This window comes from Klebsiella sp. A52, assembly GCF_018388785.1.
Taxonomy (GTDB): domain Bacteria; phylum Pseudomonadota; class Gammaproteobacteria; order Enterobacterales; family Enterobacteriaceae; genus Klebsiella; species Klebsiella aerogenes.
This window is the reverse complement of sequence record NZ_CP074437.1, coordinates 1,262,986-1,320,656: the sequence shown is the minus strand read 5'-3', so window position 1 is coordinate 1,320,656 and position 57,671 is coordinate 1,262,986. Positions and strand designations below refer to the sequence as shown.

Here is a 57,671-nt window from a genome sequence, read left to right as displayed (position 1 = left end):
TTCCGCCTCTGGCAGATAGCCTGCCGTTAAACGCTCATAGCGCCCTTCATCTTTGAGCGCCTGAATCGACAGCGGGCCGAAAACTTCTTCCGGCGTGGAGAAGCGGGTCATCAGATATTCAAAAGCGCGCGCCTGCCTGAAAGCGAACTTAAGGCGGCGGGCGATCAGGCTTTTCGCGATGCCGGGCGGCCCCAGCAGGAACACGCTCTCGCCGCTAAGCGCGGCCAACAGGCACAGGCGTATTGCGTGGCTGCGTTCAAAGAGCCCTTTTTCCAGGGCGGCGCTAAGTCGGGAAATTCTTTCTGCCAGTAAATGTGATTGAGCCATAATAGAGTTGCGTGCTTTGTCGTGTGTCGTTATTGCGTCGAGTATAGATGTTTGATTAGGGGTGGTAATAGCCTGAAGAATCGATTTATTTTCTTTGAGCTAAGTTAATATGGTGTCAGTTAGGGGTACGATTCAGCAAATAATCGTGCATACTGTGCGCTTTTTGTGGGCCAAGGGACTAGGCACACATTTGTTTTATAAACGAAAAGACTAGTCTATGAGCACTGATAATAAACAATCGCTGCCGGCAATAACGCTGGCGGCAATCGGCGTGGTTTACGGCGATATCGGTACCAGTCCACTGTATACCCTTCGCGAATGTCTGTCAGGCCAGTTTGGCTTTGGCGTTGAACGCGATGCGGTTTTTGGCTTTCTGTCGCTGATTTTCTGGCTGTTGATCTTTACCGTATCAATAAAATACATCACCTTCGTGATGCGGGCGGATAACGCCGGCGAGGGCGGGATCTTGACGCTGATGTCGCTGGCGGGGCGCAACACCTCGGCAAAGATGACCTCCGTATTGGTGATCCTCGGCCTGATTGGCGGTAGCTTCTTCTATGGTGAAGTGGTGATAACCCCGGCAATATCGGTGATGTCGGCGATAGAGGGGTTGGAAATTATCGCCCCACAGCTGGATACCTGGATTGTCCCCATCTCCATTATTGTGCTGACCCTGCTTTTTGCTATTCAAAAACACGGAACCGGGATGGTCGGCAAGCTGTTCGCGCCAATTATGCTTATCTGGTTCCTGTTGCTGGCGGTGCTTGGCGCGCGCAGTATTCTCGATAACCCGGAAGTTCTGCAGGCGCTGAACCCTTACTGGGCAGTGAACTTCTTCCTGCAGTACAAAACGGTCTCCTTTATTGCGCTCGGCGCGGTGGTGCTGTCGATTACCGGTGTGGAAGCGCTGTATGCCGATATGGGTCACTTCGGCAAACTACCGATTCGCGTAGCGTGGTTCTCGGTAGTACTGCCATCACTGGTGCTTAACTATTTTGGCCAGGGCGCGCTGCTGTTGAAGCACCCGGAAGCCATTAAAAACCCGTTCTTCCTGTTGGCGCCGGAATGGGCGCTGATCCCGATGCTGATTATCGCGACCCTGGCGACGGTTATCGCCTCGCAGGCGGTGATTTCCGGGGTCTTCTCGCTGACTCGCCAGGCCGTGCGTCTGGGCTATCTGTCGCCAATGCGCATTATCCATACTTCGGAAATGGAGTCCGGGCAGATTTACATCCCGTTCATTAACTGGCTGCTGTACGTTTCTGTGGTCATCGTCATTGTCAGCTTCGAGCACTCTTCTAATCTGGCGGCGGCGTACGGTATTGCGGTAACGGGCACCATGGTGTTGACCTCCATTCTGTCGGCGACCGTGGCGCGCAAAAACTGGCACTGGAATAAGCTGTTTGTCGGCCTGATGCTGGTGGCCTTCCTGTGTATCGATATTCCGCTATTCTCGGCGAACCTCGATAAAATCGTCTCCGGCGGTTGGTTGCCGTTATCACTGGGTCTGGTGATGTTTACGGTGATGACCACCTGGAAGAGCGAGCGTTTCCGCCTGTTGCGCCGGATGCATGAGCATGGCAACTCGCTGGAAGCGATGATCTCCTCGCTGGAGAAATCGCCGCCGGTGCGCGTGCCGGGTACCGCGGTCTATATGTCTCGCGCCCTGAACGTGATCCCATTTGCGCTGCTGCATAACCTGAAACACAACAAGGTGCTGCATGAACGCGTGATCCTGCTGACCCTGCGCACCGAAGATGCTCCGTATGTGCATAACGTTCGCCGCGTGCAGATTGAGCAACTGTCGCCGTCGTTCTGGCGCGTTGTAGCAAGCTATGGCTGGCGTGAAACGCCGAACGTCGAAGAGGTGTTCCATCGCTGCGGCCTGGAAGGGCTGAGCTGCCGAATGATGGAAACGTCGTTCTTTATGTCCCACGAGTCGCTGATTATCGGCAAACGGCCATGGTATCTGCGCCTGCGCGGCAAACTGTATCTGCTGTTGCAGCGTAACGCTCTGCGCGCGCCGGATCAGTTTGAAATCCCGCCGAACCGGGTTATCGAACTCGGTACTCAGGTAGAAATCTGATGTCAAAAAGCCCTTCAATAATGAAGGGCTTTTTTGTCTCTCACATCTCGATGCAATTTCCTGCCCACGCCTTGCGAAACGTTTCGATGGCGATCACATTTATCTCTTTTGATGATGGTTTTTTGCTCCTGCATTTACAATACTAATGTTAGCGAAACGTTTCGCTAGTGGAGCAAAAGAGAAAAAATGAAAAAAGGCACCGTACTTAACGCTGATATTTCTTCCGTTATCTCCCGCCTCGGTCATACCGATATGCTGGTTGTTTGCGACGCCGGGTTGCCGGTTCCCCGCAGCAGCGCGCGAATCGATATGGCGCTTACTCAGGGCGTACCTTCATTTATGCAGGTTCTGGAGGTCGTAACGACGGAAATGCAGGTTGAGGCGGCGGTCATCGCGGAAGAGATTAAAACCCATAATCCGCAACTCCACGCGACGTTGCTCAATCATCTTGAGCAGCTGCAGCAGCACCAGGGAAATACGATTGAAATTCGTTACACCAGTCATGAGCAGTTCAAAAAACAAACCGCAGATAGTCAGGCGGTAATTCGCAGCGGGGAGTGTTCCCCGTATGCGAATATTATTCTCTGTGCCGGCGTCACTTTCTGAGGTCGCCGCCATGGAAGCTTTATTACAGCTGAAAGGGATCGATAAAGCGTTCCCTGGCGTCAAAGCGCTCTCCGGCGCGGCGCTGAATGTCTATGCTGGCCGGGTAATGGCGCTGGTAGGGGAAAATGGCGCCGGTAAATCGACAATGATGAAGGTACTCACCGGTATCTATACCCGTGATGCCGGTTCTTTGCTGTGGTTAGGTAAAGAAACGACCTTTAACGGCCCAAAATCCTCACAGGAAGCCGGTATCGGCATCATTCACCAGGAACTCAACCTGATCCCGCAATTAACGATTGCCGAGAACATCTTCCTTGGCCGCGAGTTCGTTAACCGCTTTGGCAAAATCGACTGGAAAAAGATGTATGCCGAAGCGGACAAGCTGCTGGCGAAGCTGAATTTACGTTTTAACAGCCAGAAGCTGGTGGGCGATCTGTCGATTGGCGATCAGCAAATGGTGGAAATCGCCAAAGTGCTGAGCTTCGAATCGAAGGTCATCATTATGGATGAGCCCACCGATGCCCTGACCGACACCGAGACCGAATCGCTGTTCCGCGTCATCCGCGAATTGAAATCGCAGGGGCGCGGCATTGTCTATATTTCCCACCGCATGAAAGAGATCTTCGAAATCTGCGATGACGTCACCGTATTTCGCGACGGGCAATTTATTGCCGAGCGTGAAGTGGCTTCGCTGGATGAAGACCGACTGATCGAGATGATGGTTGGCCGTAAGCTGGAAGATCAATATCCGCATCTCGATAAGGCACCCGGCGCGGTACGTCTGAAGGTCGATAATCTCTGCGGATCCGGGGTGGAAAACGTGACGTTTACCCTGCGTCAGGGCGAAATCCTCGGCGTTGCCGGGCTGATGGGCGCCGGGCGTACTGAACTGATGAAGGTGCTGTACGGCGCGCTGCCGCGTAGCAGCGGTTCCGTGACGCTGGATGGCCATGAAGTCGTCACCCGTTCGCCGCAGGATGGCCTGGCGAACGGCATTGTCTATATCTCTGAAGACCGTAAGCGTGATGGACTGGTGCTTGGGATGTCGGTCAAAGAAAACATGTCATTAACCGCGCTGCGCTACTTCAGCAGGGCGGGCGGTAGCCTTAAGCATAAAGATGAACAGCAGGCGGTCAGCGATTTCATTCGGCTTTTTAATGTGAAGACGCCTTCAATGGAGCAGGCAATTGGCCTGCTTTCTGGGGGGAACCAGCAAAAAGTCGCTATCGCTCGCGGGCTGATGACCCGGCCGAAAGTGCTGATCCTCGACGAACCAACCCGTGGCGTCGACGTCGGGGCGAAGAAAGAGATCTACCAGCTGATTAACCAGTTTAAAGCCGATGGCCTGAGCATCATCCTTGTCTCTTCTGAGATGCCGGAAGTGCTGGGCATGAGCGATCGCATCATTGTGATGCATGAAGGGCATCTCGGCGGTGAATTCACACGCGAGCAGGCCACCCAGGAAGTATTGATGGCTGCCGCTGTGGGCAAGCTTAACCGTGTGAATCAGGAGTAAAAAAGATGACTACCCAGGCTGTTACTGGTCGCCGCTATTTCACTAAAGCGTGGCTGATGGAGCAAAAATCGCTGATCGCCCTGCTGGTGCTGATCGCGATCGTTTCGACCATGAGCCCTAACTTTTTTACCGTTAATAACCTGTTCAACATTCTGCAGCAGACTTCCGTTAACGCCATCATGGCGGTCGGGATGACGCTGGTCATTCTGACATCGGGGATCGACCTGTCCGTCGGTTCTCTGCTGGCATTGACCGGCGCCGTCGCGGCGTCTATCGTCGGTATCGAAGTGAATGCGCTGGTGGCCGTTGCCGCCGCGCTGGCGCTCGGTGCGGCTATTGGCGCGGTGACCGGGGTAATTGTCGCGAAAGGGCGCGTGCAGGCGTTTATCGCCACCCTGGTGATGATGCTGCTGCTGCGCGGCGTGACGATGGTTTACACCAACGGCAGCCCGATCAACACCGGCTTTAGCGATAACGCCGACCTGTTTGGCTGGTTCGGTATCGGGCGCCCGCTTGGGATCCCGACGCCGGTATGGATTATGGCGATTGTCTTCCTGGCGGCCTGGTACATGCTGCACCATACTCGCCTGGGCCGTTATATTTATGCCCTGGGCGGTAACGAAGCGGCGACGCGGCTTTCCGGCATCAGCGTGAATAGAGTGAAAATCATCGTCTATGCGCTGTGCGGAATGTTGGCTTCACTGGCCGGGATCATCGAAGTGGCGCGTCTTTCCTCTGCGCAGCCGACGGCGGGGACGGGCTATGAATTAGACGCGATCGCAGCGGTCGTACTTGGCGGCACCAGCCTGGCAGGTGGTAAAGGTCGTATCGTCGGCACGCTGATTGGCGCGTTGATTCTTGGCTTCCTGAACAATGGTCTGAACCTTTTAGGCGTTTCTTCCTATTACCAGATGATCGTCAAAGCGGTGGTGATTTTGCTGGCGGTACTGGTAGATAACAAAAAGCAGTAACTGAGAACTCTACAGGACATCTTAACTATGAATATGAAAAAACTGGCGACCCTGGTCTCTGCTGTTGCTCTAAGCGCGACCGTTAGCGCAAACGCGATGGCGAAAGATACCATCGCACTGGTTATCTCTACCCTGAATAACCCCTTCTTCGTTTCTCTGAAAGACGGCGCGCAGAAAGAAGCCGATAAGCTGGGCTACAACCTGGTGGTGCTGGATTCCCAGAATAACCCGGCGAAAGAGCTGGCGAACGTACAGGACTTAACGGTTCGCGGCGCCAAACTGCTGCTGATTAACCCAACCGACTCCGATGCTGTCGGCAATGCGGTGAAGATGGCGAACCAGGCTAAAATCCCGGTTATTACCCTGGACCGCCAGGCTTCAAAAGGCGATGTGGTGAGTCATATTGCTTCCGATAACGTGCTGGGCGGTAAAATGGCCGGCGACTATATCGCGAAGAAAGTCGGGGAAAATGCGAAAGTCATTGAGCTGCAAGGCATTGCCGGTACCTCTGCGGCGCGCGAGCGCGGCGAAGGTTTCAAACAGGCCGTGGCGGCGCATAAGTTCAACGTACTGGCCAGCCAACCCGCTGACTTCGACCGTACCAAAGGTCTGAACGTGATGCAGAACCTGCTGACGGCGCATCCGGACGTGCAGGCGGTGTTTGCGCAGAACGACGAAATGGCGCTGGGCGCGCTGCGTGCGCTGCAGACTGCTGGAAAATCTGATGTGATGGTGGTTGGATTTGACGGCACTCCGGATGGCGAAAAAGCAGTAAATAGTGGCAAACTGGCAGCGACCATCGCCCAGTTGCCGGAGCAGATCGGCGTTAAAGGCGTCGAAACCGCTGATAAAGTGCTGAAGGGTGAAAAAGTGGATGCCAGCTATCCGGTTGAGCTGAAACTGGTCATTAAGCAGTAAAATGCGATTCGGGCCGGCAACGGTCCGAGGGACAACATAAAAAAGAAAAGCAGGGCATGCGCCACCGGAGTCCGGTGGCGCGCTTTCCCGGGAACAAAGATGATGAAAACCGCAGGCAAACTTGTCGTCCTTGGCAGCATCAATGCCGATCACATTCTTAACCTTGAATCCTTCCCTACTCCAGGTGAAACCGTTACCGGAAACCACTATCAAGTGGCTTTCGGCGGTAAAGGCGCCAATCAGGCTGTCGCTGCCGGGCGTAGCGGCGCGGATATTGCCTTCATTGCTTGTACTGGCGATGACGATATCGGCGAACGCGTTCGCCGCCAGCTGGCGAGCGATAACATCGACGTGGCGCCTGTGCGTGCCGTTGCTGGCGAATCAACCGGCGTCGCGTTAATTTTCGTTAACGCGGAAGGTGAGAATGTCATCGGTATTCATGCCGGCGCTAATGCGGCGCTTTCTGTTTCTCAGGTTGAGGCGGAAAAAGAACGAATTGCCAGCGCGCAGGCATTGTTAATGCAGCTGGAGTCGCCGCTGGAGAGCGTGATGGCCGCTGCGAAAATCGCTCATCAGCATCAGACTACCGTGGTGCTTAACCCTGCCCCGGCGCGCGAACTTTCAGATGAACTGCTGGCGCTGGTGGATGTCATTACGCCGAATGAAACCGAAGCGGAAAAGCTGACCGGTATTCGCGTTGAAAGCGACGACGATGCCGCGAAAGCCGCCAGTGCGCTTCATGCGAAAGGGATTGGTACGGTGATGATTACTCTCGGCAGCCGCGGCGTGTGGTTAAGCTGCGAGGGCGAAAGCCGCCGGGTCCCCGGATTTAAAGTTCAGGCCATCGATACGATTGCCGCTGGCGACACTTTTAATGGCGCATTTGTCACCGCGCTGCTGGAAGGCCGTGAAGTGGCAGACGCCATCCGTTTTGCCCATGCTGCCGCCGCGATTGCCGTCACCCGTAAGGGAGCGCAACCGTCTGTGCCGTGGCGCAAAGAGATCGACGAATTCTTGCGTCAACAGGGGTAATGCTTGGCTACCATGAAGGATGTGGCCCGCGTCGCGGGCGTTTCCACCTCGACCGTTTCTCACGTCATTAATAAAGACCGCTTTGTCAGCGAGGCGATTACCGCCAAAGTTGATGCGGCGATCAAAAGTCTTAACTACGCACCTTCGGCGCTGGCGCGTAGCCTCAAGTTAAATCAGACGCGAACCATCGGCATGTTGATCACCGCCAGTACTAACCCGTTTTATTCGGAGCTGGTGCGCGGCGTGGAACGCAGCTGTTTCGAGCGCGGCTACAGCCTGGTTTTATGTAATACCGAAGGCGATGAGCAGCGGATGAATCGCAATCTGGAAACGCTGATGCAAAAACGCGTCGATGGTCTGCTGCTGCTGTGCACCGAAACGCATCAACCTTCCCAGGAGATCATGCAGCGTTATCCGTCGGTGCCGACGGTGATGATGGACTGGGCGCCGTTCGACGGCGACAGCGATCTCATTCAGGATAATTCGTTGCTCGGTGGCGATATGGCGACCCAGTATCTGATCGATCGCGGTCATACCCGTATTGCCTGCATTGCCGGGCCGCTGGATAAGACGCCGTCGCGACTTCGCCTGGAAGGCTACCATGCGGCGATGGCGCGCGCCGGGCTGGATGTCGCCGAAGGTTATGTCATTACCAGCGATTTTGAATTTGGCGGCGGTTTTACCGCGATGCAGCAACTGCTGGCGTTAACGCCACGGCCGCAGGCGGTATTTGTCGGTAATGATGCGATGGCGGTCGGCGCGTATCAGGCGCTGTATCAGGCCGGGTTGCGTATTCCGCAGGATATGGCGCTGGTGGGGTATGACGATATTGAACTGGCGCGCTATATGACCCCGCCGCTCACCACTATTCATCAACCCAAAGATGAACTTGGGGAGCTGGCTATCGATGTGCTGATTCACCGCATGGCGGATCCCGGGCAAAAACAGCAGCGCGTGCAGCTTACTCCCGAACTGGTGGTTCGCGGTTCAGCTTAGTGCTTGTGCCGCTCCGTTATCAGGTTGCGGCCATCTTTAGCTCTGAGCAGCATAAACATCAGCGCTGATACCACGGTGATCGCACCCATCGTGATAAAGGTATAGTGGAATTGTTCGATGGTGCTGGCGTTATCAAATCCTTCATAAAAACGCAGAACTGCCGCGCTGATGGCCACGCCAAGGCTAATGGACAGCTGCTGGGTTACCGCGAGTAGGCTGTTGCCGCTACTGGCATTGTCATCGGTTAAATCAGCAAGCGTAATGGTGTTCATCGAGGTGAACTGCGTGGACATCGCCATCCCCAGCACAAATAGCGGCAGTAGTAGCAGCCACAGCGGCATTCCTGGCGACTGCAACGCAAACTGCGCGATCATCAAACCAATAAAGATAGTGACCCCCACCAACGTTTTGCGATAACCAAACCAGCGTAGTATCTGTGTGACGGTCGACTTGGCGATAATCGAGCCAATGGCCGTCGGCGCAATCATGCAGCCGGCGATAATGGCCGGGTAGCCGAAACCGACCTGTAGCATCAGAGGCATCAGGAACGGTACGCAGCCGGTTCCTAACCGTGTGGCCAGGTTGCCGGCGATCCCGACAGAGAAGGTATGGGTCTTAAATAAGGAGAGTGAAATCAGCGGCGTGGGATGGCGACGAGCATGGCGAATATAGGCCAGCATGAGCACGACGCTCAGGGCGATGACGGACAGCGCCATCCAGCTGGCAACGATTTTCTCGCCAAAGAGTTCAATACCGCTGGAGAACAGCACCAGACTTAACCCAAAAAGAACAAAGCCGCTGGTATCGAAACGACGGCGGGGCGTGGTGAAGTCCGGCATATATTTGCGGGCGTAGAGAATGCCGATGATACCAATCGGGATGTTAATCAAGAAAATCCAGTGCCAGCTGGCCCAGGTGACTAACACGCCGCCGAGTACAGGACCGAGAATGGGGCCGACCAGGCCAGGCATGGTAACGAAGTTGAGTACCGGCAGCAGTTCGCTACGCGGATAGGCGCGTAACAGCGCCAGACGCGCAACCGGCATCATCATTGCGCCGCCGATCCCCTGGATGACGCGGAAGACAACCAGTTCGGGTAGCGAAGTGGAAAGCGCGCAGGCAAGGGAACCTAAGGTAAACAGGCTGACGGCAATGATAAAGACTTTGCGGGTGCCGAAGCGGTCGGCCAACCAACCGCTCACCGGGATCAGCATCGCTACCGTCAGGGTGTAGCTGATAATGGCGGATTGCATCGCCAGCGGGGAGTGACCAAGGCTATGCGCAATAGCGGGAAGCGCGGTATTAAGAATAGTGGCGTCCAGCGCCTGCATAAAGAAAGCCATGGCCGCAATCCACGGCAGTCCGGCCATACTCCGCCCTTTCTTCCCGGTCATGCCTTTTCCTTCTTTATTTACCTGTGTGGTTTGGGGTATTCAACAATGTCTGGCAGGCAAGCTGCGCGCGCGGACCATCGCTTTCCTGAATGGCGTCAACAATAGCCTGGTGCAGGTCCAGTTTAACGACTTCATTTTGCGTAATCGAGGTGAAATAGGTCTGATATACCGAATGGAATAACGACGCGAAAGAGGTGAGAAACGGGTTGCCGCTCATCGCATAAATATGTTCATGCCAGGCCATATCGACTTCAATCCAGCGTTCGCGGATAAAATGTCTTTTCAGCTCGATCATTTCTTCCATTAACGTATTGAGCTGCGCTTTCTGCTCGGAGGTACCGGCAATCGCCGCCAGAAAACAGGCCTGAGGCTCCAGGCTGCTACGCATCACCAGGAAATGGCTAACCACTTCTTCGAAATTATCTTCCGTCAGCCACCAGGCGAGTAGTTCTTTATCCAGAAAGTTCCAGCTGCTGCGCGCCAGAACGCGAGTACCGATACGCGGACGCGGAAGCAGCATGCCTTTAGCCGCCAGCGTTTTTACCGCTTCTCGTACTGCCGTCCGGCTGACGCCAAACTGTTCGCCCAGCTCCATTTCACCGGGAAGGATGCTCTCTGGCGGATATTCGCCAGTGAGGATTTTTTGGGCGATCTTCTCCGCGATGACCCAGGAGATGTTTTTTTGTGCCGCCAGCTGCTGTGCGCTTATAGACATGAATGCCGTTCCTTTCTCTTTTCTACTTCATCAGTATGCCACCTGACGGCTTATTTCGGTGGTTAAAACAGCAAAAGGGCCATTTTTTACGATTTCAACATCCGCTTTGGCGAAAAAAGAGACGGTTGAAAAGTTTTTTGAAAACAGGGCTTGTCAACGTCTCAGAACTCCCTATAATGCGCCTCCACTGACACGGAACAACGGCAAGCAAGCCGCCGGGTCAGCAGGGTTTCAGCAGTAAAATACGACGCTGAAAACCGACAGAGAAAAGTGAAAATAAACGCTTGACTCTGAATGAGGAAAACGTAATATACGGGACCTCGCAACGGTGAGCTGAAAGCCGCGTTGCAACTGCTCTTTAACAATTTATCAGACAATCTGTGTGGGCACTCAAAGTGACATGGATTCTTAACGTCCTCGGACGAAAAATGAATACCAAGTCTCTGAGTGAACATGCGTAATTCATTACGAAGTTTAATTCACGAGCATCAAACTTAAATTGAAGAGTTTGATCATGGCTCAGATTGAACGCTGGCGGCAGGCCTAACACATGCAAGTCGAGCGGTAGCACAGAGAGCTTGCTCTCGGGTGACGAGCGGCGGACGGGTGAGTAATGTCTGGGAAACTGCCTGATGGAGGGGGATAACTACTGGAAACGGTAGCTAATACCGCATAACGTCGCAAGACCAAAGTGGGGGACCTTAGGGCCTCATGCCATCAGATGTGCCCAGATGGGATTAGCTAGTAGGTGGGGTAATGGCTCACCTAGGCGACGATCCCTAGCTGGTCTGAGAGGATGACCAGCCACACTGGAACTGAGACACGGTCCAGACTCCTACGGGAGGCAGCAGTGGGGAATATTGCACAATGGGCGCAAGCCTGATGCAGCCATGCCGCGTGTATGAAGAAGGCCTTCGGGTTGTAAAGTACTTTCAGCGAGGAGGAAGGCGCTAAGGTTAATAACCTTAGCGATTGACGTTACTCGCAGAAGAAGCACCGGCTAACTCCGTGCCAGCAGCCGCGGTAATACGGAGGGTGCAAGCGTTAATCGGAATTACTGGGCGTAAAGCGCACGCAGGCGGTCTGTCAAGTCGGATGTGAAATCCCCGGGCTCAACCTGGGAACTGCATTCGAAACTGGCAGGCTAGAGTCTTGTAGAGGGGGGTAGAATTCCAGGTGTAGCGGTGAAATGCGTAGAGATCTGGAGGAATACCGGTGGCGAAGGCGGCCCCCTGGACAAAGACTGACGCTCAGGTGCGAAAGCGTGGGGAGCAAACAGGATTAGATACCCTGGTAGTCCACGCCGTAAACGATGTCGACTTGGAGGTTGTGCCCTTGAGGCGTGGCTTCCGGAGCTAACGCGTTAAGTCGACCGCCTGGGGAGTACGGCCGCAAGGTTAAAACTCAAATGAATTGACGGGGGCCCGCACAAGCGGTGGAGCATGTGGTTTAATTCGATGCAACGCGAAGAACCTTACCTACTCTTGACATCCAGAGAACTTAGCAGAGATGCTTTGGTGCCTTCGGGAACTCTGAGACAGGTGCTGCATGGCTGTCGTCAGCTCGTGTTGTGAAATGTTGGGTTAAGTCCCGCAACGAGCGCAACCCTTATCCTTTGTTGCCAGCGGTCCGGCCGGGAACTCAAAGGAGACTGCCAGTGATAAACTGGAGGAAGGTGGGGATGACGTCAAGTCATCATGGCCCTTACGAGTAGGGCTACACACGTGCTACAATGGCATATACAAAGAGAAGCGACCTCGCGAGAGCAAGCGGACCTCATAAAGTATGTCGTAGTCCGGATTGGAGTCTGCAACTCGACTCCATGAAGTCGGAATCGCTAGTAATCGTAGATCAGAATGCTACGGTGAATACGTTCCCGGGCCTTGTACACACCGCCCGTCACACCATGGGAGTGGGTTGCAAAAGAAGTAGGTAGCTTAACCTTCGGGAGGGCGCTTACCACTTTGTGATTCATGACTGGGGTGAAGTCGTAACAAGGTAACCGTAGGGGAACCTGCGGTTGGATCACCTCCTTACCTTAAAGAACCTGCCTTTGTAGTGCTCACACAGATTGTCTGATGAAAATACAGCAGTAAGTAATCTCTGCAGGCTTGTAGCTCAGGTGGTTAGAGCGCACCCCTGATAAGGGTGAGGTCGGTGGTTCAAGTCCACTCAGGCCTACCAAATTTTCCCTGAATACTGCGTTGTGGCAAAGCTCGCATACTTCAGTATGCTTCGCTTCACCACGCCTTGTCTCAGGAAAAATTACCGGTAAAGAGATAACTACGATGGGGCTATAGCTCAGCTGGGAGAGCGCCTGCTTTGCACGCAGGAGGTCTGCGGTTCGATCCCGCATAGCTCCACCATTATTACTGCAAAAAACAAGAAAACTTCAGAGTGTACCTGAAAAGGTTCACTGCGAAGTTTTGCTCTTTAAAAATCTGGATCAAGCTGAAAATTGAAACGACACACAGTCAATGTGTGTTCGAGTCTCTCAAATTTTCGCAATCAGAAGTGAAACATCTTCGGGTTGTGAGGTTAAGCGACTAAGCGTACACGGTGGATGCCCTGGCAGTCAGAGGCGATGAAGGACGTGCTAATCTGCGAAAAGCGTCGGTAAGGTGATATGAACCGTTATAGCCGGCGATGTCCGAATGGGGAAACCCAGTGTGATTCGTCACACTATCGTTAACTGAATACATAGGTTAACGAGGCGAACCGGGGGAACTGAAACATCTAAGTACCCCGAGGAAAAGAAATCAACCGAGATTCCCCCAGTAGCGGCGAGCGAACGGGGAGCAGCCCAGAGTCTGAATCAGCTTGTGTGTTAGTGGAACGGTCTGGAAAGTCCGACGGTACAGGGTGATAGTCCCGTACACCAAAATGCACAGGCTGTGAACTCGAAGAGTAGGGCGGGACACGTGGTATCCTGTCTGAATATGGGGGGACCATCCTCCAAGGCTAAATACTCCTGACTGACCGATAGTGAACCAGTACCGTGAGGGAAAGGCGAAAAGAACCCCGGCGAGGGGAGTGAAAAAGAACCTGAAACCGTGTACGTACAAGCAGTGGGAGCACCTTTATGGTGTGACTGCGTACCTTTTGTATAATGGGTCAGCGACTTATATTCTGTAGCAAGGTTAACCGTATAGGGGAGCCGCAGGGAAACCGAGTCTTAACTGGGCGTTAAGTTGCAGGGTATAGACCCGAAACCCGGTGATCTAGCCATGGGCAGGTTGAAGGTTGGGTAACACTAACTGGAGGACCGAACCGACTAATGTTGAAAAATTAGCGGATGACTTGTGGCTGGGGGTGAAAGGCCAATCAAACCGGGAGATAGCTGGTTCTCCCCGAAAGCTATTTAGGTAGCGCCTCGTGAACTCATCTTCGGGGGTAGAGCACTGTTTCGGCTAGGGGGTCATCCCGACTTACCAACCCGATGCAAACTACGAATACCGAAGAATGTTATCACGGGAGACACACGGCGGGTGCTAACGTCCGTCGTGAAGAGGGAAACAACCCAGACCGCCAGCTAAGGTCCCAAAGTCACAGTTAAGTGGGAAACGATGTGGGAAGGCACAGACAGCCAGGATGTTGGCTTAGAAGCAGCCATCATTTAAAGAAAGCGTAATAGCTCACTGGTCGAGTCGGCCTGCGCGGAAGATGTAACGGGGCTAAACTGTGCACCGAAGCTGCGGCAGCGACACTATGTGTTGTTGGGTAGGGGAGCGTTCTGTAAGCCTGCGAAGGTGGCCTGTGAGGGTTGCTGGAGGTATCAGAAGTGCGAATGCTGACATAAGTAACGATAATGCGGGTGAAAAGCCCGCACGCCGGAAGACCAAGGGTTCCTGTCCAACGTTAATCGGGGCAGGGTGAGTCGACCCCTAAGGCGAGGCCGAAAGGCGTAGTCGATGGGAAACAGGTTAATATTCCTGTACTTGGTGTTACTGCGAAGGGGGGACGGAGAAGGCTATGTTAGCCGGGCGACGGTTGTCCCGGTTTAAGCATGTAGGCGGAGGTTCCAGGTAAATCCGGTACCTTTTTAACGCTGAGGTGTGATGACGAGGCACTACGGTGCTGAAGTAACAAATGCCCTGCTTCCAGGAAAAGCCTCTAAGCATCAGGTAACATCAAATCGTACCCCAAACCGACACAGGTGGTCAGGTAGAGAATACCAAGGCGCTTGAGAGAACTCGGGTGAAGGAACTAGGCAAAATGGTGCCGTAACTTCGGGAGAAGGCACGCTGATATGTAGGTGAAGCCCCTGCGGGTGGAGCTGAAATCAGTCGAAGATACCAGCTGGCTGCAACTGTTTATTAAAAACACAGCACTGTGCAAACACGAAAGTGGACGTATACGGTGTGACGCCTGCCCGGTGCCGGAAGGTTAATTGATGGGGTTATCCGTAAGGAGAAGCTCTTGATCGAAGCCCCGGTAAACGGCGGCCGTAACTATAACGGTCCTAAGGTAGCGAAATTCCTTGTCGGGTAAGTTCCGACCTGCACGAATGGCGTAATGATGGCCAGGCTGTCTCCACCCGAGACTCAGTGAAATTGAACTCGCTGTGAAGATGCAGTGTACCCGCGGCAAGACGGAAAGACCCCGTGAACCTTTACTATAGCTTGACACTGAACATTGAGCCTTGATGTGTAGGATAGGTGGGAGGCTTTGAAGCGTGGACGCCAGTCTGCGTGGAGCCAACCTTGAAATACCACCCTTTAATGTTTGATGTTCTAACGTTGGCCCCTTATCGGGGTTGCGGACAGTGTCTGGTGGGTAGTTTGACTGGGGCGGTCTCCTCCCAAAGAGTAACGGAGGAGCACGAAGGTTAGCTAATCCTGGTCGGACATCAGGAGGTTAGTGCAATGGCATAAGCTAGCTTGACTGCGAGCGTGACGGCGCGAGCAGGTGCGAAAGCAGGTCATAGTGATCCGGTGGTTCTGAATGGAAGGGCCATCGCTCAACGGATAAAAGGTACTCCGGGGATAACAGGCTGATACCGCCCAAGAGTTCATATCGACGGCGGTGTTTGGCACCTCGATGTCGGCTCATCACATCCTGGGGCTGAAGTAGGTCCCAAGGGTATGGCTGTTCGCCATTTAAAGTGGTACGCGAGCTGGGTTTAGAACGTCGTGAGACAGTTCGGTCCCTATCTGCCGTGGGCGCTGGAGAATTGAGGGGGGCTGCTCCTAGTACGAGAGGACCGGAGTGGACGCATCACTGGTGTTCGGGTTGTCATGCCAATGGCATTGCCCGGTAGCTAAATGCGGAAGAGATAAGTGCTGAAAGCATCTAAGCACGAAACTTGCCCCGAGATGAGTTCTCCCTGAGACTTTAAGTCTCCTGAAGGAACGTTAAAGACGATGACGTTGATAGGTCGGGTGTGTAAGCGTAGCGATACGTTGAGCTAACCGATACTAATGAACCGTGAGGCTTAACCTTACAACGCCGAAGGTGTTTTGGCGGATTTGAGATGATTTTCAGCGTGATACAGATTAATCAGTGCGTCGATAAGACGGGCTGGTAAAACAGAATTTGCCTGGCGGCGATAGCGCGGTGGTCCCACCTGACCCCATGCCGAACTCAGAAGTGAAACGCCGTAGCGCCGATGGTAGTGTGGGGTCTCCCCATGTGAGAGTAGGGAACTGCCAGGCATCAAATTTGCAGTAAAACCGGGGCATTAAACCGGTAGATGTAGAAAAAATTCGGTGGAGCGGTAGTTCAGTCGGTTAGAATACCTGCCTGTCACGCAGGGGGTCGCGGGTTCGAGTCCCGTCCGTTCCGCCACTTATTTATATTAAGCCTGCTATATTAGCGGGCTTAATAGCGAGAAAGATTTAGGGGCGTAGCTCAGTTGGTAGAGCACCGGTCTCCAAAACCGGGTGTCGCGAGTTCGAGTCTCTCCGCCCCTGCCATATATAATCCTTTGCTTCGGCAAAGGATTTTTTTTGTCTTTAATTTCTTCCCTCACACTGCCTTTCTTGCCTTTTGGTCACTCCATCCATGGAGTCAGATCGCTATTCCAGGATGCTGCTTTTCAGGATCTCGCGAATATGTGCCTGCTTATCGCTATTTTGTAGCCAGATGGCATACAGAGGACGTGAAAGCGTCGCGCTATCGGTCACCGTGTGCAGGCCGGTTTTCTGCTGTGCCCAACTAACGGGTAACCAGGTACAACCGTTCAGCGTACTGAGTTGCTGATAAGCCAGTTCGGCGGAGCTCGTTGTCAACAGCGGCACATCATCGCTACCGATCAAACCCGCTTCGTTTTGCTGGAAGTCTGGTCCCCATTCCAGGCGCAGGTAGTTCAAATCATTCTTATTTTTTCCCGGCGCGGCACAATAGAGCGCCAGGGTGAAATGACCCAATAACTGGCTGCTTAATTCATCCATCTTCGGTGATTCAGTGGTGATCAGGAGATCAAGCTGGCGTTCATGCAACTGCTTTACTAATGACTGGCGCTGGGCTATCCGCGCCTCAAATTGCAGGTTATAGGGATCGTTGTAGAGTGTCCCCAGCCAACCGTTCAACAGGCATTCCCACAGCGATGCGCTGGCGCCGATCGAAAATTCATTATGGCGAGAAGAGTGGGCGACCTCCTTACGCGCGGCCTGCCAGGTATTCATCAACGTTTCGGCATAGGGCAATAGTTTCTCGCCGGCTGACGTCAGGCGAATATTGTTACGATGGCGGGTAAATAGATTCACGCCCAACTGGTTCTCCAGCTGACGAATGCGGAAGCTAACCGCTGATTGTGTTAAATAAAGCGCTTCCGCTGCCCGTCCAAAGTGGCGAGTTCTGCTCACTTCAAGGAAAGTTTTGAGCAATTCCGTGTCCACACTCTTCTCCGCAAAATTATTTGTCGTGATGATTTAAATGTTTTGTTTGACGCTCTGTCAAGCGTAACTAATACTCCGCGCCATAAATAGCTCGGCCAAAGAATCAGGAGCGTGTAGGATGGCGGAAAGCTTTACGACGACTAATCGTTTTTTCGACAATAAAAATTATCCACGCGGGTTCTCCCGTCACGGTGATTTCACCATCAAAGAGGCGCAACTGCTTGAACGTCATGGTTACGCCTTTAATGAGCTGGAATTGGGTAAACGCGAGCCTGTTACCGAAGATGAAAAACAGTTCGTTGCGGTATGTCACGGCGAACGTGAGCCAGTAACCGACGCGGAACGCGTTTGGATTAAGTATATGGCGCGAATCAAACGTCCGAAGCGTTTTCATACCTTATCTGGCGGCAAGCCGCAGGTTGAAGGCGCTGAAGACTACACTGAAAGCGACGATTAAAAAAAGGGCGAAAGCCCTTTTTTTATGCCATCAGCGTCTGCAGGTGATTTAACATGCGGTCGATAGCCCGGTAGCTTAGCGCCTCCTGCAAATGATGACGTTCAATATCCCTATCCTCATTAAGATCGGCGATAGTACGCGAAACTTTCAGTAAACGTTGCCATGCGCGGATTGAAAGCCCTAATAGTGACAGCGTCTGTTCCAGCCATATCGCGTCGTCTTCTTTCAGCTTGCACCAGACTTTTATCTCCCCGCTATCCAGTTGCGCGTTCAGTTTATTCTGCCGTACGAGCTGTCTGTCGCGCGCCGCTAATACCCGTAATCGGATGGTGGCGCTTCGCTCTTCGCCGCCGCCACCCCGGCTTAATACGCCCGGCGGAGGGAGCGGAATTTCAAGCGAAAGATCGAAGCGGTCGAGAAATGGCCCTGATAATCGGCCCAGGTAGCGTAGGGTCTGTTCCGGCGTGGCCCGATTATGCTGACCCTGATAATGTCCTGTTGGGCTGGGGTTCATGGCGGCAATCAGCTGAAATCTTGCGGGATAATCAATCTTAGCCCGAGTGCGGGAAAGATGAATTTTTCCTGATTCGATGGGCTCTCGTAGTGCATCCAGAACCCGACGTTCGAATTCGGGTAGTTCATCAAGAAACAGAATACCGTTATGTGCAAGGGAGATCTCTCCAGGGGCCGGGATTGAGCCGCCGCCGACCATCGCCGCTAGCGAAGCGCTATGGTGAGGGGCGCGAAAAGGCCGCCGACGCCACTGGCGCGTGACGTAATGAGCATTGACGAGGCTGAGAATAGCCGCGCTTTCCAGCGCTTCCTGGTTGGTTAGCGGCGGTAAAAGCCCCGGTAAACGGCTGGCGAGCATCGTCTTTCCTGTCCCCGGCGGACCCATCAAGAGCAAATTGTGACCGCCAGCTGCGACTATCTCCAGCGCGCGTTTTCCCTGCTGTTGGCCAATGACATCGCCGAGATCGTCATAATCATTGTCGTCTGTCGCGATTTCGCCAGCTGGCGGTTGCAGAGTATGTTTCCCCTCCAGAAACGCGCAAACTTCCTGCAGGTGTCCGGCTATAAGGCACTCATTGCCGCCAATCAAACCGACCTCTTCGGCATTATCTCCGGCAACGATGATCTTCCTCCCGGCTTTTATTGCCTCCATAGCGCTGGATATAGCCCCTGGAACGCCGCGTAACGCGCCTGTAAGGGCTAATTCGCCAATAAACTCATACTGATTAAGTTTCGGTGCGGCAAGCTGCTGCGAAGCGACCAGGAGCGCGAGAGCAATAGGTAAATCATATCTCCCTCCTTCTTTGGGCAGATCGGCGGGTGCGAGATTGATGGTTATCTTCTTCGCTGGAAAGCTGTAGCCGCTGTTAATAATGGCGCTACGCACCCGATCGCGGGCTTCCTTTACCGTGGTTTCCGGTAGACCGACCATCGTCAAGCCGGGGAGTCCGTTGCTGATATGGACTTCGACAGTAATTAGCGGCGCGCTGACCCCGAGCGCCGCGCGGGTATAGACAATTGCGAGTGACATAACGCCTCCTGAGCGGAATGATTATGTCTATTCAAACGGTTTCATAAACCTGTGAATATTTAACTTTACGTTGCCTGTTCCAGACAATTACCTGCAAAGTTTTGCATTTTCATTGTCTTGGGAGTACGCGCGCAAATCCGTCATGAAGCCGTTTTAATGCCGTGAAACACTGCAGCAAACGCGAGAATAAGCTGAATTTTTTTCATTTTATTTTTTTCTTTTTAAAAACAACTGGTTTAATAAAAATCGTTAGCAAGATCAGAAAATGGAACATAAAAAAATCTTGTGCTTAATGTGATGTCTGTGGTAACTCTTTAGGTATTCCTTCGAACAAGAAGCCAGAAAGAACAGAAAATGACAGCCCTTCTACGAGTGATTAGCCTGGTCGTGATTAGCGTGGTGGTGATTATTATCCCACCGTGCGGGGCTGCACTTGGACGAGGAAAGGCTTAGAAATCAAGCCTTAACGAACTAAGACCCCCGCACCGAAAGGTCCGGGGGTTTTTTTATAACTTAAAAAACATAAGCGAGGAGCAGAAGATGGGTTTTAGCATAAAATTCTGTTTCTCCCGATCTATGACGGGGAAGTAACTATGAACGGGGCGCAGTGGGTGGTACATGCTTTGCGAACACAGGGTGTCGATACGGTATTTGGCTATCCGGGTGGCGCGATTATGCCGGTTTACGATGCATTGTATGACGGCGGCGTGGAACACCTGCTGTGTCGACACGAGCAGGGTGCCGCAATGGCCGCTATCGGTTATGCCCGCGCGACCGGCAAAACCGGAGTCTGCATCGCCACTTCCGGCCCTGGCGCCACCAACCTGATCACCGGTTTGGCGGATGCGTTACTTGATTCCGTGCCTGTTGTTGCGATCACCGGCCAGGTGGCGGCGCCGTTTATCGGCACCGATGCTTTTCAGGAAGTGGACGTTCTCGGTTTGTCGCTGGCCTGCACCAAACACAGTTTCCTGGTGCAGTCGTTGGAAGAGCTGCCGCGCGTGATCGCGGAGGCTTTCCAGGTGGCAAACTCAGGCCGTCCTGGCCCGGTACTGGTTGATATCCCTAAGGATATCCAGCTGGCTAAAGGCGAATTAGATCCGCATTTCTCTACCGTTCCTGACGATGTTGAGTTTCCTCACGCAGAAGTCGAGCAGGCGTTAGCGATGCTTGCGCAGTCCCATAAGCCGATGCTGTACGTGGGCGGCGGCGTCGGAATGGCGCAAGCGGTACCGGCCGTGCGCAAATTTCTGGCGGTGACGAAGATGCCTGTCACCTGCACCCTGAAAGGGTTGGGCGCCGTTGCCGCGGATTATCCGTATTACCTTGGCATGCTCGGTATGCATGGCACCAAGGCGGCAAATCTGGCGGTGCAGGAGTGCGATTTACTGATTGCCGTCGGCGCCCGTTTTGATGACCGGGTGACCGGCAAGCTGAATACCTTTGCCCCGCACGCCAAAGTAATCCATATGGATATTGACCCGGCCGAGCTGAACAAACTGCGCCAGGCGCACGTCGCTTTAACTGGAGATTTAAACGCCATGCTGCCAGCGTTGCAGCAGCCGTTGGCCATCGATGCGTGGCGCGAGCACAACGCGCAGCTGCGCGCGGAGCACGCCTGGCGTTACGATCATCCCGGCGAGGCGATCTACGCGCCGCTGTTGCTCAAGCAGCTTTCCGATCGCAAACCGGCGGATTGCGTCGTGACGACCGATGTCGGCCAGCACCAAATGTGGTCGGCCCAGCACATGACCTATACCCGTCCGGAAAATTTCATCACTTCCAGCGGCCTGGGCACCATGGGCTTCGGCCTGCCGGCAGCCGTCGGTGCGCAGGTGGCCCGCCCGGACGATACGGTTATCTGTATCTCCGGCGATGGCTCTTTCATGATGAACGTGCAGGAGCTGGGCACCGTTAAGCGCAAGCAGTTACCGTTGAAAATCGTGCTGCTGGATAACCAACGTTTAGGTATGGTTCGCCAGTGGCAGCAACTGTTCTTCCAGGAGCGTTACAGCGAAACCACGCTTACCGATAATCCTGATTTTCTTACGCTGGCCAGCGCTTTCGGCATTCCAGGCCAGCACATCACCCGTAAAGACCAGGTTGAAGCGGCACTCGACACCATGCTTTCGAGCCAGGGGCCATACCTGCTTCATGTCTCAATCGATGAACTTGAGAATGTCTGGCCGTTGGTGCCGCCCGGCGCCAGTAATGCAGAAATGCTGGAGAAATTATCATGATGCAACATCAGGTCGCTTTACAGGCTCGCTTCAACCCCGAAACCTTAGAACGCGTGCTGCGCGTGGTGCGCCATCGCGGTTTTCAAATCTGCTCAATGAATATGGAAACCGCGTCGGATGCGCAAAACATAAATATCGAACTGACCGTTGCCAGCCAGCGGCCCGTCGAATTACTGTTTAGTCAGTTACGCAAACTGGTCGACGTCGCCTGCGTCGAGATCCAGCAACCCACATCACAACAAATCCGCGCCTGAGCGCAGAGGAATAAAAAAAATGACGACGAAGAAAGCTGATTACATTTGGTTCAATGGCGAGATGACTCCATGGGGCGAGGCGAAAGTACACGTCATGTCCCACGCGCTGCACTACGGGACTTCGGTATTCGAAGGTATCCGCTGCTACGATTCTCACAAAGGGCCAGTGGTGTTCCGCCATCGTGAACACATGCAGCGTCTGCATGATTCAGCCAAAATCTACCGTTTCCCGGTTTCTCAGAGCGTTGACGAGCTGATGGAAGCCTGCCGCGAAGTTATCCGTACCAATAAACTGACCAGCGCTTATATCCGTCCGCTGGTGTTTGTTGGCGATGTTGGCATGGGCGTTAACCCGCCGGACGGTTACAAAACCGACGTTATCATCGCGGCGTTCCCGTGGGGTGCATACCTTGGCGCAGAAGCGCTGGAGCAGGGGATCGATGCGATGGTTTCTTCCTGGAACCGCGCGGCGCCTAACACCATCCCAACCGCAGCGAAAGCGGGCGGCAACTATCTCTCCTCTCTGCTGGTCGGCAGCGAAGCGCGTCGTCACGGTTATCAGGAAGGTATCGCGCTGGACGTTAACGGCTATATCTCCGAAGGCGCAGGCGAAAACCTGTTTGAGGTGAAAGATGGCGTGCTGTTTACTCCGCCGTTTACCTCTTCCGCGCTGCCGGGTATCACCCGCGACGCCATCATCAAGCTGGCGAAAGATCTCGGTATCGAAGTCCGCGAGCAGGTGCTGTCCCGCGAATCTCTGTACCTGGCGGATGAAGTGTTCATGTCCGGTACCGCTGCGGAAATCACGCCGGTACGCAGCGTTGACGGTATCCAGGTCGGCGCAGGCCGCCGCGGTCCGGTGACCAAACGCATTCAGGAAGCCTTCTTTGGCCTCTTCACCGGTGAAACGGAAGATAAATGGGGCTGGCTGGATCCGGTAAGTAAGTGATTAAAAATGGGACGGCACGCACCGTCCCATTGCATAAACAGAGATGGGAGTAAAAAGAGCATGCCTAAGTACCGTTCCGCCACCACCACACATGGCCGCAATATGGCGGGCGCCCGCGCGCTGTGGCGCGCAACCGGGATGACCGATGCCGATTTCGGCAAACCAATCATCGCCGTTGTTAACTCCTTTACCCAGTTTGTTCCAGGGCACGTGCATCTGCGCGATCTCGGCAAACTGGTTGCCGAGCAGATTGAAGCTGCGGGCGGCGTCGCTAAAGAATTCAACACCATCGCGGTGGATGATGGGATCGCCATGGGGCACGGGGGTATGCTCTATTCACTGCCATCCCGCGAGCTCATCGCCGATTCAGTCGAGTACATGGTTAACGCCCACTGCGCCGATGCCATGGTCTGTATCTCCAACTGCGACAAAATCACCCCGGGGATGCTGATGGCCTCCCTGCGGTTGAATATTCCGGTGATCTTTGTTTCCGGCGGTCCGATGGAAGCCGGGAAAACTAAGCTGTCTGACAAAATCATCAAGTTGGATCTGGTTGATGCCATGATTCAGGGGGCAGACCCGAAAGTCTCTGACGATCAGAGCGAACAGGTGGAGCGTTCCGCCTGTCCGACCTGCGGTTCGTGCTCGGGGATGTTCACCGCGAACTCAATGAACTGCCTGACCGAAGCATTAGGCCTGTCGCAGCCGGGTAATGGTTCTCTGCTGGCGACCCATGCCGACCGTAAAGCGCTGTTTCTCAACGCCGGTAAACGTATCGTTGAACTGACCAAACGCTACTACGAGCAGGACGACGCTTCCGCGCTGCCGCGCAATATCGCCAGCAAGGCGGCATTTGAAAACGCCATGACTCTCGATATCGCAATGGGCGGCTCAACCAATACCGTACTGCACCTGCTGGCGGCGGCGCAGGAAGCCGAAATCGACTTCACTATGAGTGATATCGACAAGCTGTCCCGCAAAGTGCCGCAGCTGTGTAAGGTGGCGCCGAGTACGCAAAAATACCATATGGAAGACGTGCACCGCGCCGGTGGCGTGCTGGGTATTCTCGGCGAGCTGGATCGCGCGGGGTTACTCAACCGCGATGTTAAAAACGTCCTTGGCCTGACGCTGCCGCAGACCCTGGAACAGTACGATGTGATGGTGACCCAGGACGACGCGGTGAAAAAAATGTTCCGCGCCGGTCCGGCGGGGATCCGTACTACCCAGGCGTTCTCGCAGGATTGCCGCTGGGATACGCTGGATGACGATCGCGCTGAGGGATGTATCCGTTCTCTGGAACATGCCTACAGTAAAGACGGTGGCCTGGCAGTACTGTACGGTAACTTTGCCGAAAACGGCTGTATCGTCAAAACCGCTGGCGTCGACGATAGCATCCTGAAATTTACCGGCCCGGCGAAAGTTTATGAAAGCCAGGACGAAGCGGTTGAGGCTATCCTCGGCGGCAAAGTCGTGGAAGGCGACGTCGTGGTTATTCGCTATGAAGGGCCGAAAGGCGGGCCGGGAATGCAGGAGATGCTCTATCCGACCACCTTCCTCAAGTCCATGGGTCTTGGCAAAGCGTGCGCGTTGATCACCGATGGCCGTTTCTCCGGCGGCACCTCCGGGCTTTCCATCGGCCACGTATCGCCGGAAGCCGCGAGCGGCGGCAACATCGCGATCATCGAAGATGGCGACATGATTGCTATCGATATTCCGAACCGCGGTATTCAGCTGCAGCTCAGCGATGCCGAAATCGCCGCCCGTCGCGAAGCGCAAGAAGCGCGTGGCGATAAGGCGTGGACGCCGAAAGACCGCGAGCGCCAGGTCTCCTTCGCGCTGCGCGCTTACGCCAGCCTCGCGACCAGTGCCGACAAGGGCGCCGTGCGCGATAAATCAAAACTTGGGGGTTAATCATGGCCGAGTCGCAACCCCTATCCGCCGCCCCTGAGGGGGCGGAGTATCTCCGGGCGGTACTGCGCGCGCCGGTTTATGAAGCGGTGCAGAAAACGCCGCTGCAAAAAATGGATAAGCTCTCTTCGCGGCTGGATAACGTTATTCTGGTGAAACGCGAAGACCGCCAGTCGGTGCATAGCTTTAAGCTGCGCGGCGCCTACGCGATGATGTCCGGCCTGACGGCGGAACAAAAATCAAATGGCGTGATCACCGCTTCGGCGGGTAATCATGCGCAGGGCGTGGCGTTCTCTGCCTCCCGGCTGGGTGTTAAGGCGCTGATCGTGATGCCGGTAGCGACCGCCGATATCAAAGTCGATGCCGTTCGCGGCTTTGGCGGCGAAGTGCTACTGCACGGCGCCAACTTTGACGAAGCGAAAGCCCGCGCGATTGAGCTGGCGCAGCAGCAGGGGTTTACCTGGGTGCCGCCGTTCGATCACCCGATGGTCATCGCCGGTCAGGGAACGCTGGCGCTGGAGCTGCTGCAGCAGGATGCCCACATTGACCGCGTATTCGTCCCGGTTGGCGGCGGCGGTCTGGCGGCAGGCGTGGCGGTGCTTATCAAGCAGCTGATGCCGCAGATTAAAGTGATAGCGGTCGAAGCGGAAGATTCGGCGTGTCTGAAAGCGGCGCTGGATGCCGGTCATCCGGTGGATCTGCCGCGCGTCGGTTTGTTCGCTGAAGGCGTGGCGGTGAAGCGCATCGGCGATGAAACGTTCCGTGTATGCCAGGAGTATCTGGACGACATCATCACCGTCGATAGCGATGCTATCTGCGCGGCGATGAAAGATCTGTTCGAAGATGTGCGGGCGGTAGCGGAGCCCTCCGGCGCGCTGGCGCTGGCGGGGATGAAAAAGTATATCGCCCAGCATAACATCCGCGGCGAGCGTCTGGCTCACATCCTGTCCGGCGCCAACGTTAACTTCCACGGACTACGCTACGTTTCTGAGCGTTGCGAGCTCGGGGAGCAGCGCGAAGCGCTGCTGGCGGTGACGATACCGGAGGAGAAGGGGAGTTTTCTTAAGTTCTGCCAGCTACTGGGCGGCCGTTCAGTCACCGAGTTCAACTACCGTTTTGCCGATGCCAAAGATGCCTGTATTTTCGTTGGCGTGCGGTTGAGCCGCGGGCTGGATGAGCGTAAAGAGATCCTCGATTTACTGAGCGAAGGCGGCTACAGCGTGGTCGATCTTTCCGATGACGAAATGGCGAAACTGCACGTGCGCTATATGGTCGGCGGACGGCCGTCTAAACCGCTGCAGGAGCGCCTGTTTAGCTTCGAGTTCCCGGAATCACCAGGCGCGCTGCTCAAGTTTCTGCACACGCTCGGCACCCACTGGAATATTTCGCTGTTCCACTATCGTAGCCACGGCACCGATTTTGGCCGCGTTCTGGCGGCGTTTGAGCTTGGCGAGCATGAGCCGGACTTCGAAACCCGTCTTAATGAACTGGGCTACGAGTGTCATGACGAAACCCATAACCCGGCGTTCCGCTTTTTCCTCGCGGGCTAGTGGTTAGGCAGGATTTTCCAGAACGCATCAATAAGCGGCTCGTACAGCCGCTTTTTTTGTGCGCAGACGCCCAGCTCAAATGGCGTTTTCTCATCGCTGCGATCGAGGATCATCACGCGATTGCGGACCGGCTCGGGGCTGTTTTCCAGCACCACTTCCGGCAGTAGCGCCACGCCGCAGCCGAGGGCGACCATCGATACCATGGCTTCATGGCCGCCGACGGTGGCGTAAATGGATGGATTGCTGATTTTATGGCGACGGAACCACAGCTCGATGCGGCGGCGCACCGGGCCCTGATCGGCCATGATAAACGGCACCGTTGCCCAGTCGGGATGCTCGACCGTGACCTGATTGCGCACCGGGCAGGGTAACGCCGGGGCGATCAGCACCACCGCAAGATTTTCCAGCATCGAAAACGCCACCGAGCCCGGCAGCGTCTCCGGCTTACCGGCAATGGCCAGATCGGCTTCTCCAGTGACCACTTTTTCCATCGCATCAGCGGCGTCGCCGGTCGATAACTTTATCTCTACCGAAGGATGCGCGGCGCGAAAGCGGTCGAGAATCGGTGGCAGATGGCTGTATGCGGCGGTCACGGAGCAGAAAATATGTAGCTCGCCGGAGAGTGACGGCCCCTGCTGGTCGATGGCGTGGCGCAGTTGCTGATACTGCAATAAAGTCTGCTGGGCAAAGGTGCGGAGTTCTTCGCCGGCCTCGGTTAGGGTCACGGTGCGATTATCGCGAACGAACAGCGGCTGGCCGAGGTCCTCTTCCAGGCGTTGAATCTGCCGCGAAAGCGTGGAGGGACTGACATGCATAGCCCGCGCGCTACGGCCAAAATGGCGGCTTTCCGCCAGATGCAGAAAGGTTTTCAGATCGCGTAAATCCATGGCTCAATCCCCTGAGAATAACGTTGCAGTTATTGCAATGTGATGTTGTGAATATATCAATTTTCGCAACGAAATTCCTGTCATATAGTGGGTTCATTCTCGCAAAACGCGAACCGAACAATAAGCACGACAACACAACATCACGAGGTATCACCATGGCTAACTACTTCAACACACTGAATCTGCGCCAGCAGCTGGCTCAGCTGGGCAAATGCCGCTTTATGGGGCGCGATGAATTTGCCGATGGCGCAAGCTATCTTCAGGGTAAAAAAGTAGTCATCGTCGGCTGTGGCGCGCAGGGCTTGAACCAGGGTCTGAACATGCGTGACTCCGGCCTGGATATCTCCTATGCGCTGCGTAAAGAAGCGATCGCCGAGAAGCGCGCATCCTGGCGTAAAGCGACGGAAAACGGCTTCAAAGTGGGTACCTATGAAGAGCTGATCCCGCAGGCTGACCTGGTCGTCAACCTGACTCCGGACAAACAGCACTCTGACGTTGTGCGTTCCGTACAGCCGCTGATGAAAGACGGCGCGGCGCTGGGTTACTCCCACGGCTTCAACATCGTTGAAGTGGGCGAGCAGATCCGCAAAGACATCACCGTGGTGATGGTGGCGCCTAAGTGCCCGGGTACCGAAGTTCGTGAAGAGTACAAACGCGGTTTCGGCGTACCGACGCTTATCGCCGTCCACCCGGAAAACGATCCGAAAGGCGAAGGCATGGCGATTGCCAAAGCCTGGGCAGCGGCGACCGGCGGCCATCGTGCGGGCGTTCTGGAATCCTCCTTCGTGGCGGAAGTGAAATCTGACCTGATGGGCGAGCAGACCATCCTCTGCGGCATGCTGCAGGCGGGTTCTTTGCTGTGCTTCGATAAGCTGGTGGCTGAAGGTACCGATCCGGCCTACGCGGAAAAACTGATTCAGTTCGGTTGGGAAACCATCACCGAAGCGCTGAAGCAAGGCGGTATCACCCTGATGATGGATCGCCTGTCTAATCCGGCGAAACTGCGCGCTTACGCACTGTCCGAACAGCTGAAAGAGATCATGGCGCCGCTGTTCCAGAAACATATGGATGACATCATCTCCGGCGAATTCTCTTCCGGCATGATGGCTGACTGGGCGAACGACGACAAAAAACTGCTGACCTGGCGTGAAGAGACCGGTAAAACCGCGTTCGAAACCGCGCCGCAGTATGAAGGTAAAATCGGCGAGCAGGAGTACTTCGATAAAGGCGTACTGATGATTGCAATGGTGAAAGCGGGCGTTGAACTGGCCTTCGAAACCATGGTTGATTCCGGCATCATCGAAGAGTCCGCTTATTACGAATCGCTGCACGAGCTGCCGCTTATCGCCAACACAATCGCCCGTAAGCGTCTGTATGAAATGAACGTGGTTATCTCCGATACCGCAGAATACGGTAACTATCTGTTCTCTTATGCATGCGTACCGCTGCTGAAAGAGTTCATGACCACTCTGCAGACCGGCGACCTGGGCAAAGCGATTGCCGAAGGCGCGGTAGATAACGCTCAGCTGCGCGACGTGAATGAAGCGATTCGCAGCCACGCTATCGAAGCGGTGGGTAAAAAACTGCGCGGGTATATGACCGATATGAAGCGTATCGCGGTTGCCGGCTGATTCCTCGTCGTCTTTCGACTTGCCGATGCGTTGGCTACGGTACGTACACCCCAGTCACATAGGAATCTATGTTCCTGGGGATGTACTTCCTTGCCGCCTTCCGGCAAGCCGAAATCCATAGAGGAATGGATTTGTTTAGTAGGCCTGATAAGCGAAGCGCCATCAGGCAAAAACCCGGAGATTAAGATCCCCGGGTTTTTTATTATTTCCGGTACAGCACTTTGATGATGTGGTAACCGAACTGGGTATGCAACGGGCCGGTTGGCTCCAGTTCAGGGCAGGAGAAAACCACTTTATCGAATGCCGGAACCATCTGGCCCTGGCGGAATTCGCCCAGATCGCCGCCGCGTTTTCCTGACGGGCAGATAGAGTGTTTTTTCGCCAGCTTGCCGAAGTCGGCGCCGTTTTTGAGCTGCTCAAGCAGATCGAGAGCCAGTTTCTCTTCTTTTACCAGGATATGCAGTGCTGCCGCTGTTTTAGCCATGATTGCGCCTTGATTGAGTTGGGATAAATCAGGGCGCCATAGTAACACGCGCTAGCGGCGATACAGCACCTTGATGATATGGTAGCCAAATTTGGTTTGTACCGGGCCATAGGGTTTGAGCAGCGGACAGCTGAACACGGCTTTATCAAACGGAGCGACCATCGCGCCTTGCTGGAACTCCCCCAAATCGCCGCCATGGCGTCCGGACGGACATTTTGAGTAGCGCTTCGCCAGATGATCGAAGCTGACGCCCCGTTCCAACTTGGCGAGGATCTCGTGTGCCAGTTTTTCTTCTTTGACCAGAATATGCAGGGCCGCTGCGCTTTTTGCCATTACCGGAGCCTCAGGATGAATTGCGTGGCTGACACTTTACCATCAGCCGGTAAATCTCGGCCTCGCTTTCTGCTACAATCCACACCCCGTTCGAAGATTGAGCAATATTCCCATGCGTTTAAACCCTGGCCAACAACAAGCCGTCGAATTCGTTACCGGACCGTGCCTGGTGCTGGCGGGCGCCGGTTCCGGTAAGACCCGCGTTATTACAAATAAAATCGCCCACCTGATCCGCGGCTGCGGCTATCAGGCGCGCCATATCGCGGCCGTCACCTTTACTAACAAGGCCGCGCGCGAAATGAAAGAGCGCGTCGGGCAAACGCTGGGGCGCAAAGAGGCGCGCGGGCTGATGATTTCCACCTTCCACACCCTGGGGCTGGATATCATCAAACGCGAATACGCCGCGCTGGGTATGAAATCCAACTTTTCTTTGTTCGATGATACCGACCAGGTCGCGCTGCTGAAAGAACTCACCGAAGGGTTGATCGAAGATGACAAAGTGGTGTTGCAGCAGCTGATCTCGACGATCTCCAACTGGAAAAACGATCTGAAAACGCCGGCGCAGGCGGCGGCTGGCGCGAAAGGCGAACGGGACCGCATCTTCGCCCACTGCTATGGGCTCTATGATGCGCATATGAAGGCCTGCAACGTCCTCGATTTTGACGACCTGATCCTGCTGCCGACGCTGCTGCTGCAGCGTAATGAAGAGGTGCGCGAGCGCTGGCAGAATAAGATCCGTTACCTGCTGGTGGATGAGTATCAGGATACCAACACCAGCCAGTATGAGCTGGTGAAGCTGCTGGTGGGGCAGCGCGCGCGCTTTACCGTGGTGGGTGATGATGACCAGTCGATCTACTCATGGCGCGGCGCGCGGCCGCAGAACCTGGTGCTGCTAAGCCAGGATTTTCCGGCGCTGCAGGTGATCAAGCTTGAACAGAACTACCGTTCATCAGGGCGTATTCTGAAGGCCGCCAACATTTTGATCGCCAATAACCCACACGTCTTTGAAAAGCGGCTGTTCTCTGAACTTGGCTACGGCACGGAGCTGAAAGTGCTCTCCGCCAATAACGAAGATCATGAAGCGGAGCGCGTCGCTGGCGAACTGATAGCCCATCACTTTATTAATAAAACCAACTACAAAGATTACGCCATCCTTTATCGCGGTAATCACCAGTCGCGGGTTTTTGAAAAGATGCTGATGCAAAACCGCATCCCGTACAAAATCTCGGGCGGCACATCGTTCTTTTCGCGCCCGGAAATTAAAGATTTGCTGGCCTATCTGCGCGTACTTACCAACCCGGATGACGACAGCGCCTTCCTGCGCATCGTCAATACGCCGAAACGCGAGATTGGCCCGGCGACCTTGCAAAAGCTGGGCGAATGGGCGATGAGCCGTAACAAAGGCTTATTCACCGCCAGCTTTGATATGGGGTTAAGCCAGACGCTGACCGGGCGCGGGTATGAATCTCTCACTCGTTTCACCCATTGGCTGCGGGAAATTCAGCAACTGGCCGAGCGTGAACCGGTCAATGCCGTGCGGGATTTAATTCGCGGGATTGATTATGAGTCCTGGCTATATGAAACCTCGCCGAGCCCGAAAGCCGCGGAAATGCGGATGAAAAACGTCAACCAGCTGTTCACCTGGATGACCGAGATGCTGGAAGGCAGTGAGATAGACGAGCCGATGACGCTGACGCAGGTGGTTACCCGCTTTACCCTGCGCGATATGATGGAACGCGGCGAATCGGATGAAGAGCTGGATCAGGTGCAGTTGATGACCCTGCATGCCTCAAAAGGGCTGGAGTTCCCGTATGTTTACCTGGTGGGAATGGAAGAGGGATTGCTGCCGCATCAGAGCAGTATTGATGAAGATAACGTCGATGAAGAACGGCGGCTGGCCTACGTCGGTATCACTCGCGCCCAGAAAGAGCTGACTTTCACGTTGTGCAAAGAGCGCCGACAGTATGGCGAGCTGGTGCGCCCGGAACCGAGCCGTTTCCTGCTCGAGCTCCCGCAAGACGATCTGATTTGGGAGCAGGAGCGAAAAGTCATCTCTGCGGAAGAACGTATGCATAAAGGCCAGGCCAACGTCGCGAATATCAAGGCGATGCTGGCGAAGGCGAAAAAGGGCTAACGCTTCAGGCGACAAACTGCTGCCAGGCGGTGGAAAATGGCATCACCAGCAGCAGTGACGGTAGCATGTTGGCGGTAGGGAAATGGCGCATACCGCAAAGCCGAAAACCGGTCGCCAGCATAATAATTCCGCCGCAAGCAGTAAAATCAGCGATCATCGATGGGCTTATCAACGTCATAATAAACGTGGCGGCGAAGAACAGAATCACGAAGATGATCAACTGGGGAATAAAAATCGCGGTGATAATGTAGCCCAGCGTGGACGCGAAAATAGCGGCGGTGAAAAAGTCGAGTATCGACTTGGTCAGCAGAATGGTCGGGTCGCCGGTCATCCCTTCGGTTAGGGCGCCAAAAATACCGGTACCGCTGGCGCAGAAGAGGATCAGCACCGCGATAAACTGGTTCATAAAATCCCCGGCTTCTACGCCTGCGTTGTTTTGAGCTGGAAAAATACGCTTGATGGGCGTGCGTAGTTTGGTGCCCGCCCGCTCAATCCACTTCTCAATATTCAACAGGCCGCCAATAATAGTGCCGATAATCATCGCCAGCGCAATGGGTGGCAGATTGATGAGTTTGTTAAGGAAGAACACGCCCATACTGATAGAGATTAAACCGGAAATAAGCGGTAGCGTTTTCTTAAAGTGATCCGGGATAAATCGGTTGAGCGAGGCGCCTGCAATCGCGCCGACGAGTAATGAACCGCTGCAAACAAAAATACCTACCGGCATAGTATATTCTCCCTGTAATAAAATCAGGGCCTGAGAACAGGCCCTGTCGATTTATTTTTTATTATTTGATATTAAATACGCGGCTGGCATTGCCCCAGGCTATTTTATCTTTCAGCCCCGCATCCATTTCTAACGGATCAAACCAGTCGCAGGCCTGATGAATATCTTCATAAGGGTAATCTACGGAGAACATCACGCGATCGGCACCCATTACTTCAATCGCATTATTTAGCGAGTGAGTATTAAAATGACCGCTGGTGGTGACAATAAAGTTATTTTGCAGATAGTGCATTAACGGTTTTTCCGCCTTACCCAAACCGCAGCCGAAACGCTGACGATAGAGGCGATGCTGAGTGCGCGGCAGCATGTGTACCAGCCCTTCACCGAGGTGTCCCAGCACCAGGTTAAGATTCGGATAACGGTCGAACAGGCCGCTCATCATCAGGCGAATAGCGTGAACGGCGGTTTCCTGCGCAAAGCCCCAGGCGGAACCGATCAGGCTTTCGTAACCGGTATAAATCCCGCGCGCCGGGCCTTCCAGCGGTTCACGCGGATGCAGGTACACCGGCACGTTTAGCTCGTTGACTTTATCCCAGAATACCAACATGGATTCATCATCAAGATACAGGCCATGTTCGCTGTCTTTGACGTTGGTATAGCCGTTAATCAGCGCGCCTTTCATGCCCAGTTTTTTCACCGCGCGCTCCAGCTCTTCCGCCGCCGCTTCCGGGTTTTGTAACGCCAGCGTGGCGAACGCGCTAAATTTATCTGGATTCGGTTTTACATAATTATCAACAATAAAATCATTAGTGTCGCGAGCGAAAGAGACCGCTTTAGCTTTATCTAAAATAGATTGCGCGCCGGGCGAAGTCAGAGAAAGAATGACGTGGTCAATATTACGTTGCGCCATCTCTTCGAGCTGAATGCTGCGGTCAAGCAGACGGCGTTCAACGTCTTGCATATATTCGCTACCGTTACGATTAGCTTCGCCGGTCGAATCCCACAAACGATTATTTTCAGGAGTGGATACATGTTCTTCTAAAGCGATTTTTCCGCGCATGATAGGTTCCTCTATTTATTCTGTCGATATGAACTGATGCGAGGAGATTAAAATGTTTGACGTATTGACAGCAATAAACCAAATAGAATATGGCGTATCAGAAATCCTAATACAGCCGATTATTTTATGATTTAAATGCTAATAGAACCGCCTGAGGCGGCAAGGGCTACAATCTGCGTGCGCAGCCAGATATGCCCGGGATCGCGGTGCAGACGCTGGTGCCAGACCTGGCGAATCGCGATGTTAGCCAGTGAGAAAGGTAGCGGCCAGCTGCGGCAGGGGTAACGCCTGGTGATGTGGCGCGCCAGCTGTTCCGGCACCACCGCCAGCATCTCGCTGCCGGCAACCAACTCGCCCGCGCCTAAAAAGCTGGGCAGCGTCAATGCGATGCGCCGCGGCATACTGTGTTCCGCCAGTAGTTTATCAATGTCGCCGTGGGCGGTGCCGTTGACGCGAACCGCAAGGTGCTTTTCCTGACGCCAGTCTTCGGCGCTGAACCGATGACGAATGCGCGGGTGATTGTCCGCTGCCAGACAAACATACGACTGATCGAACAGATGCTGCTGATAGACGCTATCCGGCAGTTGGGTAAGATAGCCGATCGCCAAATCACATTTCCCGGATTCCAGCGCGCTAAGCGTCTGATCGTCAATATTCAGCACCGTAAAGGTGATGCCGCTGGCGTCCAGCCGCTGGAGCTGGCTTTGCAGCAAAGGAAGAAGCGTCATCTGGCTGATATCGGTCATGCCGATGGTGAAGTTACGGTTGCTCTCTTGTGGGATAAATTCCGGCTTAGCCGCCAGATCGGTATCGGCCAGTTGCAAAAGAGTAAAAATGGTGGGGGCGATAGCGTCCGCGCGCGGCGTTGGCGCCATTCGTTGACCAACGCGCACAAACAGCGGGTCGTCAAAGTGCTCGCGTAGCTTTTTTAGCAGCAGGCTACCGGTTGGCTGGCTGATATCGAGCGCTTCCGCCGCCGGAGAGACATTCCCCAATCGGTAGAGCGCGGAGAAAAAGCGTAGTGATTTGAAATCCAGTTCTTCCCGCATGCGCCCTCCTGGCCGGAAATTACCTCGCCGCGTCGTCGTCGAGCAGCAGCCCCCAGTGGACATAACTTTGCCACTGGCACTCTTGCTCGACCATTTCCCGGCCCAGCGGGTGTTCTTCCAGCCAGTCATCCGGCAGCGTCAGCGTCAGTTTTTCGTCGTCGGCGGTAAGCTGGATGGTTGGCAGGAGATCGTCGCGCCGGCGGCTGGCAAACAGAATCGCCAGTCGCAGCAGGCGACACAGATGTTCGGCAACGCGCGGCGGTACCGCGTTTTGCTGATGGAGCGAAGAAAGATCGATGGCGTTAGTCTGGTTGAGCAGCAGCGTGGCGATGAGCTTCTTTTGCGCCGGGGTAAAACCGGGCAGGTCGAGGTTATTGACCAGATAGGCGGCGTGCTGCGGCGCGCGTTTGAAATCGACGCTCAGGCCAATTTCATGCAGCGCGCAGGCGCTGACGAGTAAATCGCGGCTTAGCGGATCCAGCTCCCAGCCGCTGTCCAGTTGATCCACCAGATGGGTGGCCAGATTCGCTACCCGTTGCGCCTGCTCGGTATCGATCATAAAACGTCGCTGAATATTACGCAGCGTGCGGCTACGAATATCCTGATCGACGGAAAGGTGCAGCATGCCGTAGACCAGCCCTTCGCGTAATGCGCCGCCTGCCAGCGTCATGCACTGAATATTCAGTTCGCTAAAGATAGCAATCAGAATGGCCAGGCCGCTCGGAAAAACCAGTGCGCGTTCGAGCGTCAGCCCTTCGATTTCCAGCTCTTCAAGCCGACCGCACTGGATAGCGCGCTGCCTAAGCTGCTGCAGTTTGCTGAGGGTGATGCGTTCATCCATTCCCTGCGCCATCATGATTTCCTGCAACGCCTGCACGGTGCCTGAGGCGCCAACGCACACTTTCCAGCCGTGGTAGCGCAGGACATCAGCGATCGGACGCAGCACATCGCGCGCCGCCGCTTCAGCGAGATCGAAGTTTTCTTTAGTCAGGCTACGGTCGGCGAAGTAGCGTTCAAGCCAGGTGACGCAGCCCATCGACAGGCTGAACAGAGAAGTGGTTTGCGCGCCGGTGCCGGTCACCAGTTCGGTGCTGGCGCCGCCGATATCCACCACCAGGCGCTGATCGGCGCCGCCGGTGGTATGGGCTACACCCTGGTAGATCAGGCGGGCTTCTTCTTCACCGCTAATCACCTGGACGGGGCAACCGAGGATTTCCTGCGCTTTCGCCAGAAACTCGCCGGCGTTGACCGCCAGCCGCAGGGTGGCGGTAGCCACGACGCGAATTTGCGCTGAAGGAATATCCTGCAAACGCTCGGCAAACAGGCGTAAGCACTGCCAGCCGCGCTCCATCGCTTCCGCGGAGAGCGCATTATCGCTATTCAGGCCAGCGGCCAGACGCACCTTGCGCTTAATGCGGCTCAGCGTTTGAATACTGCCGGCCACCTCGCGCACCACCAACATATGAAAACTATTGGAGCCAAGGTCGATGGCGGCATACAGCGAGGTGGAACTCATACTCTTCATCTTTCAGGCCGCTCCTGTGTCGACTGGGCGTCGTTGCCCATTCCACTTACCTGAACGCATTGCCTGGGATTATCTCCATGGCGCATCCTGAAAGATTTCGCGTATGGCATAGATGTTAACCTGAACGACGACGATTACGTGGCGGGCCGTTACGGCGCGGGCCATTACCTGGGCGGGTGCGCGTCAAACGCAACGGCTTAGGTAAGTCGGTCATGAGCGCGTCCGGATTGTACTTGCTGACTGGGATCGAATGGCCGATATAGGTTTCGATTGCCGGCAGGTTCAGCGCGTACTCTTCGCAGGCCAGGCTAATAGAATGCCCGCTGGCGCCCGCGCGGCCGGTACGGCCGATACGGTGGACATAGTCTTCGCAGTCATCCGGCAGGTCATAGTTAAAGACATGGGTGACGGCTGGGATATGCAGGCCGCGAGCGGCTACGTCGGTTGCAACCAGAATATCGAGATCGCCGCGGGTGAACTCTTCGAGAATACGCAGGCGTTTTTTCTGCGCTACGTCGCCGGTCAGCAGGCCGACGCGATGTCCGTCTGCGGCCAGATGGCCCCAGATATCTTCGCAGCGATGCTTGGTGTTGGCGAAAACGATAGCGCGGTCGGGCCACTCTTCTTCCAGCAGCGTCTGCAGCAGGCGCATTTTTTCGTCGTTGGAAGGGTAGAACAGCTCTTCTTTAATACGGTGGCCGGTTTTCTGTTCCGGTTCGACTTCAACGTACTCGGCGTTGTTCATCTGTTCGAACGCCAGTTCGCGTACGCGATAAGACAGCGTAGCGGAGAACAGCATGTTCAGGCGCTGAGTGGCTGGCGGCATGCGGCGGAATAGCCAGCGGATATCTTTAATAAAGCCGAGATCGTACATGCGATCGGCTTCGTCCAGCACGACAACCTGAATGGCGCCGAGGTTAATATGGTTTTGTTTGGCGTAATCGATCAGGCGACCGGTGGTGCCGATCAGAATATCGACGCCGCTTTCCAGCACTTTCAGCTGTTTATCGTAGCCGTCGCCGCCATAAGCCAGGCCCAGTTTCAGGCCCGTTGCCTGCGCCAGCGGTTCGGCGTCTGCGTGAATCTGCACCGCCAGCTCGCGCGTCGGCGCCATGATCAGCGCGCGCGGTTGGTTAACCTGGCGGTCTGCGATGGCCGGGTGAGAGAGAAGATAATGAAACGTTGACGTCAGAAACGCCATCGTTTTACCGGTACCGGTTTGCGCCTGCCCGGCGACATCGCGACCTTCCAGCGTTAGCGGAAGGGCGAGAGCCTGAATGGGTGTGCAATTATGAAACCCTTTTTTTTCAAGGGCTTCGACAACTGCCGGGTGCAGGGCGAAGTCGGAAAACTTCTGTTCTGTCAAATGTGTTTTGCTCATAGTGTGGTAGAATATCAGCTAACTATTGCATTAAGAAAGCGTATCCGGTGAAATAACGTCAACCTTTCGTTGGCGATATACGAAATTATTCAAGGTGCGTCTCCGGCTACTGAACGGATCCCGGAAAGCTTAGACTACTAAGCGCAACGGGGGCGGTAAATCTGCCGCAGGTAGATTTGCAGACAGTGCGCTTAAGCATCGGCGGTGGTGGTCCATGGTGGATCCATTTCCGCAGGTAGCTTATAAAAGAGGCATCCTGAAGAATAGCGTGCATAACGTAGCATCAACACGTCGTTGATGACTGCGACACCAACACACCAGGCTTATTCCTGTGGAGTTATATATGAGCGATAAAATTATTCACCTGACTGACGACAGTTTTGACACGGACGTACTCAAGGCTGACGGGCTGACCCTCGTCGATTTCTGGGCAGAGTGGTGTGGTCCGTGCAAAATGATCGCCCCGATTCTGGATGAGATCGCTGAAGAGTATCAAGGCAAACTGACCGTGGCTAAACTGAACATCGATCAGAACCCGGGCACGGCGCCGAAGTACGGCATCCGCGGCATCCCGACGCTGCTGCTGTTCAAGAACGGCGAAGTCGCGGCGACCAAAGTCGGCGCGCTGTCCAAAGGCCAACTGAAAGAGTTCCTCGACGCCAACCTGGCGTAATCGGTTTGCCATTCCGGCGTCCGGATTCCTATTTTTTGTGGAACTCTGGACGCCCGGCCTGAGTCGTGCTAAGTTAATTCCAGACTTCGTTTTAAACATACCTATTGTTTGAATCTTGTTTTACCCAAAGCGTCCCGCAGACTATGCGCGTGAGGCTAATAATTCTGGGCTTATCACTCATTCCGTCTTGTCGTTTCAGTTCTGCGTTCTTTCCTGTGACCAGGCAACGTACAGACACGAGATGAAGCCGCTAACAGGCATGGATGTTCCTGCCATACCATTCACAACATTAAGTTCGAGATTTACCCCGAGTTTAAGAACCCACACCACTATGAATCTTACCGAATTAAAGAATACGCCGGTTTCTGAGCTGATTACTCTCGGCGAAAATATGGGGCTGGAAAACCTGGCTCGTATGCGTAAGCAGGATATTATTTTTGCCATCCTTAAGCAGCATTCAAAGAGTGGCGAAGATATCTTTGGCGATGGCGTACTGGAGATACTGCAGGATGGATTTGGATTCCTCCGCTCAGCAGACAGCTCCTACCTCGCCGGTCCAGACGACATCTACGTATCCCCCAGCCAAATCCGCCGCTTCAACCTCCGCACTGGTGACACCATTTCCGGTAAGATTCGTCCTCCTAAAGAGGGTGAACGTTACTTCGCGTTGCTGAAAGTTAACGAAGTTAACTACGACAAGCCGGAAAACGCGCGTAATAAGATTCTGTTCGAGAACTTAACGCCGCTGCATGCGAATTCGCGCCTGCGTATGGAGCGTGGTAATGGTTCTACCGAAGACTTAACCGCTCGCGTACTGGATCTGGCATCGCCGATTGGTCGCGGCCAGCGTGGCCTGATCGTCGCGCCGCCGAAAGCCGGTAAAACCATGCTGCTGCAGAACATCGCGCAGAGCATCGCGTACAACCATCCTGACTGCGTGCTGATGGTGTTGCTTATCGACGAACGTCCGGAAGAAGTAACCGAGATGCAGCGTCTGGTTAAAGGCGAAGTTGTTGCTTCTACCTTTGACGAACCCGCATCTCGCCACGTGCAGGTTGCCGAAATGGTTATCGAGAAAGCGAAACGTCTGGTTGAGCACAAAAAAGACGTTATCATCCTGCTCGACTCCATCACCCGTCTGGCCCGTGCCTACAACACCGTGGTTCCGGCTTCCGGTAAAGTACTGACCGGTGGTGTGGACGCCAACGCCCTGCATCGTCCGAAGCGCTTCTTCGGTGCGGCGCGTAACGTGGAAGAGGGCGGCAGCCTGACCATCATCGCTACCGCGCTTATCGATACCGGCTCTAAAATGGATGAAGTTATCTACGAAGAGTTCAAAGGCACCGGTAACATGGAACTGCACCTCTCCCGTAAGATTGCGGAAAAACGCGTCTTCCCGGCTATCGACTACAACCGTTCCGGTACCCGTAAAGAAGAGCTGCTGACCACCCAGGAAGAGCTGCAGAAAATGTGGATCCTGCGCAAAATCATCCATCCAATGGGTGAAATCGACGCAATGGAGTTCCTCATTAATAAGCTGGCGATGACCAAAACTAACGACGACTTCTTCGATATGATGAAGCGTTCGTAAGACGGAATACGCCGAAAAAACGCCACGCGATTGCGTGGCGTTTTGTTTTGTAGCTTTGTATGATCCAGGCGGGAAAAGCGCCGCTAGCGTTGCCGTATGATATGCGCGGCGGGTAAGGCAGAAAGGACTTTAACAGTCTAAAATATATACAATAAATTTGTAATGTTCTGCTTTTCCCCTTCAGGAGTGGAGACATCATCGTTATACTCCCCGGATTAACTATGCTGAGAGCACATGTGTTGTGAATTTACTCACTGCTATTACTGAATTAATCAGTGTTTTCTTATTCACGACCCTCTTTATATTTGTTGCCCGTAAAGCAGCGAAAAAAATTGGGTTAGTGGATAAGCCAAACTATCGGAAACGGCATCAAGGTTTGATTCCGTTAGTTGGTGGTATCTCAGTTTATGCCGGTATTTGTTTTACCTTTGCGATTGCCGATTATTATATCCCTCATGCCACGCTGTATCTGGCCTGCGCGGGCGTGCTGGTGTTGGTCGGCGCATTAGATGACCGATTTGATATCAGCGTAAAAATTCGTGCGGTTATTCAGGCCGCGATAGCCGTTATCATGATGACGGCGGGTAATCTGCATCTCAGCAGTCTCGGCTATATTTTCGGTTCGTGGGAGTTAGTCCTCGGCCCCTTTGGTTTTTTCCTCACCCTTTTCGCCGTTTGGGCGGCAATCAACGCCTTCAATATGGTAGATGGCATTGACGGACTGCTCGGCGGGTTATCGTCCGTCTCCTTTGCCGCAACCGGCATCATCCTGTGGTTTGACGGCCAGTACAGCCTGGCAATGTGGTGTTTTGCGATGATTGCCGCCATTCTGCCCTATATTTTACTTAATCTCGGCGCGCTTGGACGTCGCTATAAAGTGTTTATGGGTGATGCCGGCAGCACCATGATTGGCTTCACCATTATCTGGATCCTGCTGGAAACGACGCAGGGCAAAACGCATCCCATCAGCCCGGTGACGGCGCTGTGGATTATTGCGATTCCATTGATGGATATGGTGGCGATTATGTATCGCCGCCTGAGAAAGGGGATGAGCCCATTCTCGCCAGACCGTCAGCATATTCATCATTTGATCATGCGTGCCGGGTTTACTTCCCGGCAGGCCTTTGTCCTGATTACGCTGGCTGCCGCTTTATTGGCGCTGGTCGGCGTAGTGGCGGAATACACCCGTATTGTTCCTGAATGGGTGATGTTAATACTCTTTTTGTTTGCTTTTTTACTTTATGGCTACTGCATTAAGCGCGCATGGAAAGTGGCGCGTCTGGTTAAGCGCATTAGACGCAGAATTCGGCGACACAGCGGCAATAATCCAAATTTAACCAAGTAAAACTGGGGACGTGATGACTCAACCATTACCGGGAGCACAAGCAGTGAACGTTGAGAACGAACTGGATATTCGCGGGCTGTTTCGCGCCTTATGGGCAGGAAAAGGCTGGATAGTCGGCATCGCCGTGCTATTCGCGCTGATCGTTCTTATTTATTCCTTTTTTGCTCGCCAGGAGTGGAGCGCGACGGCAATTACCGACCGGCCGACCGTCAATATGCTGGGTGGATACTATTCGCAACAGCAGTTCTTGCGTAACCTGGATATCAAAGCCGATCTGGCTTCGGTAGACCAACCTTCCGCCATGGATGAGGCATACAAAGAGTTTATTATGCAACAGGCGTCATGGGATACCCGCCGTGACTTCTGGCTGCAGACCGACTACTACAAGCAGCGTCAGTCAGGCAACGCGCGCGCGGATGCCGCGATGCTTGACGATCTGATTAACGATATTCAGTTTATCCCGGGCGACCCGCTGAAAAGCGTCAATGACAGCATCAAGCTGACGGCGGAGACCGCGCCAGATGCCAATAATCTGCTGCGTCAGTACGTCGCTTTCGCCAGTCAGCGTGCCGCCGGTCATCTTAATGATGAGCTGAAGGGCGCCTGGGCGGCGCGTACCGTACAGATGAAAGCGCAGGTGAAGCGTCAGGAAGAGGTGGCGAGCGAGATCTACAACCGCCGCGTGCAGAGCGTCGAGCAGGCGTTGAAAATCGCCCAGCAGCATAACATTTCACGCAGCGAGACCGATGTTCCAGCGGAGCAGCTGCCGGCCTCCGAACTCTTCTTACTGGGCCGGCCGATGTTGCAGGCGCGCCTCGAAAATCTGCAGGCCGTAGGGCCGGAATACGATCTCGACTATGACCAGAACCGCGCCATGCTGAACACGCTAAACGTTGGCCCGACGCTGGATCCACGTTTTCAGACTTACAGATATTTGCGTACGCCGGAAGAACCTGTAAAACGCGATAGCCCGCGGCGCGTATTTCTGATGATCATGTGGGGGATTGTGGGCGCGCTCATCGGCGCAGGCGTGGCGTTAGCACGTCGTCGTGTCCAGTGAATGGGGCCTGTGATGAAGGCTCCGCGCCATCATCACCTAATCGAAGAGAATCGATGTGAAAGTACTAACTGTATTTGGCACGAGACCAGAAGCCATCAAGATGGCGCCGCTGGTCCATGCGCTGGCAAAGGATCCTCATTTTGAGGCAAAGGTTTGCGTAACCGCGCAGCATCGGGAGATGCTCGATCAGGTGTTGAAACTGTTTTCGATTACGCCGGACTACGATCTGAACATTATGCAGCCGGGGCAGGGATTAACCGAGATTACCTGCCGTATTCTGCAAGGTTTAAAGCCGGTACTGGAGTCGTTTAAGCCGGACGTGGTGCTGGTACATGGCGATACCACGACGACGATGGCGGCCAGTCTGGCGGCGTTTTATCAGCGTATCCCGGTGGGCCACGTAGAAGCGGGCCTGCGTACCGGCGATCTGAACTCGCCGTGGCCGGAAGAGGGCAACCGCACGCTGACCGGGCGCCTGGCGATGTACCATTTCGCCCCGACCGCCACCTCGCGCGATAACCTGCTGCGGGAAAATATTGACGCAGAACGTATTACCGTCACCGGTAATACGGTGATCGATGCGCTGTTTTGGGTTCGCGATCGTGTCCTTGGCGATGAGGCGCTGCGCAATGAACTGATGCAGCGCTACCCGTTCCTCGAAGCGGATAAGAAATTAATTCTGGTGACCGGCCACCGTCGCGAGAGCTTTGGTCTCGGCTTCGAGCACATTTGCCATGCGCTGGCGGATATCGCCAGCCATCATCCTGATGTGCAGATTGTTTACCCGGTTCACCTGAACCCGAATGTCAGTGAACCGGTTAACCGTATTCTCGGCCATGTCGCCAACGTGAAATTAATTGAACCGCAGGATTACCTGCCGTTCGTCTGGCTGATGAATCGCGCGTGGCTGATTCTGACCGATTCCGGCGGGATTCAGGAAGAGGCGCCGTCGCTGGGTAAACCGGTACTGGTGATGCGCGAAATGACGGAACGTCCGGAGGCGGTCGCCGCCGGCACCGTGCGGCTGGTCGGCACCGACAGACAGCGTATCGTTGATGAAGTCACCCGGCTGCTGCAGGATGATGCCGCCTGGCAGGCGATGAGCCGGGCCCATAATCCTTACGGCGATGGACAGGCATGCGATCGTATTTTATCCGCCCTTAAAAATAATCAGGTAACGCTATGAGTTTTTCTACCATTTCAGTGATTGGCCTTGGATACATTGGTCTGCCAACCGCTGCCGCATTTGCGTCCCGGCAACGGCGGGTGGTTGGCGTGGACATCAATCAACACGCCGTAGAGACCATTAACCGTGGTGAGATTCATATCGTCGAGCCGGATTTAGCGAGCGTCGTAAAAACGGCGGTTGAACAGGGATATTTAAGCGCCACCACCGTGCCGGTGGAGTCTGACGCCTACCTGATTGCCGTCCCGACGCCGTTTAAAGGCGGACATGAGCCAGATATGGCCTTTGTCGAATCCGCCGCTAAATCTATTGCGCCGACCCTGAAGAAAGGGGCATTGGTGATCCTGGAATCCACTTCGCCGGTCGGTTCGACCGAACAGATGGCCGAGTGGCTGGCGGCGATGCGCCCCGATCTCAGCTTCCCACAGCAGGTGGGCGAGGCGGCTGACGTTAATATCGCCTACTGTCCGGAGCGCGTGCTGCCGGGGCAGGTGATGGTTGAACTCATCAAAAACGACCGCGTAATTGGTGGTATGTCGCCGGTCTGTTCGGCGCGCGCCAGTGAGCTATATAAAATTTTCCTTGAAGGCGAATGCGTAGTGACTAACTCGCGCACTGCGGAAATGTGCAAGCTGACGGAAAACAGCTTCCGCGACGTCAACATCGCCTTTGCTAACGAACTATCGCTGATTTGCGCCGATCAGGGGATCAACGTCTGGGAACTGATCCGCCTGGCGAACCGCCATCCGCGCGTCAATATTCTGCAGCCGGGTCCGGGCGTCGGCGGCCACTGTATCGCTGTCGATCCGTGGTTTATCGTGGCGCAAAACCCGCAGCAGGCGCGTCTGATTCGCACCGCGCGCGAGGTAAACGACCACAAGCCGGAATGGGTTATCGAACGGGTGAAAGCACAGGTTGCCGAGTGCCTGAATGCCAGCAATAAACGCGCCAGCGAACTGACTATTGCCTGCTTCGGCCTGGCCTTTAAGCCTAACATTGATGATCTACGTGAAAGCCCGGCGATGGAAATTGCCGCGCAGATCGCCCGCTGGCACAGCGGCGCGACGCAGGTGGTTGAGCCCAACATTCACGCGCTGCCGAAGAAACTTGATGGCCTGTGTACGCTGGCGACACTTGATGACGCGCTGGCGAGCGCCGATGTGCTGGTGATGCTGGTCGATCACAAAGAGTTTAAAGCCGTTAGCGGCGATAGCGTTGCTCAGGCCTATATCATCGACACCAAAGGAGTGTGGCGGTGAGAACGATTCTGGTCACCGGCGGCGCGGGCTTTATTGGCTCCGCGGTAGTGCGTGAAATCACCCAGCACACCGCCGATCGCGTCGTGGTCGTGGATAAGCTGACCTACGCCGGCAATTTGATGTCGCTGGCGCCGGTGGCGCAGGATGCGCGTTTTGCCTTTGAACAGGTGGATATCTGTAACCGGGCCGAGCTGGATCGCGTCTTTCGCCAGCATCAACCCGATACGGTGATGCATCTGGCGGCGGAAAGCCATGTCGATCGTTCCATCGATGGCCCGGCGGCGTTCATCGAAACCAATATCGTCGGTACCTATACGCTGCTGGAAGCCGCGCGCAGCTGGTGGAATACGCTGACGGCGGAGCAAAAATCGGCGTTTCGCTTCCATCATATCTCGACGGACGAAGTGTATGGCGATCTGCACGGCAGCGATGATTTCTTTACCGAGACCACGCCTTATGCGCCAAGCAGCCCCTATTCGGCCTCGAAAGCCAGTAGCGACCATCTGGTACGCGCCTGGCAGCGTACCTATGGCCTGCCGACGCTTATCACTAATTGCTCGAATAACTACGGCCCGTATCACTTCCCGGAGAAGCTGATCCCGTTGATTATTCTCAACGCGCTGGCGGGAAAACCGCTACCGGTTTACGGTAACGGCCAACAAATTCGCGACTGGCTGTATGTCGAAGACCACGCCAGAGCGCTGTATCTGGTGGCGACCCGCGGCGAACCGGGCGAAACTTACAATATCGGCGGCCATAACGAGCGCAAAAACATCGAGGTGGTGGAAACCATTTGCGAATTGCTCGAAGAGCTGGCGCCGAAAAAGCCGCAGGGCGTGGCGCACTATCGCGATTTGATAACCTTCGTTGCTGACCGGCCGGGCCACGATCTGCGTTATGCGATTGATGCGGCGAAGATTGCACGCGAGCTGGGCTGGACGCCGGATGAGACCTTTACTTCCGGCATGCGCAAGACCGTCCAGTGGTATCTGGCAAATGAGGCATGGTGGCGGCAGGTTCAGGACGGTAGCTATCAGGGCGAGCGTCTTGGGCTGCACGGCTAACTGGCCCAGGAGGGCATGATGAAAGGTATTATTCTGGCAGGCGGTTCCGGTACGCGCCTGCATCCCATCACGCGCGGCGTGTCGAAACAGCTGCTGCCGATTTACGACAAGCCGATGATTTACTACCCGCTGTCGGTGTTAATGCTGGCCGGGATCCGTGAAATCCTTATCATCACCACGCCGGAAGATCAGCGCGATTTCCAACGCCTGCTCGGCGATGGCTCCGAGTTCGGTATCCAATTGCATTATGCCGTTCAGCCGACGCCTGATGGTTTAGCCCAGGCATTTATTATCGGGGAAGCGTTTCTCAACGGCGAACCGGCGTGCCTGGTGTTGGGCGATAATATCTTCTTTGGCCAGAGCTTTAGCCCTAAGCTGCGTAGCGTCGCAACCCGCACCGAAGGGGCGACGGTATTTGGCTATCAGGTGATGGATCCTGAGCGCTTCGGCGTAGTGGAGTTTGATGACAACTTCCGCGCCTTGTCGCTGGAGGAAAAGCCGAAACAACCCAAGTCGAACTGGGCGGTCACAGGGCTTTATTTCTACGATGGAAAAGTGGCCGAATACGCCAAACGGGTCAAACCATCCGAGCGCGGCGAGCTGGAAATTACCTCCATCAACCAGATGTATCTTGAGGATGGCGCGTTAACCGTCGAGTTGCTTGGGCGCGGCTTTGCGTGGCTGGATACCGGCACGCACGATAGCCTGATTGAAGCCAGCATGTTTGTGCAGACGGTAGAGAAGCGGCAGGGCTTTAAAATCGCCTGTCTGGAAGAAATAGCCTGGCGTAACGGCTGGCTTGATGATGACGGCGTCAAACGCGCCGCGAAGCGGCTGGAAAAAACCGGCTATGGCCAATACTTGCTGGATCTCCTCCGTGCCCGCCCGCGCCAGTATTGAAGCGCTGGAGTGGGAAAACCGCTTCTTCGCCGTTAATAGCGGCATCGTTCGCTTTGACGAACGCGCGCCGCTGCTCACCGCTGAAGCCCTGGCGGGATGGTCGCGAGTGCAGGCGAAAGTCGCCGCCAGCGACACCGCCCGGCTGGATGCGCTACAGGAGATCGGTTTTCAACTGGTGGAAGGCGAGGTCGATCTGGCGTTGCCGGTAGGCGAGCCGGCTGATGCTGGCGCCGAATGGGCCGTCGAAGGCGATATTGCGCGACTGCGCGAACTGGCGGCGCAGGCCTTTGCCATGAGCCGTTTTCGCGCTCCCTGGTACGCCGCTGACGCCAGCGGCCGTTTCTACGCGCAATGGATTGAAAACGCGGTACTGGGAACCTTTGATCACCAGTGTCTGTTATTTCGCGCGTCCGATGGCGACATCCGCGCATTTGTTTCTTTGCGTCAGCTCAATGACACCGACGCGCGTATCGGCCTGTTGGCCGGGCGCGGCGCTGGCGCCGAGCTTATGCAGGCGGCGCGCCACTGGGCGGCGCAACGCGGGCTTTCTACACTGCGGGTGGCGACCCAAATGGGCAACACCGCCGCGCTTAAACGTTATATTCTCAGCGGTGCGAATGTGGAAAGCACCGCGTACTGGTTATACAGGTGACACGATGATTCCATTTAACGCACCGCCGGTGGTGGGAACCGAGCTCGATTACATGCAATCGGCGATGAACAGCGGCAAGCTTTGCGGCGACGGCGGTTTTACCCGTCGCTGCCAGCAGTGGTTTGAACAGCGCTTCGGCACCGCGAAGGCGCTGCTGACGCCATCCTGCACCGCGTCTCTGGAAATGGCGGCGCTGCTGCTGGATATTCAGCCGGGCGATGAAGTCATCATGCCCAGCTATACCTTTGTTTCCACCGCCAACGCCTTTGTGCTGCGCGGGGCGAAAATCGTCTTCGTCGATATCCGTCGCGATACGATGAATATTGATGAGTCGTTGATAGAAGCGGCGATCACCGATAAAACCCGGGCGATCGTGCCGGTGCATTATGCGGGCGTGGCCTGTGAGATGGACACCATCATGGCGCTCGCCGCCAAATATAACCTGTACGTGGTGGAAGACGCCGCGCAGGGCGTGATGTCCACCTATAAGGGCCGCGCGCTGGGCACCATCGGCCATATCGGTTGCTTTAGCTTCCATGAGACGAAAAACTACACCGCGGGTGGTGAAGGCGGCGCAACGCTTATCAACGATCCTAAATTGGTGGAACGCGCGGAGATCATTCGCGAAAAAGGCACTAACCGTAGCCAGTTCTTCCGCGGTCTGGTGGATAAGTACACCTGGCGCGATATCGGTTCCAGCTATTTGATGTCCGATCTGCAGGCCGCGTATCTCTGGGCGCAGCTGGAAGCCGCTGAGCGGATTAACCAGCAGCGCCTGATGCTGTGGCAAAATTATTATGACGCGCTGCTGCCGCTGGCGCGCGCGGGCCGTATCGATCTGCCGGCGGTGCCAGCGGATTGCGGGCAAAACGCGCATATGTTCTACATTAAGCTGCGGGATAACGATGACCGGGCGGCGCTGATTAACTGGCTGAAAGAGGCAGAAATTCTGGCGGTGTTCCATTACATTCCGCTACATAGCTGCCCGGCTGGCGAACAGTTCGGCGAGTTCTGCGGCGAAGATCGTTATACCACCCAGGAGAGCGAACGCCTGTTGCGTTTACCGCTGTTCTACAACCTGTCTGCGGTAAACCAACGGACGGTGATTAACTCGCTGCTGAGCTACTTCTCCTGATATGTCGTTGGCAAAAGCATCACTGTGGACCGCGGCGTCCACGTTAGTCAAAATAGGCGCCGGTCTGCTGGTGGTAAAGCTGCTGGCGGTCTCATTCGGCCCGGCGGGCGTAGGCCAGGCCGGTAACTTCCGGCAACTGGTCACCGTCCTTGGCGTACTGGCTGGCGCCGGGATTTTTAATGGCGTCACTAAGCTGGTTGCCCAACATCACGACGATCCGCTACGCCTGAAGCAGGTGGTCGGGACGTCGTCATCAATGGTGCTCGGTTTTTCCACTCTGCTGGCGCTGGTCTTTTTGCTGGCGGCGGCGCCGATAAGCCAGGCGCTGTTCGGGCATTCGCACTATCAGAATCTGGTACGTCTGGTGGCGCTGGTGCAGATGGGGATCGCGTGGGCCAACTATCTGCTGGCGCTGATGAAAGGTTTTCGCGATGCGGCGGGTAACGCTTTTTCGCTGATTGCCGGTAGCCTGATTGGCGTGGCGGCCTATTACGCCTGTTACTACTTCGGTGGTTATCAGGGGGCGCTGTTAGGGCTGGCGTTAGTCCCCGCGCTGGTGGTGGTTCCTGCCGCCATTATGCTATGGCGACGTGGCGCGATCCCGCTGAGCGCGCTACGTCCGCGTTGGGATAACGGCCTTGCAGGGCAGCTATCGAAATTTACCTTGATGGCGCTGATTACCTCGGTGACGCTGCCGGTGGCCTATGTGATGATGCGTAATCTGCTGGCGGCGCATTACGGCTGGGAGGCGGTCGGCATCTGGCAGGGGGTGAGCAGTATCTCGGATGCCTACCTGCAGTTTATTACCGCTTCCTTTAGCGTATATCTGCTGCCGACGTTGTCGCGGCTGAGCGCCAAAACGGACATCACGCGTGAAATAGTGAAGTCGTTGAAATTCGTCCTGCCGGCGGTGGCGGCGGCGAGCCTGACGGTCTGGCTGCTGCGCGATTTTGCCATCTGGTTACTGTTTTCCGCGCGCTTCACCGCTATGCGCGACCTGTTCGCCTGGCAGTTAGTGGGCGATGTTTTAAAAGTTGGCGCTTACGTTTACGGCTATCTGGTGATCGCCAAAGCGTCATTGCGTTTTTATATTCTGACGGAAATCAGCCAGTTCACGCTGCTGACCGCATTTTCACACTGGCTTATTCCGGCGCACGGCGCACTTGGCGCGGCGCAGGCGTATATGGCCACTTATATTGTTTATTTCGCCCTTTGTAGTGGCGTGTTTTTACTCTGGCGTAAACGGGCATGACAGCACTGATACACGTACTGGGATCGGATATCCCGCACCACAACCAGACCGTATTGCGGTTCTTTAACGACGAACTGGCCGCCGACGCGCGGGCCAGGACGTTTATGGTCGTGGGTGATGCGACAGGTATGCGCGAGGCGTATCCGGCGCTGGAAATTACCTGCTACCCGGGTAAAAAATCGCTGGCGCAGGCGGCGATCGCCAAAGCGAAAGCCGATCGCCAGCAGCGCTTTTTTTTCCACGGTCAGTTTAATACCGGTCTGTGGCTGGCGCTGTTGAGCGGCGGGATCCGACCGTCGCAGTTTAACTGGCATATCTGGGGCGCGGATCTGTATGAAAACTCAGCCAGCCTGAAATTCCGTCTGTTTTATCCTCTGCGCCGCATGGCGCAAGGGCGAGTAGGACGCGTTTTCGCCACCCGCGGCGATCTCAGCTGGTTTGCGAACCGCCATCCGCGAGTGCCGGGCGAACTGCTGTACTTCCCGACCCGCATGGATCCATCGCTAAATTCCCTTGCCGATACCGCCCCGCGCGGTGACACCCTGACCATTCTGGTCGGAAATTCCGGCGATCGTAGTAATGAGCATATTGCAGCGCTAAAGGCGATTTATCAGCAGTTTGGCGATACGGTGAATGTCATCGTACCGATGGGCTATCCGGCCAACAATGAAGCCTACATTGATGAAGTTCGTCAGGCGGGAGCGGCGCTGTTTAGTCGCGAGCATCTGCAGATCCTCAGCGAGAAGCTTGAGTTTGATGATTATCTGGCGCTGCTGCGCCGCTGCGATCTGGGTTATTTCCTGTTTGCGCGCCAGCAGGGTATCGGCACGCTGTGCCTGCTGGTTCAGGCGGGTATTCCCTGCGTGCTCAATCGCGAAAATCCGTTCTGGCAGGATATGACCGAACAACAGATCCCGGTGCTGTTTACCAGCGATACTCTGAATGTCGACGTGGTGCGCGAAGCACAGCGCCAGTTAGCGAGCGTTGATAAAACGCAAATCGCTTTCTTCCGCCCGAACTATCTGGCGGGCTGGCAGCGGGCGTTACAGCTGGCAGCGGAGGATCGGGTATGACGTTAATGCAATTTAGCGGGCTATTGGTGGTCTGGCTGCTGTCGACGCTGTTTATCGCCACCGCCACCTGGTTTGAGTTCCGCCGCGTGCGCTTTAACTTCAACGTCTTTTTCTCGTTGTTGTTCCTGCTCACCTTTTTCTTCGGCTTCCCGTTAACCAGTATCCTGGTGTTCCGCTTTGACGTCAGCGTGGCGCCGCCGGAGATTTTGCTGCAGACGCTGCTGGTTGCGGTGTGCTTCTACGCCATCTACTACGTGACCTACAAAACGCGACTGCGTCCGGCATCGCGTGATGTTCCACGTCGCCCGCTGTTCACCATGAACCGGGTTGAAACCCATCTGGCCTGGGGGATTTTGATGGGGCTGGCGCTGCTGTGCGTCGGTATCTTCTTCGCCCACAACGGTTTTCTGCTATTTAAGCTCAATTCATACAGCCAGATATTCTCTGCGGAAGTGTCCGGCGTGGCGTTAAAACGCTTCTTCTACTTCTTTATTCCGGCGATGCTGGTGATCTATTTCCTGCGTCAGGATTACAAGGCGTGGATTTTCTTCCTGGTGAGCACCGTCGCCTTTGGCCTGCTGACCTACGCGATCGTTGGCGGCACCCGTGCTAATATCATAATCGCTTTCGCTATCTTCCTGTTTATCGGCATTATTCGCGGCTGGATCAGCCTGTGGATGCTGGCGGCGGCGGGCGTGCTGGGTATTGTCGGCATGTTCTGGTTGGCGTTGAAGCGCTACGGGATGAACGTTAGCGGCGATGAAGCGTTTTATACTTTCCTCTATCTCACGCGTGATACCTTCTCGCCGTGGGAGAACCTGGCGCTGCTGCTGCAGAATTACGACAAGATTGAGTTCCAGGGGCTGGCGCCGATGATCCGCGACTTCTACGTCTTTATCCCCGGCTGGATGTGGCACGGTCGCCCGACAATGGTGCTGAATACCGCCAATTACTTCACGTGGGAAGTATTAAACAACCATTCGGGGCTGGCGATATCGCCGACGCTGATCGGTTCGCTGGTGGTAATGGGCGGCGTATGGTTCGTACCGCTGGGCGCCGTCGCGGTAGGGCTTATCATTAAATGGTTTGACTGGTTGTACGAACTTGGCAATCGGGAGAGCAATCGCTACAAAGCGGCTATCCTGCACAGTTTCTGTTTCGGCGCTATCTTCAACATGATAGTGCTGGCACGCGAAGGGTTGGATTCGTTCGGCTCCCGCGTGGTGTTTTTCCTCGTGATCTTTGGTATCTGCTTGTTAGCGGCGAAATTGCTGTACTGGCTCCTGGACAGCGCAGGATTGATTCATAAGCGGGTGAAGCCGCTTTCGCAACCGCAGGTATGATAAGGATGAACATGACTGATAACACTTCCGCGCCGCAGTATGCGCTGCGAGGGCTGCAGCTTATTGGCTGGCGCGACATGCAGCATGCGCTCAACTATCTCTTCGCCGACGGCGAACTGCGTCAGGGAACGCTGGTCGCGATCAACGCCGAAAAAATGCTGGCGGTAGAAGATATCCCGGAAGTGCGTGCGCTGATTGAGGCCGCCGAGTTTAAATATGCCGACGGCATCAGCGTCGTGCGATCATTACGCAAAAAATATCCGCAGGCTGAGGTGTCGCGCGTTGCCGGCGCCGATCTGTGGGAAGCCTTAATGGAGCGCGCCGGGGCGCAGGGAACGCCGGTGTTTCTGATTGGCGGCAAGCCCGAGGTGCTGGCGGAGACGCAAGCGAAGCTACGTGAACGCTGGAAGGTGAATATCGTCGGCAGTCAGGACGGCTATTTTTCCGCCGATCAGCGCCAGCAGTTGTTTGAACGGGTACGCGACAGCGGGGCGAAAATTGTCACCGTCGCGATGGGATCGCCGCGCCAGGAAATTCTGATGCGCGACTGTCGACTGGTGTATCCCGCCGCGTTGTATATGGGCGTTGGCGGCACTTATGACGTCTTTACCGGCCACGTTCACCGGGCGCCAAAATTCTGGCAGAACCTGGGGCTGGAGTGGTTCTATCGCCTGCTCCTGCAGCCGAGCCGCATCAAAAGACAGTTCCGTCTACTGCGCTATTTACGTTGGCATTATTCCGGCAAGCTCTGATATTCCACTGCAACCAGACGAGATTGCATACATATTCTGTGTAATCTCTTCACTCGCCTGATACTTTATTTGCCATTTCCGTAAAATTAATTAACCATTCGCATGCTTCAAACGCGTGGGGGAGACCTGCGCGTCGGCAAGGCTATGGTTTCAATGAATAACAATAACCGGGAGTACCCGGAGTACAGCAAACACAAGAGGCTTTATGACTGAGAAAAAAGCGGAACTCCAGCGTGGACTGGAGGCCCGGCATATTGAGCTAATCGCGCTAGGCGGGACGATTGGCGTAGGGTTATTCATGGGTGCGGCAAGTACGCTGAAGTGGGCCGGTCCGTCCGTCCTGCTGGCGTATATTATCGCCGGTTTATTTGTCTTCTTTATCATGCGTTCGATGGGCGAGATGTTGTTCCTCGAACCAGTAACCGGCTCATTCGCCGTTTACGCACATCGCTACATGAGCCCGTTCTTCGGCTATCTCACGGCCTGGTCATACTGGTTTATGTGGATGGCGGTGGGGATATCTGAGATCACCGCCATCGGGGTATACGTGCAGTTCTGGTTCCCGGAGATGGCGCAGTGGATCCCGGCGCTAATTGCCGTCGGACTGGTGGCGTTGGCTAACCTGGCGGCAGTGCGTCTGTACGGCGAGATCGAGTTCTGGTTTGCGATGATTAAAGTCACCACCATTATCGTGATGATTGTCATCGGTCTGGGCGTCATCTTCTTTGGTTTCGGCAACGGCGGACAGTCGATCGGTTTTGGCAACCTGACCGAGTATGGCGGCTTCTTCGCCGGCGGCTGGAAAGGCTTCCTGACGGCGCTGTGTATTGTCGTCGCCTCTTATCAGGGCGTTGAACTTATCGGTATCACTGCCGGGGAAGCGAAAAACCCGCAGGTCACGTTGCGTAGCGCGGTAGGCAAGGTGCTGTGGCGTATCCTGATTTTCTACGTGGGGGCGATTTTCGTTATCGTGACTATCTTCCCGTGGAACCAGATTGGCTCGACCGGTAGCCCATTCGTTCTCACCTTCGCCAAAATCGGCATTACCGCGGCGGCGGGGATTATCAACTTCGTGGTGCTGACCGCCGCGCTGTCGGGCTGTAACAGCGGGATGTATAGCTGTGGACGCATGTTATATGCGCTGGCGCGTAATCGTCAGCTACCGGCGGCAATGGCCAAAGTGTCGCGTCAGGGCGTACCGGTAGCGGGCGTTGCGCTGTCGATCGTGATTCTGCTAATCGGTTCGTGCCTGAACTACATTATTCCTAACCCGCAGCGCGTGTTTGTCTATGTCTATAGCGCCAGCGTGTTGCCGGGGATGGTGCCGTGGTTTGTGATCCTGATAAGCCAGCTGCGTTTCCGCCGCGAGCATCAGCAGGCGATGGCCAGCCATCCGTTCCGTTCGCTGTTGTTCCCGTGGGCGAACTATTTGACGATGGCATTCCTCGTTTGTGTGCTGATCGGCATGGGAATCAACGATGAAACCCGGATGTCGCTCTTTGTCGGGATTATTTTCCTTGCCGCAGTGACCCTTATTTATAAGGTTTTCGGCCTCGGCAAGCGGGGAAATCTCGATAAAACGGCGGAATAAGCGCCAAAGCGCACAAACTGTGAGCAAATAGAAATTTTATTTAAAAAGGCACTAGACAGGGGTGGGGGAAGTCCGTATTATCCACCCCCGCAACGGCGCTAAGCGCCCGTAGCTCAGCTGGATAGAGCGCTGCCCTCCGGAGGCAGAGGTCTCAGGTTCGAATCCTGTCGGGCGCACCATTTACCCGGTGCTGGAGCTGCGGTGGTTTTAATACCGCGTAAAAGAATTGTTGTGGTGGCTATAGCTCAGTTGGTAGAGCCCTGGATTGTGATTCCAGTTGTCGTGGGTTCGAATCCCATTAGCCACCCCATTATTTGATAGAGTTGTGAATTGCGAAGGTGGCGGAATTGGTAGACGCGCTAGCTTCAGGTGTTAGTGTTCTTACGGACGTGGGGGTTCAAGTCCCCCCCCTCGCACCACGACTTTAAAGAATTGAACTAAAAATTCAAAAAGCAGTATTTCGGCGAGTAGCGCAGCTTGGTAGCGCAACTGGTTTGGGACCAGTGGGTCGGAGGTTCGAATCCTCTCTCGCCGACCAATTTTGAACCCCGCTTCGGCGGGGTTTTTTGTTTTCCGGTTTTCTCCAGTCGTCTTTTATCCCGCTGATCTTCCTCGTAAAAAATAGGTTCCACGTCTGCGAATTATTGTCCGGAATTGTCCCAAATGATTGCTGCGATAGATGCAATCTCGCTGGATCCTGTGCGATAATAACCGGGTAGATGCTCATTCCATCTCTTATGTTCGCCTTTGTGCCTCATAAACTCAGGAATGATGCAGAGCCGTACTTACGGTGCTTATCGTCCACTGATAGATGTCGCATTTCATATGTCTCATCAAACACCATGGACATAACGTTGAGTGAAGCACCCAATTTGTTGTCAAACAGACCTGTTTTAACGCCTGCCCTGATTTCAGCGCAGGCGTTTTTTTCTTTCAGGGGTAGGCTATTTTTTCGCGAGAGAAGGGCGCTATCGCCCCGAACGAGGCGATAGCGTTATCGTGAATTACTGCTGAGGGTTATTGTGTAGCGTCAACAGCAGGCCGTCACGGCGCATGGTCGCCGCTTCTTCCGGCTGGTGCAGGCGGTCGAGCGCATCGGCAAGCCACGCGTAATCAAAGGCATCCGGGCGCTGCTTAAGCGCGGCGCGGAAAGCGATACTGGCCTCCTGCCATTCACCGTGACGCATCAGCGACTGGCCCAGGGTGCTCCACAGCAGCGGACGGTCGCCGACGGCTTTGATCTGCTGGCGCAGCACTTTCTCCAGTTGTTCAGGATTATTGGTCTTCAGCCGCGGGATTGGCATAACCAGGCGGTCGTCGTACTGTTTCTTCAGGCCATCGATAATAATCTGCTGTGCGGTGTCGTGATCGTCGCTCTCGATCAGGCGTTCGGCCATCGCCACCTGCAGCGGTATCAGGGCGCGCGTTTTACGGCTCTGGTTGCGCCACCACTCGCGTAGCCCTTCGCTACCGCCGTCGGCCAGCGCTTTGTCCATCAGGCCAATCCACGCCAGCTGTTCCAGCGCGGCGCGGTGCTCTTCATCCCCCACGTTGGCTTTCGCCATGGATGGAATGATGTCCAGCAGCGAATTCCACGCGCCGGTACGGGTATAGGCCTGCTCGGCAAGACGCAGCACCTCCGGATGACGCGGGGTCACTTCCAGTAGCTTATCGATGCCGTGACGGGCGGCGTGGTTTTCATTACGCGCCAGCTGTAGGCGCACGCGGGTGATTTCAACCGGGATCAGGTCATCGCCAGCCAGTTCGGCGGCACGCTCAAGATGCTGATTGGCGCGAGCTTCATCGCCGCGCTGTTGGGCCGCTTCCGCCGCTAACAGATAGTTCACTACCGGTTGTTCGGCGTGATCGGCATTTTTCGCCATCAGCTTTTCAACCTGTTGGTAATCGCCTTCCGCCAGTTTCAGCAGCGCTTGCTCGGTTTGCTTACGCGCGCGGCGGCGCTTACGGCCGACGAACCAGCCGCGCGTGTGCGCGCCGGTACGGAAAATGCGGCGCAACAGCCATTCAATGGCGAACAGCACCACCATTGCGAGGATCAGGATGATCACAAGGCCCGTCACGCTGGTTTCGATATTATAGTTATCGGTCTGGATTAGAACGTAGCCCTGGTGGCCCGCGATCATCGGGCCGACGACGATCCCGGCGATCAGCAGTGCGAAAAGCAGGAGAATTTTCAGCATCGGTTATTCTCCTTGCGGCGCAGGGGCTGGCGCGGTCGGTGCTGGCGTCGGCGTCGGAGCGGCTGCCGCAGGCTGGGCCATTAAATTACGCACCCGAGTTTGCATCAGCTTTTCCAGCAGGCTCTGGCTCTGCAACGTTTCCGGTACGCTCATGGTGATACTTTGCTGACTGAGCTTATCCACCTCTTCAAGGAAAGCCTTGGTAGTGGCGTCTTCAGTATCGTAATAGGCGCGTACCCAGGTGGAGACGTTTTCCAGCGCCTGCTTATAGGTTTCTTCCTGATGACGCGGCACCGCCTGCGCGGCAACCAGCAGACGAGAGCGGATATTTTCGCGCAGATAGACATCCTGATTCGGCGCTAACAGCGGCACCGCCGTTTCGTCACGGCGACGTATGGTAATGAAGCTATCCATAAAGTTCTGCCAGCTTTTCTGCAGGTTAACGCGCCATTCGCCAATGGAGCTGGAGAGCTCGTCGCTGTCGGCATCCATCGGAGAATCATCGTCGTTATTATCAGCCAGACGCAGATTGTCGATTTGGTTCGCCAGCTGGTTAACCTTGAGGATAATGCCGTCGTAATCGACCTGACTTACCGCCGACAGCGAAGCGATGTCATCGGTGATGGCGCGGCGCGCGCCGATAAGGCTTGGGTCGTTCATATCGGCGAGACTGGCATCGGCGCTTTTCAGCAGCGCGGCGGCGGTCGTCACATCCTGATCGCTCCACAGCTTACGCCCCGCCAGCTTAACCAGGAAATCAGCCTGCGCCAGCAGCCAGGTTTTGGCGTCGCTGCCGGAAATCACGGCGACTTTTTGCTGTAGCTCATCAAGCTGTTTCGTCAGGGTTTCCTGTTCGCGTTTGGCCTCGCTCAACCGATCGGCCTGCTGTTTGATAATGCCTTCCAGCTCGCTCTTCTGGCTGTCCTGCGCTTTTTGCAGCGCTGCGATCTGGCTTGATAATTCCGAGCTGGTTTCATTTTGGCGCGTGGATTGCTGTTTATTCAAACCATACAGGCCAATACCGGCGGCGAGGGCGATAGCGATAGCAATCGCGCTGAGCGCCAGGCTGGTTTTGTTGCCGG

47 protein-coding genes, 8 tRNA genes and 3 rRNA genes (2 of these 58 only partly in view) are annotated in these 57,671 nt (G+C 55.1%); 43 read left to right on the top strand and 15 right to left on the bottom strand.

Annotated elements, in window-relative coordinates:
* A protein-coding gene (gene ravA, locus KGA69_RS06120; protein ID WP_063447802.1) for an ATPase RavA crosses the window boundary here: on the bottom strand, positions 1–327 show its beginning. The gene continues 1,173 nt to the left of window position 1, outside the view; the window shows 327 of its 1,500 coding nt (coding positions 1–327); its start codon is at positions 325–327; the stop codon falls past the left edge of the window.
* A gap of 217 nt (positions 328–544) precedes the next feature.
* On the opposite strand from ravA, the gene kup reads away from it, so the two are divergent.
* From kup to rbsR, 7 genes are all read left to right on the top strand, one after another.
* Positions 545–2,413, top strand: a complete 1,869-nt coding sequence (gene kup, locus KGA69_RS06115; RefSeq protein ID WP_045396012.1) for a low affinity potassium transporter Kup — start codon at positions 545–547, stop codon at positions 2,411–2,413.
* A 186-nt stretch (positions 2,414–2,599) separates the two neighbouring features.
* Complete coding sequence (gene rbsD / locus KGA69_RS06110; RefSeq protein ID WP_045396015.1) at positions 2,600–3,019, top strand: D-ribose pyranase; 420 nt, start codon at positions 2,600–2,602, stop codon at positions 3,017–3,019.
* A 10-nt stretch (positions 3,020–3,029) separates the two neighbouring features.
* Positions 3,030–4,535, top strand: coding sequence for a ribose ABC transporter ATP-binding protein RbsA (gene rbsA / locus KGA69_RS06105; protein WP_015368992.1), 1,506 nt, complete (start codon positions 3,030–3,032; stop codon positions 4,533–4,535).
* Between the two features lie 5 nt (positions 4,536–4,540).
* Positions 4,541–5,506: a ribose ABC transporter permease gene (rbsC, locus tag KGA69_RS06100; protein ID WP_015368991.1), complete on the top strand. Its 966-nt coding sequence runs from the start codon at positions 4,541–4,543 to the stop codon at positions 5,504–5,506.
* 27 nt (positions 5,507–5,533) lie between these two features.
* Positions 5,534–6,424 (top strand): ribose ABC transporter substrate-binding protein RbsB, encoded by an 891-nt coding sequence (rbsB, locus tag KGA69_RS06095; RefSeq protein ID WP_045396020.1) that lies wholly within the window; start codon positions 5,534–5,536, stop codon positions 6,422–6,424.
* 99 nt (positions 6,425–6,523) lie between these two features.
* On the top strand, positions 6,524–7,456 hold the full coding sequence (gene rbsK, locus KGA69_RS06090; RefSeq protein WP_161801952.1) for a ribokinase: 933 nt from the start codon (positions 6,524–6,526) through the stop codon (positions 7,454–7,456).
* 3 nt (positions 7,457–7,459) lie between these two features.
* Positions 7,460–8,452 carry a ribose operon transcriptional repressor RbsR gene (gene rbsR / locus KGA69_RS06085; RefSeq protein ID WP_072251486.1) on the top strand — a complete coding sequence of 331 codons (993 nt, stop codon included), beginning with the start codon at positions 7,460–7,462 and terminating at the stop codon, positions 8,450–8,452.
* Here rbsR and mdtD read toward each other — a convergent pair.
* Positions 8,449–9,846: a multidrug transporter subunit MdtD gene (mdtD, locus tag KGA69_RS06080; protein ID WP_045396023.1), complete on the bottom strand. Its 1,398-nt coding sequence runs from the start codon at positions 9,844–9,846 to the stop codon at positions 8,449–8,451. The two genes, rbsR and mdtD, sit on opposite strands and share 4 nt — an antisense overlap.
* Before the next feature lie 13 nt (positions 9,847–9,859).
* The gene (locus KGA69_RS06075) at positions 9,860–10,561 is read right to left on the bottom strand and encodes a FadR/GntR family transcriptional regulator (RefSeq protein WP_045396024.1); all 702 of its coding nucleotides are present in this window, start codon (positions 10,559–10,561) and stop codon (positions 9,860–9,862) included.
* A 496-nt stretch (positions 10,562–11,057) separates the two neighbouring features.
* Here KGA69_RS06075 and KGA69_RS06070 point away from each other — a divergent pair.
* From KGA69_RS06070 to KGA69_RS06040, 7 genes are all read left to right on the top strand, one after another.
* Positions 11,058–12,597, top strand: a 16S ribosomal RNA gene (locus KGA69_RS06070).
* A 71-nt stretch (positions 12,598–12,668) separates the two neighbouring features.
* Positions 12,669–12,745, top strand: a tRNA-Ile gene (locus tag KGA69_RS06065).
* 106 nt (positions 12,746–12,851) lie between these two features.
* A tRNA-Ala gene (locus tag KGA69_RS06060) sits at positions 12,852–12,927 on the top strand.
* A gap of 170 nt (positions 12,928–13,097) precedes the next feature.
* Positions 13,098–16,003: ribosomal RNA gene (locus KGA69_RS06055) — 23S ribosomal RNA — on the top strand.
* Between the two features lie 96 nt (positions 16,004–16,099).
* A 5S ribosomal RNA gene (gene rrf, locus KGA69_RS06050) occupies positions 16,100–16,215 on the top strand.
* The 16S, 23S and 5S rRNA genes sit together here with 4 tRNA genes alongside, the layout of an rRNA operon.
* A gap of 56 nt (positions 16,216–16,271) precedes the next feature.
* Positions 16,272–16,348 (top strand) — tRNA-Asp (locus tag KGA69_RS06045).
* 52 nt (positions 16,349–16,400) lie between these two features.
* Positions 16,401–16,476, top strand: a tRNA-Trp gene (locus KGA69_RS06040).
* Between the two features lie 102 nt (positions 16,477–16,578).
* On the opposite strand, the gene hdfR is transcribed toward KGA69_RS06040, so the two are convergent.
* Positions 16,579–17,400, bottom strand: coding sequence for an HTH-type transcriptional regulator HdfR (hdfR, locus tag KGA69_RS06035; protein ID WP_045395539.1), 822 nt, complete (start codon positions 17,398–17,400; stop codon positions 16,579–16,581).
* Positions 17,401–17,518: 118 nt separating this feature from the next.
* On the opposite strand from hdfR, the gene KGA69_RS06030 reads away from it, so the two are divergent.
* The gene (locus KGA69_RS06030) at positions 17,519–17,857 is read left to right on the top strand and encodes a MaoP family protein (protein WP_045362345.1); all 339 of its coding nucleotides are present in this window, start codon (positions 17,519–17,521) and stop codon (positions 17,855–17,857) included.
* A gap of 22 nt (positions 17,858–17,879) precedes the next feature.
* Here KGA69_RS06030 and KGA69_RS06025 read toward each other — a convergent pair whose 3' ends face one another.
* Positions 17,880–19,400, bottom strand: a complete 1,521-nt coding sequence (locus KGA69_RS06025) for a YifB family Mg chelatase-like AAA ATPase (RefSeq protein ID WP_045395541.1) — start codon at positions 19,398–19,400, stop codon at positions 17,880–17,882.
* Between the two features lie 354 nt (positions 19,401–19,754).
* On the opposite strand from KGA69_RS06025, the gene ilvL reads away from it, so the two are divergent.
* From ilvL to ilvA, 6 genes are all read left to right on the top strand, one after another.
* Entirely contained in the window at positions 19,755–19,853 is a 99-nt protein-coding gene (gene ilvL / locus KGA69_RS06020) for an ilv operon leader peptide (RefSeq protein WP_001311244.1), read from the top strand.
* 140 nt (positions 19,854–19,993) lie between these two features.
* Positions 19,994–21,640, top strand: coding sequence for an acetolactate synthase 2 catalytic subunit (ilvG, locus tag KGA69_RS06015; RefSeq protein WP_045395543.1), 1,647 nt, complete (start codon positions 19,994–19,996; stop codon positions 21,638–21,640).
* Positions 21,637–21,894 carry an acetolactate synthase 2 small subunit gene (ilvM, locus tag KGA69_RS06010; RefSeq protein ID WP_015368897.1) on the top strand — a complete coding sequence of 86 codons (258 nt, stop codon included), beginning with the start codon at positions 21,637–21,639 and terminating at the stop codon, positions 21,892–21,894. Before ilvG ends, ilvM begins: the two co-directional genes overlap by 4 nt.
* 19 nt (positions 21,895–21,913) lie before the next feature.
* The gene (locus KGA69_RS06005; RefSeq protein ID WP_008807980.1) at positions 21,914–22,843 is read left to right on the top strand and encodes a branched-chain amino acid transaminase; all 930 of its coding nucleotides are present in this window, start codon (positions 21,914–21,916) and stop codon (positions 22,841–22,843) included.
* 60 nt (positions 22,844–22,903) lie between these two features.
* Positions 22,904–24,754 carry a dihydroxy-acid dehydratase gene (gene ilvD, locus KGA69_RS06000; RefSeq protein WP_015368896.1) on the top strand — a complete coding sequence of 617 codons (1,851 nt, stop codon included), beginning with the start codon at positions 22,904–22,906 and terminating at the stop codon, positions 24,752–24,754.
* A 2-nt stretch (positions 24,755–24,756) separates the two neighbouring features.
* Positions 24,757–26,301 carry a threonine ammonia-lyase, biosynthetic gene (gene ilvA, locus KGA69_RS05995; protein ID WP_045395545.1) on the top strand — a complete coding sequence of 515 codons (1,545 nt, stop codon included), beginning with the start codon at positions 24,757–24,759 and terminating at the stop codon, positions 26,299–26,301.
* Here ilvA and ilvY read toward each other — a convergent pair.
* Positions 26,298–27,188: an HTH-type transcriptional activator IlvY gene (ilvY, locus tag KGA69_RS05990; protein ID WP_015703964.1), complete on the bottom strand. Its 891-nt coding sequence runs from the start codon at positions 27,186–27,188 to the stop codon at positions 26,298–26,300. The genes ilvA and ilvY overlap by 4 nt on opposite strands.
* A 155-nt stretch (positions 27,189–27,343) precedes the next feature.
* On the opposite strand from ilvY, the gene ilvC reads away from it, so the two are divergent.
* Positions 27,344–28,819, top strand: coding sequence for a ketol-acid reductoisomerase (gene ilvC / locus KGA69_RS05985; protein WP_015703965.1), 1,476 nt, complete (start codon positions 27,344–27,346; stop codon positions 28,817–28,819).
* Between the two features lie 202 nt (positions 28,820–29,021).
* Here ilvC and ppiC (KGA69_RS05980) read toward each other — a convergent pair whose 3' ends face one another.
* Both ppiC (KGA69_RS05980) and ppiC (KGA69_RS05975) read right to left on the bottom strand, forming a co-directional pair.
* Entirely contained in the window at positions 29,022–29,303 is a 282-nt protein-coding gene (gene ppiC / locus KGA69_RS05980) for a peptidylprolyl isomerase PpiC (RefSeq protein ID WP_002883180.1), read from the bottom strand.
* Between the two features lie 51 nt (positions 29,304–29,354).
* Complete coding sequence (gene ppiC / locus KGA69_RS05975) at positions 29,355–29,636, bottom strand: peptidylprolyl isomerase PpiC (RefSeq protein ID WP_032709514.1); 282 nt, start codon at positions 29,634–29,636, stop codon at positions 29,355–29,357.
* 112 nt (positions 29,637–29,748) lie between these two features.
* Between ppiC (KGA69_RS05975) and rep the strand changes: the two genes are divergently transcribed.
* On the top strand, positions 29,749–31,770 hold the full coding sequence (gene rep, locus KGA69_RS05970; RefSeq protein WP_015368891.1) for a DNA helicase Rep: 2,022 nt from the start codon (positions 29,749–29,751) through the stop codon (positions 31,768–31,770).
* Positions 31,771–31,774: 4 nt separating this feature from the next.
* Here the strand turns inward: rep and KGA69_RS05965 are convergent, their stop codons facing one another.
* The 5 genes from KGA69_RS05965 to rhlB all read right to left on the bottom strand — a co-directional run bounded on the left by KGA69_RS05965 (position 31,775) and on the right by rhlB (position 37,512).
* Positions 31,775–32,497, bottom strand: coding sequence for a DUF554 domain-containing protein (locus KGA69_RS05965; RefSeq protein ID WP_213292905.1), 723 nt, complete (start codon positions 32,495–32,497; stop codon positions 31,775–31,777).
* 61 nt (positions 32,498–32,558) lie between these two features.
* Complete coding sequence (locus KGA69_RS05960; RefSeq protein ID WP_047045675.1) at positions 32,559–33,557, bottom strand: amidohydrolase family protein; 999 nt, start codon at positions 33,555–33,557, stop codon at positions 32,559–32,561.
* A 131-nt stretch (positions 33,558–33,688) separates the two neighbouring features.
* Positions 33,689–34,606, bottom strand: a complete 918-nt coding sequence (locus KGA69_RS05955; RefSeq protein ID WP_213292904.1) for a LysR family transcriptional regulator — start codon at positions 34,604–34,606, stop codon at positions 33,689–33,691.
* A 19-nt stretch (positions 34,607–34,625) separates the two neighbouring features.
* Complete coding sequence (gene gppA / locus KGA69_RS05950) at positions 34,626–36,131, bottom strand: guanosine-5'-triphosphate,3'-diphosphate diphosphatase (protein ID WP_213292903.1); 1,506 nt, start codon at positions 36,129–36,131, stop codon at positions 34,626–34,628.
* A 115-nt stretch (positions 36,132–36,246) separates the two neighbouring features.
* Positions 36,247–37,512, bottom strand: coding sequence for an ATP-dependent RNA helicase RhlB (rhlB, locus tag KGA69_RS05945; RefSeq protein ID WP_015368886.1), 1,266 nt, complete (start codon positions 37,510–37,512; stop codon positions 36,247–36,249).
* 343 nt (positions 37,513–37,855) lie between these two features.
* Here rhlB and trxA point away from each other — a divergent pair, with 343 nt between their 5' ends.
* From trxA to KGA69_RS05850, 20 genes are all read left to right on the top strand, one after another.
* On the top strand, positions 37,856–38,185 hold the full coding sequence (gene trxA, locus KGA69_RS05940) for a thioredoxin TrxA (RefSeq protein ID WP_002883224.1): 330 nt from the start codon (positions 37,856–37,858) through the stop codon (positions 38,183–38,185).
* Between the two features lie 143 nt (positions 38,186–38,328).
* Positions 38,329–38,430 (top strand): rho operon leader peptide, encoded by a 102-nt coding sequence (locus KGA69_RS24305; protein WP_131631697.1) that lies wholly within the window; start codon positions 38,329–38,331, stop codon positions 38,428–38,430.
* Positions 38,431–38,516: 86 nt separating this feature from the next.
* Positions 38,517–39,776, top strand: a complete 1,260-nt coding sequence (gene rho / locus KGA69_RS05935) for a transcription termination factor Rho (RefSeq protein ID WP_002883293.1) — start codon at positions 38,517–38,519, stop codon at positions 39,774–39,776.
* 241 nt (positions 39,777–40,017) lie between these two features.
* The gene (gene wecA, locus KGA69_RS05930; RefSeq protein WP_015368885.1) at positions 40,018–41,121 is read left to right on the top strand and encodes a UDP-N-acetylglucosamine--undecaprenyl-phosphate N-acetylglucosaminephosphotransferase; all 1,104 of its coding nucleotides are present in this window, start codon (positions 40,018–40,020) and stop codon (positions 41,119–41,121) included.
* A 13-nt stretch (positions 41,122–41,134) separates the two neighbouring features.
* Positions 41,135–42,181, top strand: coding sequence for an ECA polysaccharide chain length modulation protein (gene wzzE, locus KGA69_RS05925; RefSeq protein WP_047045682.1), 1,047 nt, complete (start codon positions 41,135–41,137; stop codon positions 42,179–42,181).
* Positions 42,182–42,236: 55 nt separating this feature from the next.
* On the top strand, positions 42,237–43,367 hold the full coding sequence (gene wecB, locus KGA69_RS05920) for a non-hydrolyzing UDP-N-acetylglucosamine 2-epimerase (RefSeq protein WP_072048022.1): 1,131 nt from the start codon (positions 42,237–42,239) through the stop codon (positions 43,365–43,367).
* Positions 43,364–44,626 carry a UDP-N-acetyl-D-mannosamine dehydrogenase gene (gene wecC, locus KGA69_RS05915; protein WP_047066626.1) on the top strand — a complete coding sequence of 421 codons (1,263 nt, stop codon included), beginning with the start codon at positions 43,364–43,366 and terminating at the stop codon, positions 44,624–44,626. The genes wecB and wecC overlap by 4 nt, the downstream gene beginning before the upstream one ends.
* Complete coding sequence (gene rffG / locus KGA69_RS05910) at positions 44,623–45,690, top strand: dTDP-glucose 4,6-dehydratase (RefSeq protein WP_213292902.1); 1,068 nt, start codon at positions 44,623–44,625, stop codon at positions 45,688–45,690. Before wecC ends, rffG begins: the two co-directional genes overlap by 4 nt.
* 18 nt (positions 45,691–45,708) lie before the next feature.
* Positions 45,709–46,590 carry a glucose-1-phosphate thymidylyltransferase RfbA gene (gene rfbA / locus KGA69_RS05905; protein WP_015368880.1) on the top strand — a complete coding sequence of 294 codons (882 nt, stop codon included), beginning with the start codon at positions 45,709–45,711 and terminating at the stop codon, positions 46,588–46,590.
* Positions 46,568–47,242 carry a dTDP-4-amino-4,6-dideoxy-D-galactose acyltransferase gene (gene rffC, locus KGA69_RS05900; RefSeq protein WP_045395562.1) on the top strand — a complete coding sequence of 225 codons (675 nt, stop codon included), beginning with the start codon at positions 46,568–46,570 and terminating at the stop codon, positions 47,240–47,242. Before rfbA ends, rffC begins: the two co-directional genes overlap by 23 nt.
* A gap of 4 nt (positions 47,243–47,246) precedes the next feature.
* On the top strand, positions 47,247–48,377 hold the full coding sequence (gene rffA, locus KGA69_RS05895) for a dTDP-4-amino-4,6-dideoxygalactose transaminase (RefSeq protein ID WP_045395563.1): 1,131 nt from the start codon (positions 47,247–47,249) through the stop codon (positions 48,375–48,377).
* Between the two features lies 1 nt (position 48,378).
* Entirely contained in the window at positions 48,379–49,629 is a 1,251-nt protein-coding gene (wzxE, locus tag KGA69_RS05890; protein ID WP_045378694.1) for a lipid III flippase WzxE, read from the top strand.
* A complete protein-coding gene (locus tag KGA69_RS05885; RefSeq protein WP_047045691.1) occupies positions 49,626–50,702 on the top strand; it encodes a TDP-N-acetylfucosamine:lipid II N-acetylfucosaminyltransferase in 1,077 nt (358 codons plus the stop codon). The genes wzxE and KGA69_RS05885 overlap by 4 nt, the downstream gene beginning before the upstream one ends.
* Complete coding sequence (gene wzyE, locus KGA69_RS05880) at positions 50,699–52,045, top strand: ECA oligosaccharide polymerase (protein ID WP_213292901.1); 1,347 nt, start codon at positions 50,699–50,701, stop codon at positions 52,043–52,045. Before KGA69_RS05885 ends, wzyE begins: the two co-directional genes overlap by 4 nt.
* Positions 52,046–52,056: 11 nt before the next feature.
* The gene (gene wecG / locus KGA69_RS05875) at positions 52,057–52,797 is read left to right on the top strand and encodes a lipopolysaccharide N-acetylmannosaminouronosyltransferase (protein ID WP_045395568.1); all 741 of its coding nucleotides are present in this window, start codon (positions 52,057–52,059) and stop codon (positions 52,795–52,797) included.
* A 205-nt stretch (positions 52,798–53,002) separates the two neighbouring features.
* The gene (thrP, locus tag KGA69_RS05870) at positions 53,003–54,388 is read left to right on the top strand and encodes a bifunctional threonine/serine APC transporter ThrP (RefSeq protein WP_213292900.1); all 1,386 of its coding nucleotides are present in this window, start codon (positions 53,003–53,005) and stop codon (positions 54,386–54,388) included.
* Positions 54,389–54,490: 102 nt separating this feature from the next.
* A tRNA-Arg gene (locus KGA69_RS05865) sits at positions 54,491–54,567 on the top strand.
* Positions 54,568–54,622: 55 nt separating this feature from the next.
* A tRNA-His gene (locus tag KGA69_RS05860) sits at positions 54,623–54,698 on the top strand.
* 22 nt (positions 54,699–54,720) lie between these two features.
* Positions 54,721–54,807: transfer RNA gene (locus KGA69_RS05855), tRNA-Leu, on the top strand.
* Between the two features lie 42 nt (positions 54,808–54,849).
* A tRNA-Pro gene (locus KGA69_RS05850) sits at positions 54,850–54,926 on the top strand.
* Positions 54,927–55,392: 466 nt separating this feature from the next.
* Here KGA69_RS05850 and hemY read toward each other — a convergent pair.
* Both hemY and hemX read right to left on the bottom strand, forming a co-directional pair.
* Entirely contained in the window at positions 55,393–56,589 is a 1,197-nt protein-coding gene (gene hemY / locus KGA69_RS05845) for a protoheme IX biogenesis protein HemY (RefSeq protein ID WP_042894676.1), read from the bottom strand.
* Positions 56,590–56,592: 3 nt separating this feature from the next.
* On the bottom strand, positions 56,593–57,671 hold the 3' portion of the coding sequence (gene hemX / locus KGA69_RS05840; RefSeq protein WP_213292899.1) for a uroporphyrinogen-III C-methyltransferase. The gene runs 94 nt beyond the window's last position; 1,079 of the gene's 1,173 nt are visible here — the last part of the coding sequence; its start codon lies beyond the right edge, outside the window; the stop codon is at positions 56,593–56,595.

Bases quoted from the DNA above. Each gene is read 5' to 3' on its own strand.
- kup (WP_045396012.1), top strand. From the start codon at position 545: ATGAGCACTGATAATAAACAATCGCTGCCGGCAATAACGCTGGCGGCA.
- rbsD (WP_045396015.1), top strand. From the start codon at position 2,600: ATGAAAAAAGGCACCGTACTTAACGCTGATATTTCTTCCGTTATCTCC.
- rbsA (WP_015368992.1), top strand. From the start codon at position 3,030: ATGGAAGCTTTATTACAGCTGAAAGGGATCGATAAAGCGTTCCCTGGC.
- rbsC (WP_015368991.1), top strand. From the start codon at position 4,541: ATGACTACCCAGGCTGTTACTGGTCGCCGCTATTTCACTAAAGCGTGG.
- rbsB (WP_045396020.1), top strand. From the start codon at position 5,534: ATGAATATGAAAAAACTGGCGACCCTGGTCTCTGCTGTTGCTCTAAGC.
- rbsK (WP_161801952.1), top strand. From the start codon at position 6,524: ATGATGAAAACCGCAGGCAAACTTGTCGTCCTTGGCAGCATCAATGCC.
- mdtD (WP_045396023.1), bottom strand. From the start codon at position 9,846: ATGACCGGGAAGAAAGGGCGGAGTATGGCCGGACTGCCGTGGATTGCG.
- KGA69_RS06075 (WP_045396024.1), bottom strand. From the start codon at position 10,561: ATGTCTATAAGCGCACAGCAGCTGGCGGCACAAAAAAACATCTCCTGG.
- KGA69_RS06030 (WP_045362345.1), top strand. From the start codon at position 17,519: ATGGCGGAAAGCTTTACGACGACTAATCGTTTTTTCGACAATAAAAAT.
- KGA69_RS06025 (WP_045395541.1), bottom strand. From the start codon at position 19,400: ATGTCACTCGCAATTGTCTATACCCGCGCGGCGCTCGGGGTCAGCGCG.
- ilvL (WP_001311244.1), top strand. From the start codon at position 19,755: ATGACAGCCCTTCTACGAGTGATTAGCCTGGTCGTGATTAGCGTGGTG.
- ilvG (WP_045395543.1), top strand. From the start codon at position 19,994: ATGAACGGGGCGCAGTGGGTGGTACATGCTTTGCGAACACAGGGTGTC.
- ilvM (WP_015368897.1), top strand. From the start codon at position 21,637: ATGATGCAACATCAGGTCGCTTTACAGGCTCGCTTCAACCCCGAAACC.
- KGA69_RS06005 (WP_008807980.1), top strand. From the start codon at position 21,914: ATGACGACGAAGAAAGCTGATTACATTTGGTTCAATGGCGAGATGACT.
- ilvD (WP_015368896.1), top strand. From the start codon at position 22,904: ATGCCTAAGTACCGTTCCGCCACCACCACACATGGCCGCAATATGGCG.
- ilvA (WP_045395545.1), top strand. From the start codon at position 24,757: ATGGCCGAGTCGCAACCCCTATCCGCCGCCCCTGAGGGGGCGGAGTAT.
- ilvY (WP_015703964.1), bottom strand. From the start codon at position 27,188: ATGGATTTACGCGATCTGAAAACCTTTCTGCATCTGGCGGAAAGCCGC.
- ilvC (WP_015703965.1), top strand. From the start codon at position 27,344: ATGGCTAACTACTTCAACACACTGAATCTGCGCCAGCAGCTGGCTCAG.
- ppiC (WP_002883180.1), bottom strand. From the start codon at position 29,303: ATGGCTAAAACAGCGGCAGCACTGCATATCCTGGTAAAAGAAGAGAAA.
- ppiC (WP_032709514.1), bottom strand. From the start codon at position 29,636: ATGGCAAAAAGCGCAGCGGCCCTGCATATTCTGGTCAAAGAAGAAAAA.
- rep (WP_015368891.1), top strand. From the start codon at position 29,749: ATGCGTTTAAACCCTGGCCAACAACAAGCCGTCGAATTCGTTACCGGA.
- KGA69_RS05965 (WP_213292905.1), bottom strand. From the start codon at position 32,497: ATGCCGGTAGGTATTTTTGTTTGCAGCGGTTCATTACTCGTCGGCGCG.
- KGA69_RS05960 (WP_047045675.1), bottom strand. From the start codon at position 33,557: ATGCGCGGAAAAATCGCTTTAGAAGAACATGTATCCACTCCTGAAAAT.
- KGA69_RS05955 (WP_213292904.1), bottom strand. From the start codon at position 34,606: ATGCGGGAAGAACTGGATTTCAAATCACTACGCTTTTTCTCCGCGCTC.
- gppA (WP_213292903.1), bottom strand. From the start codon at position 36,131: ATGAAGAGTATGAGTTCCACCTCGCTGTATGCCGCCATCGACCTTGGC.
- rhlB (WP_015368886.1), bottom strand. From the start codon at position 37,512: ATGAGCAAAACACATTTGACAGAACAGAAGTTTTCCGACTTCGCCCTG.
- trxA (WP_002883224.1), top strand. From the start codon at position 37,856: ATGAGCGATAAAATTATTCACCTGACTGACGACAGTTTTGACACGGAC.
- KGA69_RS24305 (WP_131631697.1), top strand. From the start codon at position 38,329: ATGCGCGTGAGGCTAATAATTCTGGGCTTATCACTCATTCCGTCTTGT.
- rho (WP_002883293.1), top strand. From the start codon at position 38,517: ATGAATCTTACCGAATTAAAGAATACGCCGGTTTCTGAGCTGATTACT.
- wzzE (WP_047045682.1), top strand. From the start codon at position 41,135: ATGACTCAACCATTACCGGGAGCACAAGCAGTGAACGTTGAGAACGAA.
- wecC (WP_047066626.1), top strand. From the start codon at position 43,364: ATGAGTTTTTCTACCATTTCAGTGATTGGCCTTGGATACATTGGTCTG.
- rfbA (WP_015368880.1), top strand. From the start codon at position 45,709: ATGAAAGGTATTATTCTGGCAGGCGGTTCCGGTACGCGCCTGCATCCC.
- rffA (WP_045395563.1), top strand. From the start codon at position 47,247: ATGATTCCATTTAACGCACCGCCGGTGGTGGGAACCGAGCTCGATTAC.
- wzxE (WP_045378694.1), top strand. From the start codon at position 48,379: ATGTCGTTGGCAAAAGCATCACTGTGGACCGCGGCGTCCACGTTAGTC.
- KGA69_RS05885 (WP_047045691.1), top strand. From the start codon at position 49,626: ATGACAGCACTGATACACGTACTGGGATCGGATATCCCGCACCACAAC.
- wzyE (WP_213292901.1), top strand. From the start codon at position 50,699: ATGACGTTAATGCAATTTAGCGGGCTATTGGTGGTCTGGCTGCTGTCG.
- wecG (WP_045395568.1), top strand. From the start codon at position 52,057: ATGACTGATAACACTTCCGCGCCGCAGTATGCGCTGCGAGGGCTGCAG.
- thrP (WP_213292900.1), top strand. From the start codon at position 53,003: ATGACTGAGAAAAAAGCGGAACTCCAGCGTGGACTGGAGGCCCGGCAT.
- hemY (WP_042894676.1), bottom strand. From the start codon at position 56,589: ATGCTGAAAATTCTCCTGCTTTTCGCACTGCTGATCGCCGGGATCGTC.